This window comes from Bradyrhizobium lablabi, assembly GCF_001440475.1.
Classification (GTDB): domain Bacteria; phylum Pseudomonadota; class Alphaproteobacteria; order Rhizobiales; family Xanthobacteraceae; genus Bradyrhizobium; species Bradyrhizobium lablabi.
The window spans coordinates 171,655-227,719 of record NZ_LLYB01000086.1; the positions used below are offsets into that span (position 1 = coordinate 171,655).

The following is a 56,065-nucleotide window of genomic DNA, read 5'->3' on the forward strand; positions in this document are numbered from 1 at the left end:
GTCTCTCGCGTGTCCAGCCGTTGGTCGATGGCGCGCAGATTTCGAACACCGGCCGCAACTCGTCGAGAATGGACAATACGAGCTTGCCGGCGGTCCAGAAAAATCCCTGCAGCGCCCGTCGCGGTCCCGGTTCGAACACGATGGTGAAGTGGCGGTCGCCAGCAAGAAAAGCCGACAGCGGGATGCCGAGCACGCTGTCCGGCGCATAGGTCTTGCCTGCGACCGTCCAGGCTCCGCGCAGCTTCACGGCCAGCCAGTCCTGATGCGCGTCCAGCCAGACGTCGGTCGGCAGGTCGAGCTTTGTCTGTGGACCAGCCTCGGTGCCGAGCCAGAGATTCTGGTTGAAGAAATCGATTCGATCGATGAACCACACCCGCGGCGTCGCGGCAGTATTGTCAACGCCGCAATACGCGCCCATCCGGTCGGCCGGCACGTCGAACAGCACCGGCGCTTGCTCCACAGCTTCGCCGCGGCGCCATAGCCGGACCGTTCTCGCATAACCCGATGTCGTCGCCATGCCCTCGCCGAGCGCACTCGAAAGCAGGAGCGTATCGGCATCGGCCCATTCGACCCCGCTCTTGGCTTCCGGCAAGGTGAATCCGTCCGCGACGAAGGCTTTCGCATCCAGATCGAATTCCCGCAGCGTCACCGCGTCGCTGCCGCCTCGGGAAAGGGAGACGATTACGCGTGGGCTTCCCGACAGCGGCTGCGTCCAGTTGAGCAGCCAATCCTTGTCCTCCTCGGCGGCCAGGCGGTCGATATCCAGCAGCGTTTCCCAGGCGGGCTCCACGTTGCGGAAATCTGCAAGCGTCGTGCGCCGCCAGATGCCGCGCGGATTTCTGGCATCCTTCCAGAGGTTGTAAACGAACCCGCCGTGGCGCGTGATGTAGGGAATATTGTCTGATCGGTCATAGATCGCCGCAAGCGTGTCGCGATCCCCGGCGAACTGCCGGCCGCCAAAAGTTTCCAGCGTCAGCCGGCTTTGCCGGTCGACGAAATCGAGCGCGCGCTCGCCTTCGATGTCCTCGAGCCAGAGATAGGGATCATCGTCGGGCGCGGCGACGGTCGGCCTGTCGTCGATTTTCATGGCTTGAACTCCAGAAATGCCGGCTGCGCGTATCGCATCGCACCAGGCTCGATCGGGGCGGCCCCGATGTAATCTGTTCTCCGTGCCCTGTCCAATGTGCGCCTCTCGCATGGCGCGCGCCCGTTTGCGCCGGTTGATCGCGTCCCCTTGCATCTCCATAGTGCCGCGCAAATCAATGAGGCTTCCCCGCCCCAGGGGCTGCCGGGCGGGAAGGCCGATGCCGGATACGACTGTCACCGAAGAGATCGCCAATGATGCACGCGCGCGCGCGAACGTGCTGCGGCTGGCTGCGGCGCAGGCGCTGACCGGCGCCAATTCGGCTGTCATCTTCGCCACCGGATCGATAGTCGGCGCGACGCTGGCGCCGACCGTCTCGCTCGCCACCGTGCCGATCTCGATGTATGTGCTGGGGCTCGCCGCGGGCACGCTGCCGACCGGCGCGATCTCCCGCGCCTATGGCCGCCGTGTCGCCTTCATTATCGGCACCTTCTGCGGCGTGCTGACCGGCGCCCTCGGTGCGGCCGCGATCCTGCATGGATCGTTCTGGCTGTTTTGCTTCGCGACCTTTCTCGGCGGGCTCTATGGCGCGGTGGCGCAGTCCTATCGCTTTGCCGCCGCCGACGGCGCCAGTGCTGCATTCCGTCCCAAGGCGTTGTCCTGGGTGATGGCGGGCGGCGTGTTCGCCGGCGTGCTCGGCCCGCAACTCGTGCAGTGGACCATGGACATCTGGCCGCCTTATCTGTTTGCCTTCAGCTTCGTGATGCAGGCCATCGTCGCGCTGGTGGCGATGGCGGTGCTCTCTGGCGTCGATGCACCGAAGCCGGCGGCGTCCGATATGCATGGCGGAAGGCCGCTGTTCGAGATCGCGCGGCAGCCGCGCTTCATCGCCGCCGCCCTGTGCGGGGTGATCGCCTATCCCATGATGAACCTCGTGATGACCTCGGCACCGCTCGCCATGAAGATGTGCGGGCTCACGGTCAGCGATTCCAATTTCGGCATTCAGTGGCACATCGTGGCGATGTACGGGCCGAGCTTCTTCACGGGCTCGCTGATCGCGCGTTTCGGCGCGCCTGCCATCGTGGCGGTCGGCCTGCTTTTGGAAGCCGCGGCGGCGGGTATCGGCCTTGCCGGCATCACCGCGATGCATTTCTGGGCGACGCTGATCGTGCTCGGGGTGGGCTGGAACTTTGCGTTTATCGGCGCGTCGGCGCTGGTGCTGGAAACGCATCGGCCGCAGGAACGCAACAAGGTGCAGGCCTTCAACGATTTCCTGGTGTTCGGGATGATGGCGCTGGGGTCGTTCTCGTCCGGCCAGTTGCTGGCGCATTACGGCTGGTCCATGGTCAACATGGTCGTGTTCCCGCCGGTGCTGCTCGGCCTCGCCGTCCTGGCGCTTGCGTCATTGGCCAAGCGGCGGGCTAAATTGCGACCGGTGGACGAAACTCCCGATCCGGGCGTTCTCACCCAATTATCGGAGGCCTCCCATGCCGACGCGCGCTCGTCTTGATGAGTTCATTGCAGCCGTCGTTGCCGGCGACCATGCCGGGGCGATCGAGCGCTTCTATACCGAGGACGCCAGCATGCAGGAGAACGAGGCCCCGCCGCGGGTCGGCCGCGACGTCCTGGTGGCGCATGAGCGCGCGGTGCTGGAGCGGGTCAAGAGCGTGACCTCGACCTGCGTGACCTCGATCGTCGAGGGCGACCGTGTCGCGATCCACTGGGTGTTCGAGTTCGTGTTCCAGTCCGGCAAGACCGGCCGGTTCGACGAGGTCGCGCTGCAGGAATGGCGCGGCGACAAGGTCTGGCGCGAGCGCTTCTTCTACGATCCGTCGAAGCCGGCGGCCTAGAGCCCGGTTCTGATTGGACATCAGAACCGAGCTCTAGTTTTTTGTTTGACGCGTTTTCTTTACGCGAACCGGGAGCCACCTCGCTCGAAAACGCTACAGCTGCCATCTGCTGACAGTTCGGTCGGCGTCGAATTGATGGTCCTTGCAGCTTTGTTTGTTGTTACCGACATGTGCCGGACAGTCGCGGCAAAGACGCGATAGCAACCAAGAGACATCCTTTGGACGCTCGCAACTACACCTCCGTCGATGAGGCCTCCATCCGCTACGACGGTTGGCGCATCGTCCTCGTCTGTTTCCTGCTGGCAACGTTCGGCTGGGGACTCGGCTTCTATGGCCAGAGCGTCTATGTCGCCGAGTTGCAGCGGCTGCACGGCTGGCCGGCGTCGCTGATCTCGTCCGGCACCACGTTCTTCTATCTGTTCGGCGCGGCGTTGGTCGCCTTCGTCAGCGAAGCCATCAAGGCGTTCGGTGCGCGCAACTGCCTGATCGCGGGAACATTCGCGATGGCCGCGGCGGCGATCTCGATCGGTCAGGTGCGCGAACCCTGGCAGCTATACCTCGCCAATGCCGTGCTGGCGTTCGGCTGGGCGGGGACCAGCCTTGCCATCATCACCAATACGCTGGGGCTATGGTTCGACGACAGGCGCGGCATGGCGATCAGCCTGGCGCTGAACGGCGCGAGCTTTGGCGGCATCGTCGGCGTGCCGCTATTGGTGACCGCGATCGGCTATTTCGGCTTTTCCGGCGCGATGACCGTCTCGGCCGCGGTGATGGTCGCGCTGATGGTGCCGGTGATCCTGCTGCTGGTCGGACGGCCGCCGCTTCACTTGAGTGCGGGTGCGGTCGATTCCGCGGATGCGCCGTCGCCGACGCAAATCCGCGCGCGTGCCTTTCGCGATATCGGCTTCCTCTCGGTCTCGATCGCGTTCGCGCTGGTGCTGTTCGCGCAGGTCGGCTTCATCGTGCACCTGATCGCCTTTCTGGATTCGGTGATCGGGCGGCAGCGCGCCACGGTTGCGATGGCGCTGTTGACGGCAATGGCGGTGGTCGGCCGCGTGCTGTTTTCCTTCGTGATCGACCGGATGAACCAGCGGCTAGCGTCCTCGCTCTCCTTTGTCAGCCAGGCAGTCGCGCTGCTCATCGTCATTAACGTGCATAATGATTATGCGCTGATCGCCGCCTGTGCGCTGTTCGGCTTCTCGGTCGGCAATTTGATCACGCTGCCGGCGCTGATCGTGCAGCGCGAGTTCGATCCGCGCTCGTTCGGTGTGCTCGTCAGTCTGATTACGGCGATCAACCAGATCACCTACGCGTTCGGCCCAGGCGTGGTCGGGTTGTTGCGCGATCTGTCGGGCAGTTACACACTGCCGTTCTACGGATGTATTGCGGTGGAGCTGACCGCGGCTGTGCTGATCATGATCCGCGGTCACCACACAAAGACCTCACCCTGAGGAGCGGCCGGTAGGCCGCGTCTCGAAGGATGGGCTACGGGCCTCGTGGTTCGAGATGGCGCTGCGCGCGCCTCCTCACCATGAGGAACTAAGCTATCCGCTGCCGCAGCAGATCCTCCAGATCCAGTCGCTTCGTGAACATCGCGAGCGCGCCATCCGGTGCACGCGGCCATTCCTCCTTCGGCCGGTCGCGATAGAGCTCGACGCCGTTCTGGTCGGGGTCGCGCAAGTAAAGCGCCTCGCTGACGCCGTGGTCGCTGGCGCCATCGAGCTCGATGCCGGCCTGGATCACGCGATACAGCGCATCTGCCAGCGCCGGGCGGCTGGGATAGAGAATGGCGGTGTGAAACAGCCCGGTAGTGCCGGGTGGCGGCGGGTGGCCGCCTTTGCTTTCCCAGGTGTTGAGACCGATATGGTGGTGATAGCCGCCCGCTGAGATAAACGCGGCGCCGGAGCCCATCCGCTGCATCACCTCGAAGCCGAGCACGCCGCAATAGAAGCCGAGTGCGCGGTCGAGATCGGCGACCTTGAGATGGACATGCCCGATCCGGGTGCCTGCGATGATGGGTGGGGTTTGCGACATGTGGTTGCTCCGTTGACCAACTCCACATAGGGCGGGCTTCGAGAAACCGCCACCAGCCTATCCCGAAACCCAACGTTTCCGGAAAGGAGGCTCCGCTAAGGGCTGGTGCCTGTTCCTTTCGACATTAGGAGCGCAGTTCTCTCTTTGCAGTTGGGACATGCAATCCAACGTTCTACCTTCTCGTGGGACAGTGGAACGTCGGTTACATCCAGGTCCGCCGCCCGGCAAAACGGGCAGCCGACAGGCGTCGTCCGATCGCTCAGGAGTTGTTGAGCGACGGCAATCCACTTCTTCGCCCCGGTTTGAACGGTCATCTCAGGGACCCTACCCAAGGTCCGACACCTCGCCCTCCGGCAGTCCAAACTCGAACGTGTTCAGCGTCATCGACACCATCGTGTAGTAACCGCACAGCCCGATCACCTCGACGATCCCGCGCTCGGTGAGCACCTTCACCGCCTCGTCATACAGCGCCTGCGACACGCCTTTGCCCTCGTGCAGCGACTTGGCGAGGTCGTAGATCATCTTCCCCTTGGGATCGTCGAACGTCGGTGTGCGGCGGTCGCGGATGTCCTCGATGATCTTCGGATCCATGCCGCCCTTCAGCGCCAGCCGCTTATGCGCAAACCATTCGTAGTGCGAGGTCCAGTGGCGGGCGGTAACGAGGATCGCGATCTCGGACAGTTTTGCCGGAAATATTGTGTTGAAACGCAGCTGCTCGCCGAGCCGCGTGGCGTGCCGCGCCATGTCCGGGCTGTTGAGCCAGGCCATCATCGGCGCCGGCGGGGCGCCGCGCTTGCCCGATATCGCCTCGTCGTAGGTTTCTTTCTGATCGGCGTTCATTTCGCCAGGCGAAAGCAACTTCAACCGCATGCCCGTTTCCTCTTGTTTTTCAAGTGTTACGGCTCAGCGAATACACCTGATCGGGCATTGTGACCACCGTCAGCGCTGCATGGGCTGACGTCAGACATATATTGAATTCCGCGATGTGACGGCTAAGGTCGCCTCCAACATCCCACATGGAAACGCCTGATATGTCCGATCTGGAAACATTCCGCCGTGAAACCCGCGCCTGGCTGGAGGCCAATTGCCCGCCGGAGATGCGCCGTCCGATGACCTCGGAAAGCGACACATATTGGGGCGGGCGCAACGCAAAGTTCTCGTCCGAGCCGCAGCGCGTCTGGTTCGAGCGGATGCGCGACAAGGGCTGGACCGTGCCGGACTGGCCGAAGGATTATGGCGGTGGCGGGCTCGATCGCGCCGAGCACAAGGTGCTGCGCGAGGAGATGTCGGCGATGGGCGCCCGGGCGCCGCTGTCGAGCTTCGGCATCTGGATGCTCGGGCCGGCGCTGTTGAAGTACGGTAACGAGGCGCAGAAGAAGGAGCATCTGCCAAAAATCGCCGCGGGCCTGATCCGCTGGTGCCAGGGCTATTCCGAGCCGAACGCCGGATCGGACCTCGCTTCGCTGCAGACCCGCGCCGAGAGCGATGGCGACGACTACATCATCAACGGCCAGAAGATCTGGACGTCGTATGCCAACTACGCCGACTGGATCTTCTGCCTGGTGCGCACCGACCCCACGGCGAAGAAGCATGACGGCATCAGCTTCATCCTGTTCGACATGGCCTCGAAGGGCGTGTCGACCAAGCCCATTCTCCTGATCTCCGGTTACTCGCCGTTCTGCGAAACTTTCTTCGACAATGTTCGCGTGCCGAAGTCGCATGTGGTCGGCACCGTCAACCGCGGCTGGGATGTCGCGAAATACCTGCTGCAGCACGAGCGCGCGATGATCTCGGGCACGGGCGAGCGCGGCATTGGCCGTCCGCTCGGGCAGGTCGCCGCCGATTCCGTCGGTAGCGATGATTCCGGCCGGCTCGATGATGCGATGCTGCGCGGTCAGATCGCCACGTTCGACATCGACGAGGCGGCATTCGCGGCCGTGGCCGAGCGCGCGATCGATCTGGCGAAGGCCGGGCAGTCGCATCCGGCGTTTTCCTCGGCGATGAAATATTACGGCACCGAGCTCAACAAGCGCCGCCATGAAATCCTGATGTCGGCGGGCGGCATTGATGCGCTGGAGTGGGAAAGCGAACGCTCCAGGGGCGGCGCCCGCCCGCGCGCCTGGCTGCGTACCAAGGCCAACTCGATCGAAGGCGGCACCTCGGAGGTGATGCTCGGCATCGTCGCCAAGCGCATCCTCGATCTGCCGGGGGCGTGAGCTAAGTTCCTCATCCTGAGAAGCGCGTCTCGAAGGATGAGACCCCGATATCGGCCTCATGGTTCGAGACGGCGCAAATGCGCCTCCTCACCATGAGGGGTCAAGAGCGAAATCAATCCAAGATTAGCGTAACGGAAACAACCCAATGCCGCTCGTCCTCACCGAAGAACAATCCATGCTGCGCGACAGCGCGCGCGGCCTTATCAGCGACAAGGCGCCGGTGTCGCATCTGCGCCAGCTGCGCGACAACAAGGACGCCACGGGTTTCTCCCGCGACCTCTGGAAGGCGTTTGCCGAGATGGGCTTTTCGGGATTGCTGGTGCCGGAAAATCTCGGCGGCAGCGGGCTCGGCCATGTCGAGGCCGGCGTGGTGATGGAGGAGATCGGCCGCACCTTGATGCCGTCGCCGTTTTTGTCGACCGCGGTGCTGGCGGCTTCCGCGCTGTCGCGCGGCGGCAGCGAGGCGCAGAAATCGGCGTACCTGCCTGACATTGCCGACGGTTCGCTGCTGGCAGCGCTCGCCGTCGATGAGGGGACAAAACATCGTCCGTTGCAGATCAATTTGCAGGCGGTCCGCTCCGGCAACGGCTTCAAGCTCAGCGGCGCCAAGGCGCTGGTGGTCGACGGCCACACCGCCGACCTTCTCATCGTCGCAGCACGGACTGGCGGTGCGGCCGGAGAACGCAACGGGCTGACGCTGTTCCTGGTCGATCCCAAAGCCAAGGGTATCGCGATCGAACGCACCGTGATGGTCGATGCCCATAACGCGGCCCGAATCGAGTTCAGCAATGTCGAGGTCGATGCCGATCACGTGCTCGGCGAGGTCGATCAGGGCGGCATGCTGCTGGACGGCGTGCTCAATATCGGCCGCGGCGCGGTCGCTTCCGAAATGGTGGGCTTGAGCGAAGAGGTGTTCGGCCGCACCGTCACTTACCTGAAGGAGCGCAAGCAGTTCGGCAAGCTGATCGGCGAATTCCAGGCGCTGCAGCACCGCGCCGCCCAGCTCTATGTCGACATCGAGATCACCCGCTCAGCGGTGCTGAAGGCGCTGCAGACGCTCGACGGCGATTTCGATCATGCGGGCGCGGCGGTCGCGGTCGCCAAGGCGCGCGCCGGCACCACGGCGACGCTGGCGGTGCAGGAGGGCGTGCAGATGCATGGCGGCATGGGCATGACCGACCAGTTCGACATCGGCTTCTTCATGAAGCGCGCGCGGGTGTGTCAGGAGTTGTTCGGGGACAGCAACTACCACGCCGACCAGTTGGCGCGGATGAAGAGTTATTGAGGGGGTGCAAGCGGCGCCCACACACCGCCGTCATCGCCCGGCCTGACCGGGCGACCCAGTATTCCAGAGACGTTAGTACTTAAACAGTGAAGCCGCGGCGTACTGGGTCACCCGCTTTCGCGGGTGACGACAGATATTTCCTCGTCATTGCGAGCGAAGCGAAACAATCCATGCCGCGGCATAACGGAAAGATGGATTGCTTCGTCGCTTCGCTCCCTTGCGCAAACGCTTCGCGNCGGAGACGCCTACCGTATCGGCGGCGCGTACTGGATGCCGCCGTTGCTCCACAGCGAATTCAGGCCGCGCGGGATCTTCAGCTTCGATCCTTCGCCGACATTGCGCTCGTAGACCTCGCCGTAATTGCCGACATGGCGGATGACGCGGGCGGCCCAGTCCTTGGGGAGCCCGAGATCTTCGCCATAGGCGCCCTCGGTGCCGACCAGCCGCATCACGTCGGGCTTCTTCGACTTCAGCGCCTCGTCGATGTTCTTCGAGGTGATGCCGAGTTCCTCGGCGTTGATCATCGCATACAGCGTCCACTTCACGATCATCATCCAGTCGTCGTCGCGCTGGCGCACCACGGGCGCGAGCGGCTCCTTGGAGATGACGTCGGGCAGGATGACATGGTCGCTCGGCTGGATCAGGTTCAGGCGGAGCGCGTAGAGCTGGGAGACGTCGGCGGTGAAGGTGTCGCACTTGCCGCCTTCATAGGCCTTGAGCACGTCCTCCAGCTTGGCAAACTTCACTTCCGTATATTTCATATTGTTGGCGCGGAAATGGTCGGCGACGTTGAGCACCGTCGTCGTCCCCTCCTGCACGCAGACCTTGCTGTTGTTGAGGTCCAGCGCGGAATCGATGTTGCGCGAGCGCGGTATCATGAAGCCCTGGCCGTCATAATAGGCGACCGCCGGGAAATAGAGGGCGTTGTTGCTCTCGCGCGACATGCTCCAGGTCGTGTTGCGCGAGAGAATGTCGACCTTGCGGCTCTGCAATTCCTTGAAGCGCTCGCTGGCGTCGAGCGGCACAAATTTCGCCTTCTTGGGATCGTCGAAGATCGCCGCGGCAACCGCGCGGCAGAAATCGACGTCGAAGCCGGACCAGTCGCCCTTGTCGTCGGGGATCGAGAAGCCGGGCAGGCCCTTGTTGACGCCGCACAGCACTTCGCCGCGCTTGACAGTCCGCTTCAGCGTCTTGGTGTCGTAACGCTCATACGTGATTGCAGCGGCCGCGACCGCGACTGCGACCGCCAGCCCGATGAGGAGGCCGCCTCGAAATGTCCGTAGCATTGTTCAACTCGCCAATTTTCAGGGAGGAAATGGATCGTCTGGAGAGACAGCGGAGGAATTAAAGCTCGGGCTTCTGCCGGATAATCACCTTGGTGCCGACAGGCACGCGCTCGTAGAGATCGGTGACGTCGGCGTTGACGAGCCGGAAGCAGCCTGATGACACGGCGGTGCCGATCGTGTCGGGCCGGTTGGTGCCGTGAATGCGGTAAACGGTGGTGCCGAGATACATCGCGCGCGCGCCGAGCGGATTGCCGGGGCCGCCCGCCATGAAGCGCGGCAGATAGGGCTGGCGTGCAATCATTTCGGGTGGCGGCGTCCAGTCCGGCCACTCCGCCTTGCGCGTGATGTTCACGAGGCCTTGCCACTGGAATCCCTCGCGGCCGACGCCGATGCCATAGCGCAGCGCGCGGCCGTTGCCCTGGATCAGATAGAGATGCCGCTCGGCCGTGACGACAATGATGGTGCCCGGCGCTTCATTGGTGCGATAGAGCACCGCCGTCTTCCTGAACTGCGGCTCCAGTTCGACGGAATCGTCAGCGATAAGCCCCGGCTGGTCGCCGACATCGGGCTGGCGCAACTGTGCCTGGCTCTGCGAGGCCGAGAGGATCAGACCGCTGGTCGCGATCAGCATCCAGACCAGGTGCCGAAATTTTGTCATCGCAGAATTCTCCTAGCGGCCGCGTTGGCCAAATCATCGAAACCATCAAATCTCAGGGCTAGCTTGATGGCAAGTTTAGGGCGTATGCGGCGGACATCCTACTGAAATATCTTGAATTTCCGTAGGTCGCCATATTCATGGGACCTTGGGCTGCCTTATTTCGGCGCGATCCACAGCCGCAGCACAAACGAAATCAGCGCCACGGTGCCGACGCCGCCGAGCCACAGGGCAACGAACCATAGCAGACGCTGCGTCAATGGGCGCTGGTTTGGCTTGATCTGGGTCAATGGTAACCGCTCTCGGGTTTGACCTTGCCGCGGAATACCCAATAGGCCCAGGCGGTGTAGCCGAGGATCAGCGGGATCAGCCCGGCGACGCCGAACAGCATGAAGATCTGGCTGTTTGCCGGCGCCGCCGCCTGCCAGATCGTGATGCTCTGCGGCACGATGTAGGGAAACATGCTGATGCCAAGGCCGGCGTAGGAGAGCGCAAACAACGCCAACGTCAGAAAGAACGGCTGGTAGTCATATTTTTTGGCGAGGCTGCGCAGCAAGAGCGCAGTGATGACGGCCACCGCGATCGGCACCTGCGCGGTCAGGAGGACGTTCGGCCAGGCGAACCAGCGCTGCGTGTACTGCACATGGAGGAACGGCGTCGCCAGGCTGACTGCAGCGATGGCGCCCAGCATCGCCAGCAGGAATATCCAGCTCAAATGATAGGCGCGGTCGCGCAGTTCGCCTTCGGTCTTCATCACCAGCCATGTCGCGCCGAGCAGCGCATAGCCGATCACCAGCGATACGCCGGTCAGAATGCTGAACGGCGTCAGCCAGTCCCACCAGCCGCCGGCATAGTGCCGTCCCTCGACATGCACGCCCTGCAGGATGGCGCCGAGCGCGATGCCCTGTGCCAGCGTCGCCAGGAACGACCCGCCGAAAAACGCGACGTCCCACTTGTTGCGTTCCTTGGTTGTGCGCCAGCGAAATTCGAAGGCGACGCCACGGAACACGAGGCCCAGCAGCATCACGATCATTGGCGTATAGAGCGCCGGCATCAGCACGGCATAGGCGAGCGGAAACGCCGCCATCAGGCCGCCGCCGCCGAGCACCAGCCAGGTTTCGTTGCCGTCCCACACCGGGGCGACGGTGTTCATGATGACGTCGCGATCATGTTTCTCGGGGAAGAGCGGAAACAGGATGCCGAGGCCGAGATCGAAGCCGTCCATCACGACATAGACGAACACCGCAAAGGCGATGATGAAGGCCCAGACAATGGCGAGGTCGATCGCAATCATTCGGCGGCTCCCTCGACTGCGGCGCCGGCGGCGGGCGTGATGCCGGCGCTGCGGATCGGCGCGTCGTGCGACGGTCCCTCTTCGCCCGGATGCGGCGGCGCCGCCATCAGCCGCAGCAGATAGATCACGCCGGCCGTGAACACCGCGAAATAGACGATGATGAAAGCGATCAGCGAAGAGGCGACCGCGGGCGCCGCCAGCGGCGAAGCCGAATCGACCGTACGCAACAATCCGTACACCGTGAACGGCTGGCGTCCGACCTCGGTGGTGATCCAGCCCGCGAGCACCGCGATGAAGCCCGCCGGGCCCATCGCAAGCGCGAACATATGGAGCAGGCGCGAGTCATAAAACTTGCCGGTCAGGCGCATCAGCAGGCTCAACCCGCCGAGCGCCAGCATCAGCAGTCCCATGCCGACCATGATCCGGAACGACCAGAATGCGATTGCCACCGGCGGCCAGTTTTCGCGCGGCACCGTGTCGAGGCCGGCCATCGGCGCATCAGGCGAATGCTTGAGGATCAGCGATCCCAGTTTCGGCACTTCCACCGCGAAGTCGACCCGGCCGGCGGTCTGGTTGGGCAGGCCGAACAGGATCAGGGGCGCGCCGTCCTTGTGGCTCTCGAAATGGCCTTCCATCGCCATGATCTTCACCGGCTGGTGCTCCAGCGTGTTGAGCCCGTGCTGGTCGCCCGCAAGGATCTGGATCGGCGCCACCAACGTAGCCATCCACATCGCCATCGAAAACATCACGCGCGGACCGGCGAGGTGGCGGTCGCGCAGCAGGTGATATGCGCCGACGGCGCCGACCACCAGCGCGGTGGTCAGATACGCCGCCAGCACCATGTGCACGAGACGGTAGGGGAATGACGGATTGAAGATCACCTTGAGCCAGTCGGCGGCGATGAACTGCCCATCGGCATTGACGGCGTGGCCCGTCGGCGTCTGCATCCAGGAATTGGCGGAGAGAATCCAGAACGCCGAAATCAGCGTGCCGATCGCAACCATCAGCGTCGCGAGGAAATGCAGTCTTGGACCGACGCGCTTGAGGCCGAACAGCATCACGCCGAGGAAGCCGGCTTCGAGGAAGAACGCGGTCAAGACCTCATAGGCCATCAACGGGCCGATCACCGGGCCGACCTTGTCGGAAAAGGCCGACCAGTTGGTGCCGAACTGGTAGGACATCACGATGCCCGACACCACGCCCATGCCGAAGGCGACGGCAAAGATCTTCAGCCAGTAGTGGAACAGGTTGATGTAGACCTCGCGCCCGGTCGCAAGCCACAGCGCCTCGAGCACCGCGAGATAACTGGCAAGCCCGATCGAGAAGGCGGGAAAGATGATGTGGAACGACATCGTGAAGGCAAACTGCGCCCGGGCCAATACGACCGCATCCCAGCCTTCGAACATCGGCACCACCTGTCGCAGTTTCGCACGGAGCGCGATCTTCAAAAACGGAACTGGAGTTTTCGAAAATTGAGTCCGAACCAGGCGTGTAGCTTACCACGCCCGATGCGACGATTATACCTTACCGGCGCGTATGTCTGCGTGCCGCGCGGAACAGGTGTGCAGGTCTATCCGCCATCCAATGGAGTCAGTCCCAGTCTTCGGACGATCTCGGCCTTCACGGCCCGGGTCTGGTCTTTGCCGACCAGCACAGGACTGCGGATCTTCTTGCCCGTGCGAAGCCGGATCGCAATGACGTAGTGGCTGCCCCTCCGGCCGCCGCTTTCGACGTCGATGTGCTCGACATCGTCACCGCCGACCGTATCCGTCTCCGTCGTACCTATCAAAGACAGCCGTTCAAACCTGATGGCGCCGTCGTGGACAATCCAGAATGCGCTGGTCCGACGGAGATATCTGATCAGCACAAAGGCCATGATCGCGCCGAGCGACCAGTCGGCGATCCCAAGGGCGGACAATTTGCCGCTCCAGAGCGCATAGATGAATGGAAGGCTCAGCGAGCAGGCGAGCAACGCGACGAGAGCCCGGTATGCCCGGACGCGTCTTGAACCAACCGGCTTACCCAGCCGTATCCTGGCATTGGCGGCGTCGAGCGGGTTCTCGATCCATGCGGGAGCGGGCAACTGAAGCAGCCGGGCAACCTGCAAGGTGGTTCTTTGCACCTGGGTGACATCAGGCAGCGGAGGTGAGGTGAGCGTATCTCCTGACAGGGTCTCGACCACGAGGGTGAATTCCACCGATTTGCCGATGCTCTTTCGCAGACGCATCCCGGATATATCGCGATCCCCGATCGACTTTCGGTGCACCTTCCCGAATGGACGCTGTTCGCCGATCAGGATTTCGCCTGGCGTAATGATCCATACGACGTTGCGATCAAACAGCGCGGCAACCAGCAGAAGACACCCGAACAGCAACGCAAAGAGGGCGGCGACGCCGAGCCATTGGTCGTTTGCCAGGTGAGCGAGGCCGGGCAGGGCGATCAAACACAAAACTACGGCTATGCCTGCCAGAACGAGCCGCTCATTGAGCGTCGTGCCCTTGCGCAGCCTGACTTCGTTCTCGTTTGCCACAGCGTCCATCGCCGGCGGCAAGCACCACGATCGGCGTGGTCACGTCAAGCGGCAACCTGTGCGGATCAAGCAGAATTGCGTCGGCCAATCGCGGTCAGGCGTGAGTCTTTTTCATGTCGTGTTCACGAAGTCGCAAATCCCAAATACAGAGCGACCCGGCTGGGGGGGCATCCCGGCCGGGTCGTTGGAGGTCACTTGGGAGGTCCAGAACTTGGGAGGTCCAGAACTTGGGAGGTCCAGAACTTGAGAGGTCTAGAGGTAGAAAGTTCAGCGGGGGGTCTCGCTGTCGTAGGAGATCACGCAAATCTCCTTGGGACTCTTGGTGCCGCAATCGACCACCTGCTCGCGCACGAACGTCGAACCGCTGTCGCGCTGGGCGCGGGGCGTGACGTTCTGAGCCGAAAGCGTGGCGAGCGTTGCGACGGCGCCGAGCGGGACGATGAAAAAGCGGAAGGACGGCTTCAGCATGTTCGCTCTCCTGTTCGGCGTTGGCGTTGCGTTGGTGATGATTGGTATAGGGGGTGAGTTTTTCCGGGTGATGTCGTGTTTTGTTTCATTTGTTTCGTCGGAGGTAATCCTTGTCCGTCGAAACCAGCCCGTTTTCTCGTCCCCGATACTGATCCAACCTGTTGAAATGGCGTTGTTTTATGCTGCGAGGCTGTCGACGCCGGCGCCCTTAAGCAACTCGGCCAATTGTTTGCGGGCATAGAACATCCGGGTCTTCACCGTGCTCTGGGGAATGCCGATGATCGCGCCGGCCTCTTCCACCGACTTCTCGTGGTAGTAGACCAGGTTGATGATCTCGCGATGCGCGGGCGACAGCTTGGCGACGCAGGCGCGCAGGATCGCGCTGGTGTTGTTGCGGTCGAGGGAAGCTTCCGGCGTGTCGGCTTCATCGGCGATCTCGAGCACGTCTTCCTGCTCGATGTCCTCGTGCTTGCGCTGGCGCAGCGCGGTCAGCGCCTTGAAACGGGCGATCGACAGCAGCCAGGTCGAAACCTGCGAGCGGCCCTCGAACTGCTTGGCGGTGCGCCACACGTCGAGAAACACCTGGCTGACCAGATCTTCCGCCATGGTGGTGTCGCGCACCATGCGCAGCACGAAGCGGTAAACCCGGACGTTATGGCGGGAATAAAGCACATGCATCGCCGTACGGTCGCCCTTGGCAATACTCTGCAGCAGCATTTCGTCGGATGTCGCGCGGGCGGCGGCAATCGACTTCTTGGCTGCGGCGTTGATGGCGATAACGTTCGACATGACCTGCTCCCAATTCCACGCCGTGCGGCGTTTCGTTGGGAGAATTGTTAATGAGGCTCGGTTTCGGGACGTCTGCTCCACAAGGGGAAAATGGTTTCGTGCAGGAGAGAATTGTTTCGTCGCGGGGCCTGCGACGAAACATTCGGGCCAAAAACGCCAATAATTTCAATGTGCGGAAAATTGGAAGTTTTCAGACGTGGATTTTGTTCCGACGGTAGACCCTCATCCTGAGGAGCGCGGAACGCGCGTCTCGAAGGATGCAGGCCCCATACGGGCCACATGGTTCGAGACGCCGCTTCCGCGGCTCCTCACCATGAGGGGCGGACAGCGACAGCAACGCGGGGCTAGCTCTTCTCGCCGGTGGGCGAGAACAGGTAGCCGCCACCACGAATCGTGCGGATCACGGCGGGCTTGGTCGGATCGATCTCGATCTTGCGCCGGATGCGCATGATGCGCAGGTCGACGGCGCGGTCGAAGGCCTCGGCGTCGCGCGCATTGGCCAATTCCAACAGCCGCTCGCGCGACAACACGCGCTTCGGGTTGGCCGCGAACACCTTCAGCAAGCCGAACTCGGACGCCGTCAGCGGATGCTCGTTGCCTTCGTCGTCGCGCAGCGCCTGGGCTTCGAGGTCGAGCCATTTGGTGCCGAACCGCACCAACTGCTCTTTCTCCGCCTTTGCCGCCGCCGGCTCCGGCGCGGCCGCCGTCTTGGCCGGGGTGCTGCGGCGAAGCACCGAGCGGATGCGCGCCATCAGTTCGCGAAGTTCGCAGGGCTTTGCGATGTAGTCGTCGGCGCCGAGCTCGAGACCGACCACGCGGTCGATCGGGCTCGCGGTCGCCGTCAGCATGATGACGGGAACGTTGATCTTGCTCTTGAGGTCGCGAATGATCGAAAGCCCGTCTTCCTCGGGCATGTTGAGGTCAAGCACTACGAGATCGGGCACGGCGGTCTCGATCTCCTTGCGCAGGCTCTTGCCGCCGTCGCACAGCGTGACGCCAAATCCGTGCATCTTGAGGTAATCGCCGACCATCTCGCGGGCCGGTGCCTCGTCGTCGACGATGAAGATGTGCGGGCTCTGGGTCATGTCGTCTCTGTTGCCGGCAGTGTAACCGTAAAGGTCGATCCCTGTCCGGGGCCGGCGCTTTCCGCGGTCACATGGCCGCCATGCATGTCGATGATACGTTTGACGATCGACAGGCCGAGTCCGGTCGAACTTTCCCCGGCCGTCGGCTTGGCCGATAAACGCTGAAAACGTCCGAACAGCCGGCCGAGATCCTCCGGCGAAAGGCCGGCGCCCTGGTCGGCGATGCGGATCACCGTGTCGCCGCCCTCATGGGTGACGGTCACCGTGATCCTGCCGCCGATCGGTGAATATTTGATGGCATTGCTGACGAGGTTGTCGATCGCCTCGCGGATCCGGTCGGTGTCGCACATGGTGACGATATTCGGCGGCGCCGACACCGTGATGGCCTGCTGCTTGTTGACGGCCGAAGGCAGGTTGGAATCGGTGACCTCGGTCACGAGCGCGGCGATATCGACCGCTTCGCGGCGGATGGTAATGTCGAAGGCATCAGCCATCGCATCCGAGATCAGGTGGTCGACCATCGAGGTCAGGCGCTTGGTGGCGTCCCTGATGTGATCGACCTGCGCGTTGACGTTCTCCTTGGGCGAGCCGGCGCCGATCAGTTCGGTCAGCATCTCGGTGCGGCCGAGGATCACGCCGAGCGGATTCTTCAGGTCATGCGCGACGGTGCCGAGGATTTCGTTCTTGAAGCCGTTGGCGCGCTGCAGCCTGAGCCACTGCGCCGAGAGGCGGCGGTTGGCCTGCATCAGCGCGCGGGTGCGCTGGGCGACGCGGTCCTCGAGCTGGGTGTTGGCCTCGTGCAGTTGGCGATAGAGAATGACGTTGTCGAACGCGATCGACAGCCGGCTGGAGAAAATCTCGACCAGCGCGCGGTCGGTGTCGGAGAGCTGGCGCTCGGCCTGCAGCAGCACCACCACTTCGCGGCCGCTTCCGGTGCGCAGATAGAGCACGCTGCGGTGGTCGGCAAATTCGTTCTTGCGGCGCTGGAAGGCGGCTTCCACCATCTGCCGCAGATCCGGATCGAGCGCCTTGGAACTCGTCGTGCCGATGAAGCGGCTGTAGCAGCCTGAACCGGCCAGCACCGAGAATTCGCTGCCCGCGGCGCCGTCGTCGCGCAGCACCAGGATGCCGGCGCAGTCGACATTCAGCAGCGAGGCGAGCTGGGTCAGCACGCCCTCCGCCAGCCGCTGCATCGATTTGAAATCGTAGAGGGTCGAGGCGGCGTCGATGATGATCTCAAGCCCGCGCCTGGTCTGCACCATGCGCTCGAGCTGCTGGTAGCTGCGCAGCGCCGCGGTCAGCGACGTGAACAGCTTGTCGGCCGTCAGCTCGGTCTTGGCCTTGTAGTCGTTGATGTCGTACTGGACGATGACGCGCCGCTCGGGCGCCTGTCCCGGCTGGCCGGTGCGCAGGATGATGCGCACCGTTTCGTTCTTGATCTCGTTGCGGATGTATTCCACGAGCTCGAGTCCCGCGACATCGGTCTCCATGATGACATCGAGCAGCACGGCCGCGACATCCGGATTGTCGCGCATCAAGGTGCGGCCTTCGGCCGCGGAATAGGCGGAAAGGATCTCCAGCGTCGCGCCGTTGAGGCTGTAGTCGCTCAGCGCAAAGCGGGTGCCCTCATGCACGGCGGCATCGTCGTCGATGACGGCGATCTTCCATTTGCGGGCGGACGAGTCCTCCGGAGCGGCCCCGGTATCGTCGATCAGGTGGAGGACATCGTCCTGTTCGGCCATTGCGAAGTTCCGTCGGCTGCTGTCTGGTCTGTACTCGTGGGTCCGCCCTTGGCGACTTTAGGCATGATAATGCGGAATGTGGTGCCTTGTCCCAGCCTCGACTCCAGCATCATCCGGCCGCCGAGCTGTTGAGTGACAAGATTATAGACGATATGCAAGCCCAGTCCGGTACCGCCTTCGTTGCGGCGCGTCGTAAAGAAGGGGTCGAATGCCTGCCTTTGCACGTCCGGGGTCATGCCGGCCCCGTTGTCGGCGAAGATGATCTCGACGTCGTCGCTGCCGCGCGCCCGCGCCGAGATCGAGATCGCGCCGGAGCGGCCGTCGGCAAAGGCATGGTTGGCGGCGTTAAGGAAAAGATTGGTTAATATCTGGCCGTAGGAGCCGGGATAGCCGTCGATGACGAGCCCTTCCGGCACGTCGACCGACAGCGTGATGGCGGCCTTCTTCAATACCGGCCGCAGGCTGGCGACGATCTGGTCGGTGGCCTCGCTCAGGTTGAACTGCCGGCGCTCGGCATGGGAGCGGTCCACCGCCACCTGCTTGAACGACTGGATCAGCTCGGCGGCGCGGTGCAGGTTCGCCACCAATTGCCCTGCCGCATCGCGCGAGCTCTTGACGAATTCATCGAGCTTGGAACGCCGCAGCGGCCCGCTGCGCAATTCGGCCTCGAACGTATCGGCCCGCCGCGCGAAGCTCGACGCCACCGTCAGGCTGATGCCGATCGGGTTGTTCACCTCATGGGCGACGCCGGCGACCAGCCCGCCGAGCGCCGCCAGCCGTTCGGCGTCGATCAGGTTCTGCTGCGCGGTGTTGAGCTCGAGCAGCGCGCTCTCGGCCCTTTCCTTCGAGGCGCGCAGCTCGTCCTCGGTCTTGCGCTTGGCGATGGCGTTCTCGCGGAACACGTCGACCGCGCGCGCCATCGCGCCGACCTCGTCTCTCGCGGTGGTGCCCTGCACGCGGCGATCGTAATTGCCTGAGGTGATCGCATGCATCGCCGCCAGGATCTGCTGCAGCGGCAGGCGGATCGAGAGCGCGATCAGCACGCCGGCGGACAGGATGATGCCGAGGAACATCACCGCGATCGACAGCACCCGGCGCGAGATGGCCGACAGCGTCTTGTCGAATGTCTCCTGCGCCTTCTGCTCGCGCTGGCGCATCTTGACCGACAATTCGTCGATGACGGCGATGGCGTCGGCCTGGCTGGCGTCGATGGTGTTTCGCAGCAGCTCGGTCCTGACCGCGAGTTGCTCGGTCAGCTTGGCCATGCCCTCGCGCAGCGCCACCGTCCGGGCCTGCAGCCGCGTCAGCGCCATGCGCTGCAGATCATTGTCGGCGAGGTCGGTCATCACGGGGATGGTCTTCTCGATCGTCTCGGTATGCCTGCGGGCGTCTTCGGCGGAGGCCGAGCCCTGCGACAAATAATAGGCGTTGGCGGCGACCAGTAGCGCCGTAAACGCTTCACGCGATCTTCCGAGCGACGGCCAGATCTGCGCGTCGCGGTGCCCGGTGGCGCCCTCGATGACCGAATAGAGGCCGGCCATTTCCCTGGCCGGCCCCAGCACCTGCTGCTCATAGGTCTTGGTGATGGTGGCCTGCACGGCGCGCAATTCGCCGAAGCCGTTGAGGAAACGGTCGGTGACCTGTTCGAGCCGCTCGACCGATCCCGAAAGAATCCGGTCGTTCGATGCGCGCGTGGTGAGCGTGCCGAGCACGGCCTCGCGCAGCAGCAGGATCTCGGCGAACAGTTCGGGGCTCGGCTGGTTGATGTAGCGGTGGATCAGGTTCTGCAGCCGGCTGGTTTCGCTCTCCAGATGCGCCAGGATCTTGTCGGACTCCCGCACCTGCCGGACATCGTCCCAGGCCGAGCGCAGCACGTTGGCGCCGTTCCAGATCAGGACCGCGAGCACCACGACGACGGCGGAGTTCAGGGCTGCGATCGAGAGAATGCGCCAGCGGATCGGGATCGCGCGCAGCCACTGAACCACGTGAAACCGGCCGCGCGCGGCGAAGCTCGCCGGCCGTTCCGAAGTTCGTGGCTGTTGCGGTGCGCCGGTCAAATTCGCTCCATCTTGCGAAGGGGCCCGACCAATAGCGGCGCCATTGGTTCGATCAATGCAACGTTGGTACGGTTCAGATCGGGGGCGCCGGAGCGGGGCCGTTCGAGGGTTTCGTTTTCCGCGCCGGACAGACGGGACTGGAACCCGTCGATACGATGCACCTCGCTCCAGGGATCGGCGGCGCCAGACTCGCGCGCAAGCGCGCCCGTTGAAACCGCCGTAAGCCACAGCGCGACAACAAGCACGAAGACCCGCGAAAGGTTGGCGCGGCGGTACACAGGCGACAAATCCCCTTAGAGAAGGAGTCTGCAGCGGGGAAAAAAGGTTCAACGTAATTTTAGCAGAATTTGCCGATGCTTGGCTATTGGTTGGGCGGCCGGCGCGGGGTAGCCTGGGGTTATCCTGAGAATTTCGTTACAATCTTGAAGTGTGCGGTGCGGTGATGTCGGCGGATTGAAACCGCAGTGGCAGCGATTTATGAGGGGGCGGGGAACGGGCACGTCGCAGGTGCGGCGGAGCGGGGTAATCATCGGTGAAACTGGCCTTGAGATTCTTGCAATTCGCAGCGCTCGCCGCCATGGCGCTGGCGTCTCCGGCCCAGGCCGCCACCGAGATCATGTGGTGGCATGCGATGTCGGGGGAACTCGGCAAGCAGCTCGAAAAGCTCGCGGCCGATTTCAATGCCTCGCAGTCCGACTACCGGATCGTGCCGACCTACAAGGGCAACTACACCGAGACGGTGACGGCGGCGATCTTCGCGTTCCGCTCGCGCAGCCAGCCCGCCATCGTTCAGGTCAATGAGATCGCCACCGCCACCATGATGGCGGCCAAGGGCGCGATCTATCCGGTGTTCGAACTGATGCGCGACCAGTCGGAGCCGTTCGCGCCGGAGGCGTATCTGCCTGTTGTGACCGGCTACTATTCCGACGTCGCGGGCAACATGCTCTCGTTTCCGTTCAATGTCTCGACGCCGATCCTTTACTACAACAAGGATCAGTTCCGCGCCGCGGGCCTCGATCCGGAGGTGGCGCCGAAGACCTGGGCCGAGGTCGGTGCGGCGGCGAAGCGCCTGCGCGCGGCGGGGTCGGCTTGCGGGCTCACCACATCCTGGCCCTCCTGGGTCCATGTCGAGAATTTTTCCGCATTCCACAATCTGCCGCTGGCCAGCAAGGGCAATGGTTTTGGCGGCCTCAATGCCGAATTGACCTTCAACAATCCGGACGTGGTACGGCACATCGCGCAACTGGCGGAATGGCAGGCGACGAAAGCTTTCGACTATAGCGGCCGCGGCCAATTGGCCGAGCCGCGCTTCCAGAAGGGCGAATGCGCCATCTTCATCGGCTCGTCCGGCACGCGCGCGGACATCAAGGCCAATTCGAAATTCGAGGTCGGCTACGGCATGATTCCGCACCGCCCCGAAATCGCCGGCGCCCCGCAAAACTCCATCATCGGCGGCGCCACGCTATGGGTGCTGCGCGACCGGCCACGTGCTGAATATGCCGGCGTTGCTCGTTTCTTTGCCTATCTTTCGAAGCCGGAAGTTCAGGCCGCCTGGCACCAGCACACCGGCTATCTGCCGATCACCCGCGCCGCCTTCGATCTCACCCGCGCGCAAGGCTTCTACGATCGCGATCCCGGTGCGGCGATCGGCATCGAGCAGATGACCCTGAAATCGCCGACCGAGAACTCGAAAGGGATCCGGCTCGGCTCCTTTGTGCTGATCCGCAGCGTGATCGACGAAGAACTCGAGCAGGTTTTCAGCGGCAAGCAATCCGCGCAGGCCGCCCTCGATCTCGCCGTCGAGCGCGGCAACCGCCTGCTGCGCCAGTTCGAACGCGCAAACCCGGAGCAGTGAACTCTCCCCGTCATTGCGAGCCAACGGGTCGCGCGAATGCGCGCCCGATGACNNNATCCCCGCGTTGAGGCATGGATTGCTTCGCTGCGCTCGCAATGACGACTAATACATCCAGCATCACCATGACCGCACCCCTGCCGGCATTCACTGACTACGAAACCTTCCGCATCTGGCGCGCCGATCCGGCGCACTGGCTGCCGATCGCGCGCGCTATCGCCCGTGGCCACGGCCTCGCATGCGCCGCGCCGCAGGTGTTCTCCACCGGCACCAATCTCGTCCTTGCCCTCGACGAAAACCTCATCCTGAAAATCTTCCCGCCGTTTCTCCACGCCCAGTTCGTCTCCGAACGCGGCGCGCTGGCGCAGCTTGAGGGGCGGCTTCGCATCGCGATCCCCGAAATCGTCGCCGAAGGGGAGCGCGACGGCTGGCCATATCTCGTCATCACGCGGCTATCCGGCGAACTGGGCGCGGATGTCTGGCCGTCGCTGCCGGAAGCGGACAAGGAGCGCGTGCTGGCCGGGATCGGCGAGACCATCGCCGAAGTGCAGCGCGCCCCTGTCGGACCACTTGGCCAGATCGAGCCGGGCTGGGACGCCTTCATGCGCCGGCAGATCGAAGGATGCCGCGCCCGGCACGCGCGGCTCGGATTGCCGCAAAAATTTCTGGATGGCCTCGACGACCTGCTGCGCGATGCAGTCGCGCTGACGGCGCTGGACGGGCCGCCGGTGATCCTGACCGGCGAATACATCCCGGAAAATTTCCTGCTGAGCCGCGGCGCTGCAGGTTGGCAGCTCGCGGGCCTGTTCGATTTCGGCGACGTGATGACGGGGAGGGGCGACTATGACCTGTTAGGTCCGAGCGCCTTCATGACATCAGGCATGCCGCGGCGGGTGCGGAGCCTGTTCGCCGGCTTTGGATATTCGGCCGCGGATGTCACGCCCGACCTGAAGCTGCGGCTGATGGCGCTGATGCTGCTGCACCGGGCCAGCGATCCGGTCAGGCACATTTGTATTGAGGGTTGGCAGCAGAAGGCCGCCGATCTCCGGGAATTGCAGGATCTGCTCTGGCCGATCTGAGTGCCGCACAGCAATAGAGCGCCGAGAATTTCTGCATACTTTGTGGGCAAATATGTCGCTTTGTATGCAATTCGACAGGATGTCGCACCCTGTATAGCGCCCGTTTCGTTTTGAATTTCAAGCCGCATCAATCGGTTAGGGCAGGCGAAAGCTTTCCTTAAGTGTTGGCACAAACCTTGCGATCCCAACTCCAGGCCGTTTCCCCTCAGGCGTTTGGAGCACCACCCATGAAGCGTCGCGATTTCCTCAAATCCGTCTCGGGGCTGGCGGCTGCCGGCGCGCTCACGCCGGCGCCGGCAATCTGGTCCTCCGCCAAGGCGCAGGCGCGGTCGGAAACGCTGCTGATTGTCTCGGAAAGCGGCCCCAACAATCTCGACATTCACGGTGTCGGCACCAACGTGCCCGGCTACGAGGTGTCGTGGAATTGTTACGACCGCCTGATCAGCCACGAGATGAAGAGCGGTCCCGGCGGTGTGCCGTATTACGACCGCGACAAGTTCAAGCCCGAGCTCGCCGAGGACATGAATGTCGGCGACATGTCGGTGACCTTCAAGCTGAAGAAGAACGCGAAATTCCACGACGGCGCGCCGGTCACCGCCAAGGACGTCAAATGGTCGCTCGATCGCGCGGTCAGCGTCGGCGGCTTCCCGACGTTCCAGATGGGCGCGGGCTCGCTGACCAAGACCGAGCAGTTCGTCGTCGTCGACGACAACACGGTGCGGATCGATTTTGCCAAGAAGGACCGCCTGACGCTGCCCGATCTCGCTGTCATCGTGCCCTGCGTCGTCAATTCCGAGCTGGTGAAGAAGAACGCCAGCGAGAAGGACCCCTGGGGCCTCGAATACACCAAACAGCAGACCGCGGGCTCCGGCGCCTACAAGGTGACGAAGTGGACGGCGGGCACCGAAGTCGTCATGGAACGCAACGACGAGTGGACCGGCGGTCCGTTGCCCAAGGTCAAGCGCGTGATCTGGCGCATGGTGCCGCAGGCCGGTAACCGCCGCGCGCTGCTGGAGCGCGGCGATGCTGACATCTCCTATGATCTGCCGAACAAGGATTTCGTCGAGCTGAAGGACAGCGGCAAGCTCAACATTGTCTCGGTGCCGTATTCCAACGGCGTCCAGTATATCGGCATGAACGTCAAGATCGCGCCGTTCGACAACCCCAAGGTTCGCGAGGCCGTCGCCTGCGCTATTCCCTATCAGAAGATCATGGATGCGGTGTTGTTCGGCCTTGCCAAGCCGATGTTCGGCGCGCCTGCCGACAAGGCCACCGAGGTGGCGTGGCCGCAGCCGACCAAATACGTCACCGATATCACGAAGGCCAAGGCATTGCTGGCCGAGGCTGGTCATCCCAATGGCTTCGAGACCACGCTGTCGTTCGACCTCGGCTTTGCCGGCGTCAACGAGCCGCTCTGCGTGCTGGTACAGGAGAGCCTGGCGCAGATCGGCATCAAGACCACCATCAACAAGATCCCCGGCGCCAACTGGCGCACCGAGCTGAACAAGAAGGTGCTGCCGCTCTACACCAACGTGTTCTCAGGCTGGCTCGACTATCCCGAATACTTCTTCATCTGGTGCTACGACGGCAAGAACTCGATCTTCAACACCATGAGCTATCAGTCGAAGGCGATGGACGAACTCATCAGCGGCGCCGTCGATGCCGCAGCCGTCGGCAACACCGCCAAATACGAAACTGACGTAAAGGGGTTCGTCGACCTCGCCTTCAAGGATATCCCGCGCATTCCGCTGTATCAGCCCTACGTCAACGTCGCGATGCAGAAGAACGTCTCGGGCTACCAATACTGGTTCCACCGTCGCCTGGATTATCGCGCACTCGTGAAAGCATAAGAGGCGCGCGTCATGCTGACCATGATCGGCAAGCGGCTGATGTTTGCGATTCCCTCCCTGATCGGCGTCGTGATCGTCACCTTCCTCCTGACGCGCGCGCTGCCGGGTGATCCCGCCGCCTATTTCGCCGGGCCCGCGGCGAGCAAGGAAGCGATCGAGCAGATCCGCAAGAAGCTCGGCTTCGACAAGCCGCTGATCGAGCAGTTCTTCCGTTACACCAACGATCTCGCGCACGGCGATTTCGGGACGTCGCTGACGACGGGACAGCCGGTCGCAACCGAAATCCGCAACCGCCTGCCGGCATCCGCCGAGCTGACGCTGCTCGGCCTCATCGTCTCGATCTCGATCGCTATCCCGCTCGGCGTGCTGGCTGCGACCCGTCCGGGCTCCTGGATCGACCATCTCTGCCGCGTCACCACGACGGCCGGCGTGTCGCTGCCGGTGTTCTTTACGGGCCTGGTACTGGTCTATCTCTTCTATTTCAGGCTCGGCTGGTCGCCGGCACCGCTTGGTCGGCTCGACGTGTTCTACAGCGCGCCGCCGACCGTGACCGGCCTTTATCTGATTGACGCCCTGATCGCGCGCGAGTTCGAGACGTTTCGTTCGGCGCTGAGCCAGTTGATCCTGCCGGCGGCGACGCTGGCGATCTTCTCGCTGGCGCCGATCGCGCGCATGACGCGCGCCTCGATGCTGGCAGTGCTGGCATCCGATTTCGTCCGCACCGCGCGCGCCAGCGGGCTCTCGCCCTCGACCGTGATCGTCACCTACGCGTTTCGCAACGCGATGCTGCCGGTCATCACCACGCTCAGCATGGTGTTCTCGTTCCTGCTGGGCGCCAACGTGCTGGTCGAAAAAGTGTTCGCCTGGCCCGGCATCGGCTCCTACGCCGTCGAAGCGCTGATCTCCTCGGACTTCGCGCCGGTGCAAGGTTTTGTGCTGACCATGGCGGTCATGTACGTGCTGCTCAATCTGATCATCGACATTCTCTACGGCGTGATCGATCCGCGCGTGCGGCTGGAAGGGTGAGGTTGGAAGATGAGTGCTGTTCTGCCTGCCGTTGACCCCGCCGGTCCCGCCCGTACTTCGGGGCTTGCTGCGATCTTCGAACACACCCGCTATGTGCTGGGCGAGAACCGCGTCACCGCCTTCGCCTTCGGCCTCTTGGTCATCATTCTATTTGCGGCGATCTTCGGCCCCTACATCGTGCCCTACGATCCGCTCGCCAGCGATACTGCCGCAGCGCTGAAGCCGCCGTCCGCCGCGCACTGGTTCGGCACCGATCAATTGGGTCGCGACATTTTCAGCCGCGTCGTTGTCGCCACCAGGCTCGACACATTCATCGCGGTGGCGTCCGTGGCGCTGGTGTTCCTGATGGGCGGGCTCGCCGGCATCGCCGCCGGCTATTTCGGCGGCTGGACCGACCGCATCGTCGGCCGCGTCGCCGATACCATCATGGCGTTTCCGCTGTTCGTGCTGGCGATGGGTATCGTCGCGGCGCTCGGCAATACCGTTCAGAACATCATCATCGCCACAGCGATCGTGAACTTTCCGCTCTACGCCCGCGTGGCGCGGGCCGAGGCAAACGTGCGCCGCAATGCCGGTTTCGTCCAGGCGGCGCGGCTGTCGGGCAATGGCGAACTGCGCATTCTCCTGGTGCACATCCTGCCCAACATTATGCCGATCATGATCGTGCAGATGTCGCTGACCATGGGATACGCGATTCTGAACGCTGCGGGCCTTTCCTTCATCGGGCTTGGCGTGCGGCCGCCGATGGCGGAATGGGGCATCATGGTCGCGGAAGGCGCCAGCTTCATGGTGTCGGGCGAATGGTGGATCGCGCTGTTCCCGGGCCTTGCGCTGATGATCGCGGTGTTCTGCTTCAACCTGCTTGGCGACGGCCTGCGCGACATCGTCGATCCGCAGCGGAGGACGTGATGGCTGAGTCAGCCTTTGCTCGCCTAGGCCGCATGAGGGAAGGAAACGGGACAGGAACCGTTCTACCTTGCATGGGGTTGTTTTCGACATTTTTGCGGAGGCTGTCATGACGGCCCAGCCTCTTCTCGACGTCCACGACCTCACCGTCGAGTTCTCCACCCGGCGCGGCATCGTCAAGGCGGTGCAGAACGTCAACATCTCCGTCGCCAAGGGTGAGACGCTCGGCATCGTCGGTGAGTCCGGTTCCGGCAAGTCGGTGACATCCTATGCCGTGATGCGGATCCTCGACCGTGCCGGCAGGATCGCCGAGGGCTCGGTGATGTTTTCCGGCATCGACGTCAAGGCCGCGACCGAGAACGAGATGCGCGATCTGCGCGGCCGCGAAATCTCGATGATCTTCCAGAACCCGCGTGCTGCATTGAACCCGATCCGCAAGGTGGGCGACCAGATCGAGGACGTGCTGCGCCAGCATGTGCAGAGCGCGGCGAGCGATCGCGGCGAGAAGGCGATCGAGGCGCTGGAGCAGGTCAAGATCGCCCGTCCTCGCGAGCGTTATCACGCCTATCCGTTCGAACTGTCCGGCGGCATGTGCCAGCGCGTCGTGATCGCGCTGGCACTGGCCTGCAATCCGCAGCTCCTGATCGCGGACGAGCCGACGACGGGGCTCGACGTCACCACGCAAAAGGCGGTGATGGATCTGATCGTGGAGCTGACAAAGCGCCGCCACATGTCGACCATCTTGATCACCCACGATCTCGGCCTCGCCGCCGCCTATTGCGACCGCGTGGTGGTCATGGAGAAGGGCCGGGTGGTGGAGACGGCGAAGTCGGCGGACATTTTTGCCAAGCCCGAGCACGCCTATACCAGGAAACTGATGCGTGCGACGCCGAGGATCGGTGTGTCCTTGCGCGATTTGTTGCCGGAGGAGGAAGGCGCGCAAGCCCCGCCGCCTCCATCCGTCATGGCCGGGCTTGACCCGGCCATCCATCAATCTTCGAACGACTCTTCCTCAGAAGCGATGGACCCCCGGGTCAAGCCCGGGGGTGACGACATCACAAAGCCCCTTCTCCTCGTCGAAAAGCTCGTCAAGGAATACCCGCGCCAGGGCGCGAGCGCGGTCCTGTCAAAACTCTTCTCCCGCAAGCCGCCGGTGGAAGCGGAAATATTCCGCGCCGTCGACGGCATCAGCTTCACGGTCGGCCATGGCGAAAGCGTCGGCCTCGTCGGCGAATCCGGCTGCGGCAAATCGACCACGTCGATGATGGTGATGCGGCTTCTCGACCAGACCTCCGGCCGCATTGCGTTCGACGGGGAGGAGATCGGCGCCATCATGCCGCAGGCCTTTGCGCGGCTGCCGCTGCGCAAGAGCATCCAGATGGTGTTCCAGGACCCGACCGACAGCCTCAACCCGCGCTTTACGGCGGCGCGGGCGATTGCCGATCCGATCATGCAGCTCGGCGACATCAGGGGACGCGACGCGCTGCGCGCCCGCTGCGAGGAACTCGCCGGGCTGGTCGGCCTTCCCGTCAACCTGCTCGATCGTTTCCCGCACCAACTATCCGGCGGCCAGAAGGCCCGCGTCGGCATCGCGCGCGCGATTGCGCTGCACCCCAAGCTCGTGATCCTCGATGAGCCGACGGCGGCGCTCGACGTCTCGGTTCAGGCCGTTGTGCTCAATCTGCTGCAGGACCTCAAGCAATCGATGGGCATGAGCTATTTGTTCGTGTCGCATGATCTGAATGTCGTGCGTTTGCTATGCGATCGTGTCATCGTGATGCGTGCGGGGCGAATCGTCGAGCAGGGCTCGTCCGAAAGCGTGCTTGGCGATCCCAAGGATGCCTACACCAAGGAGTTGCTGACGGCGATCCCGCATCCGCCGTTGCCGGTTCACTAGAAAAGTTGAGTACGAGCGAAATGGCTGCCGAACCCCTGGACGATTACATCAATGCCGTTGCGAAAGCACTGGCGCTCCCGGTCGAAGAGGCCTGGCGGCCGGCGGTGCGCGCCAATCTCGAAGTGTCGCTGAGGCTGGCGCGGCTGGTCGATGACTTCCCGCTGCCTGATGAAATCGAGCCGGCCAGTGTCTACACAGCCTGATAGCGCCATGACCGTAAGCACCGATGGGCTGTCAGCCCAACAAATCGCGCAGGCCGTAACGGACCGCGAGCTTTCCGCGCTCGATGCGACCGAGGCCGCCCTGGCGCGGATCGCCAAGCACGATACCGTGCTGAACTCGTTCACGGACATCACAGCCGAGCGCGCGCGCGCGAAAGCTCGCACGGTCGATGCCGCGATCGCGGCCGGACAAAAGGTCGGCCCGCTCGCCGGCGTGCCGTTCGCGGTGAAGAACCTGTTCGACGTGAAAGGTCTTGCCACCCGCGCCGGATCGAAGATCAACCGCGATCTTGCGCCCTCGACGCGCGATGCCACCCTGATTGAACGCATGGAGGCGCAAGGCGCGGTGCTGGTCGGTGCGCTCAACATGGGCGAATACGCCTATGACTTCACCGGCGAGAACGTGCATGACGGCCCGTCGCGCAATCCGCATGATCCGACGCGGATGACCGGCGGTTCCTCCGGCGGCTCGGGCAGCGCGGTCGGCGGCGGCCTTGTTCCGATCGCCCTGGGCTCGGATACCAACGGCTCGATCCGTGTGCCGTCGTCGTTCTGCGGCGTGTTCGGCCTGAAGCCGACCTACGGCCGGCTGTCGCGCGCGCGCTCGTTTCCGTTTGTCGCAAGCCTGGATCATCTCGGCCCGTTCGCGCGCAACGTCGGCGATCTCGCGCTGGCCTATGACGCGATGCAAGGGGCAGATGCCGACGATGCCGCGTGTACGACGCGGCCGGTCGAGCCGGTGACGCCGCTGTTGGCGCAGGGTATCGACGGCCTGCGGGTAGCGGTGGCCGGCGGATACTTTCAGCAGAACGTCTTTCCGGAAGCCGTCGAGGCCGTAGCGCGCGTCGCCAAGGCGTTGAGCGCGACGCAAACGGTTGAAATCCCCGAGGCCGCGCGCGCCCGTGCCGCAGCCTACGTGATCACCACCACCGAAGGCGCTTCGCTGCATCTCGATCGCCTGCGCAAGCGGCCGAACGATTTCGATCCGGCAGTGCGCGATCGCCTGATCGCTGGCGCGATGGTGCCGGCGCCTTTGGTCGATCGTGCGCAGAAATTCCGCCGCTGGTATCGCGCCAAGGTGCTGGAGCTGTTCAAGTCGGTCGACGTCATCATTGCGCCCGCCACGCCCTGCATCGCACCGAAACTGGGCCAGGTGAACTTCGTGCTCGACGGCGTCGAACTGCCGGTGCGCGCCAATATCGGCATCCACACCCAGCCGATCTCGTTTATCGGCCTGCCCGTGGTCGCGGTGCCGGTGCCGCTGGTGCCGATGCCGATTGGCGTGCAGATCATCGCCGCGCCCTGGCGGGAAGATATCGCGCTGCGCGTTGCGCATGCGCTGGAGCGCGCCGGCGTCGCCACCGCGCCGATCCCGAGAGGATTGTAACGATGGACATCGATCTTCCCGACGTACTGGCCGAGGTGACCGCGCAGTTCCAGCGCTATGAAAAGGCGCTGGTGTCGAACGACGTCGCGGTGCTCGACGAGCTGTTTCGCAACGATCCCCGCACGCTGCGCTATGGCATCGGCGAAAATCTCTACGGTTATGAGCAGATCATGGCGTTCCGCGCCGCGCGCTCGCCGGTCGGGTTGATGCGCAAAACCGACAAGACCGTGATCACGACCTATGGCCGCGATACCGCCGTCGCCTCGACACTGTTCTACCGCGATAGCACGCCGGGCAGAGTTGGGCGGCAGATGCAGACCTGGGTCCGGTTTCCGGAAGGGTGGAAGATCGTCGCGGCGCATGTCAGCGTCATCGACGAGCCGAAGGGGCAGTAACGATGAGCCTTGATGATCTTCCGGCACGTGGACCGCAGGCCGGCGCCCAGCCGGAGACCGCGGTTCGCCGCGTCGATCGTCCTTCGTCACTTCGGGACAAGGTCACCCGCGCGGAAGAACTGCGGCTGCAGCTCGCCGACGAGATCGTCCGCGGTGTGCTGCCGCCGGGATCGGCGCTCGACGAGACCGACATCGCGCGCCGCTTTTCCGTGTCGCGCACGCCGGTGCGCGAGGCGCTGCGGCAACTGGTGGCGAGCGGCCTGGTCGAGGCGCGCGCCCATCGCGGCGCCGTGGTGGCGCAGCCCTCGCTCGATCGTTTAACTGAAATGTTCGAGGCGATGGCCGAGCTGGAGGCGCTGTGCGCAGGCCTCGCCGCCGAACGGATGCCGCCGGCGGAGCGCCAGAAGCTGGAAGCGATCCATGAGGAATTGCGGGTGTTGAGCCACGCCGGCAATCCCGAGCGCTTTCACGCGGTCAACGAGCGCTTTCACAACGCGATCTATGCCGGCTCGCAGAACGGCTACATCGCCGAGATGACACTGGCGACCCGGGTGCGGGTCCAGCCGTTCCGCCGTGCCCAGTTCCGCAACCTCGGACGGTTGGCGAAATCCCACGCCGAGCACGACCGCGTCGTGGTCGCGATCATGCGTGGCGACAAGGCGGGTGCCGCAGCCGCGATGCGCGCGCATATTGAGCTGGTGCGCGGGGAATACGAGATTTACGCGGTGTCGGTGTAGAAGGTCCTCATCCTGAGGAGCCGCGCAAGCGGCGTCTCGAAGGATGGCCACATCGGGGCTCTCATGGTTCGAGACGGGGCAAGAGCGCCTCCTCACCATGAGGAACTACACCGCCGCCTTCTCCGCCATGAACGCGCGCCAGCCGCCGAACGATGAAATATCGCGCGCGCCGTCGGTCGCGATGGGCTCGACGACGAAGCCCTTCACGCCCCTTCCATCCGCCAGCCGCACCGTGCCGATCCCGAGCGGCGGCGGGATCGCGGCGACGAATTTGCCGAAGGCAGCCGCCGACAGCGCCCACAGCTCCAGCTTGATCGAATGTCCCGCACCGGCATCCACGCGCAGCATGCCGGGCTTCGGCGGCACTGTGTCGAGCGCATATAGCTTGTAATCCGGCGCAGTCGTTGTCGCCTCAAGCAGGCGGGCGCCGAGCGCCTGCAGTTCGCCGTTGAGCGCCATGCCGGAGAGATGCGCGCCGACCACGGCGATGGTGATTTCGTCGCCCGCCGCGCCGACCGGCAACGTGGCAAGCGCGGGCTGTGTCACGCCCTTGGCACCCATAGCCAGTTTGGTGTCGGCATGAAACACGCGCCCGATACTGGCGAGCTGCGCGTCGCGTCCGGCGGGCGCCAGCAGGGTGATACCGAACGGGATGCCGTCGCCTCGCATCGCGGCCGGCAGCGCCAGGCCGCAGAGGTCGAGCAAGTTCACAAAATTGGTGTAGGTGCCGAGCCGGCTGTTGAGCTCGACCGGATTGGCCAGCACCTGCGCGGTCGAATAGGCGGTCGGCGCCGTCGGCAGCACCATCGCGTCGAAGTTGGCAAAGGTGCGTTCGGCCGCGCGCCGCAGCGCCTGTAGCCGATAGAGCGAGGCAAACGTGTCGGCAGCGGTCAGCCGCGCGCCGGCCGCCGTGATCTCGCGCGTCACCGGATGGATCGCATCCGGCGACGAGGCCAGCAGATCGCGGATCACGAGATAACGCTCGGCGACCCATGGACCCTCATAGAGCAGCCGCGCAGTCTCATAAAAAGGTTCGAGATCGAATTCGACCAGCGTGGCACCAAGCGCTGTCCAGCGTTTCAGCGCTTCGCCATAGGCGTTCTCGGCGGCGCGGTCACCGAAGAAAATCAATTGGCCGTTGCGGGGCACGCCGAGCCGGAGCGTGCCGGGAAGCGCCGACATCGGCGCAAGCGGCCGGTCGCGCGAATATGGATCGGCGCCGTCGGGTCCGGCCATCGCCGTCAGCGCGGTCATCGCATCGTCGACGGTGAGCGAGAACACCGAGATGCAGTCCAGCGTGCGGCACGCCGGAACGAGGCCGGCGTTGGAGATCAGCCCGAGGCTCGGCTTCAGGCCAACGATGTTGTTGAGCATCGCCGGCACGCGACCGCTTCCCGCGGTATCCGTGCCAAGCGCGAGCGGCACGAGGCCGGCGGAAACCGCGACCGCCGATCCCGAACTCGATCCGCCCGGCACGAGATCGGCGCGGACCGGATTGACTGGAATGCCGTAGGGCGAGCGGACGCCGACGAGGCCGGTCGCGAACTGGTCGAGATTGGTCTTGCCGATGATGATGGCTCCGGCCGCGCGCAACTTTGCGACAGCCGTCGAATCCTGCGCCGGCGAGTAGGAGAAGGCCGGGCAGGCCGCCGTGGTCGCCAAGCCCAGCGCATCGATATTGTCCTTCACTGCCACGGGAATGCCGAACAGCGGCAGCGCCTCCGCGTCCTTCGAAGCCAGCGCTTCGGCTTCCGCGAGCGCATCCTGCTCGTCGCGCAGGCTGATGAAGATGGCGGGATCGGTGTGGGCGCGGATGCGCTGGTAGGAGCGGGCGATGGTCTGCGCCGGAGTGAGCGTGCCGGCGCGGTGCGCGGCGACGATGTCGGCAACGGTCTCGGGCGTGTCGGACCCCATGGCGAGCAAAACTCCAGCGAGCAAAGGTTGCCGGGAGTGAAGCAAGCGATGTGCCATTGTGTACAATGGTCCGGTCGGATCGAATTAAAAGATAGATACGAAATTTCAAACGCTTATGTTGTCAACGCGGACGCTGTGCGCGTCTGTCGCAGTCGAGCGTTTGCCTAAAATATGGGCGATCAAGCCTTGGGCGAGGCGGCGGCCGCGATCAGGTGAACGCAGACAGAATCTGCAGCAGCCGCTCGCGGTTCTCCTTGCCGATCTTCTCGGCCACATGGCGCTCGTGCTCGGCGGCGAGCCGCTTGAACTGCGCCAGCGCTGTCCGGCCCTGCGCGGTCAGGTGCAGCGCGTGCGAACGGCGGTCGGTGGCGGATTTGATGCGGCTGACGAGGTCGCGATGTTCGAGGCTGTCCAGGAGATGCACCAGCCGGGCGCGCTCGATCCCGAGCCGTTTTGCCACCGCCATCTGGCTCAGGCCCGGGTTGGCGCCGATCACCGTCATCACCGAATACTGCGTCGGGCGGATGTCGACGGCGGCAAGCGTGCGAATGAAGTCCTGAAAGATCCAGATCTGGAAGCGCCGCACCGCATAGCCGGCGTGGCCGGCCAGCGCGTCGAGGCCAATCTCGTCATTCAGGAGATCGTTGTGCGCGCTGCCGTTTCCGCTTCGCGTGCGTCCGGGGCGCGGCCGGGTACCGGCGCGCGACCTGGCTATTCGCGACCTGGCAGTTCCGCCTGCCTGACTGTTCCTCGCCATCATTCCCTTCTAGCGCGTCGCGGGCGTAAGGGGAAGATTGTTGTTGACGACAACAATTGCTGTGCTCAACATTAGCGTCAAGCCGGCCCGTTCGAGGCTGCGAGGAGGGAAGCCCATGACCATCGCCGCCATCAGCGGTGCCGATTCCCAACATCTTTTCGCGACGCCGGCGATCGCCAGCGATCGCCGGGCCGATGGCAGCATCATCCTGAAGTCCACGACGCCGCTCGGGGCGAGTGCGCGCTGCATCGGCGACTGGCTGGAGGACTGGGCGCGGCAAGCGCCGGACCGCGTCTTCCTTGCCGATCGCGCCGGCGCCGACGCGCCGTGGTCGACGGTTACCTACAAGGACGCGTTGAAACAGGTGCGCTCGGCCGCGGCGTGGATTTTGGCGCAAGGCCTGAGCGCCGAACGACCGCTGGTAATTCTGTCTGACAACAGCGTCGAGCACGCGCTGTTCGCTCTCGCCGCCCAGCATGTCGGCGTACCCTCGGCCGCGATCTCGCCGGCCTATTCGCTGATGTCCAGGGATTTCGACAAGCTCAAGAGCATGATCACACTGCTCGGGCCCGGCGCGATCTATGTGTCCAGCGCAAAACCGTTCGCGGCGGCGCTGGCGGCGATCGCGCCGTTGCATTCGGCCTCGATCGTCAGCGGCGATGCCGGCGATAGCCATGCAATTCCGTTCCGTACCATCGCGGCTACCCCCGAAACATCAGACGTCGCAAAAGCATTCAGCGCGATTACGCCGGATACGATCGCAAAATTCCTGTTCACCTCGGGCTCGACCGGCACGCCAAAGGCTGTCATCAACACCCAGCGCATGCTGACCTCGAGCCAGCAGGCCAAGGCGCAGACCTGGACGTTCCTCGAGGATAGCGGCGAGGATCTCGTGATCCTCGACTGGCTGCCCTGGAGCCACACTTTCGGCGCCAACCACAATTTCAACCTGGTGCTGCGCAACGGCGGCACGCTCTATGTCGACGGCGGCAAGCCGGCGCCCGGATTGTTCGCAACGTCGCTCGCCAATCTGCGCAGCGTGATGCCCACGGTCTATTTCAACGTGCCGCGCGGTTTTGACATGCTGATCGCAGCGCTGCGAAGCGATGAGGAGTTACGAAAGAAATTCTTCAGCGAGGTAAAGTTCGCCTTCTACGCCGGCGCCGCCTTGCCGCAGAATCTCTGGGACGCGCTGGAAGGGCTTTCGATCGAGACCGTCGGCCGCGCGCTGCCGATGGTGTCGGCCTGGGGCTCGACCGAGACGTCGCCGTTGGCGACGGACTGCCATTTCCAGGCCAAACGTTCCGGCAATATCGGCGTGCCGATTCCCGGCACCGAACTGAAACTGGTGCCCTCGGGCGACAAGCTGGAGGTGCGGGTGCGCGGCCCGAACGTCACGCCCGGCTACTGGAAAGCGCCCGAACTGACCGCGCAGGCGTTCGATAGCGAAGGTTTTTATCTGATCGGCGACGCCGTCACCTTTGCGGATCCGGCGCATCCCGAACTCGGGCTGTTCTTCGACGGCCGTGTCGCCGAGGACTTCAAGCTCAATTCCGGCACCTGGGTCAGCGTCGGCACGTTGCGGGTTGCGGGGATCGCAGCACTGGCGCCGCTGGCGCAGGATATCGTGGTCACCGGCCATGGCGGCGACGAAGTTCGCTTCCTGGTATTTCCGAACATCGCAGCCTGCCGGGCGTATGCCGGGCTATCAGACCATGCCGATGTGAAGGACGTGATCGGCCACGACAAGGTTCGCGGCGCAATCGCGCAGGGACTTGCGAAGCTGAAGGCGCAGAGCGGCCACTCGTCGGGCCACGCGACGCGGGCGCTGCTGCTGGCCGAGATCGCTTCCGTCGATGGCGGCGAAATCACCGACAAGGGCTACATCAACCAGCGCGCGGTGCTGACGCGGCGTGCAAGCGCGGTGACAACGCTGGATGACGATACATCGGCCGAATGGATCGGTTGTGCCGGTTAAACAGGTCTAGCCTCGGAGCCCGTTCCTGTGCGCCTCGACCAGCCGCACCAGCATCTGCAGAAAGGCGGCTTGCTCTGATTTGCTGAGCGCGGAAAGCGTCTGGGCATTAAAACTCTCGCCGAGCCGGCTAGCTTCGTCGGCGCGTCGCTCGCCCGCCGCGCTGAGGCTGAGTTCGACCGCGCGCCGGTCCCGCGCCGACCGCTTGCGCTTGAGAATTCCGGTCTCTTCCATCCGCGACAGGATCTTCACCAGATTGGGCAATTGCATTTTCAGCACGGCGGCAAGCTCGCTCTGCGTCACTGTCCTGTTGTCGCGGACCGCGACCAGGATGGCGTATTCGAGCGGCGAGAGCTTTAGCGATTCGAAATAGGGGTAAAACGCCTCGAAATTCTGCAATTGCAGGATCCGGATCATGAAACCGGGAGTGCGCTGCAGCGCGGCGAGATCCAGCTTCCGATCTGCATCCGGCTCGGCCGGCCTGCCGGTCCCATTGCCCTTGCGCGTCGAAACTTTTCCGATTCTTCCCATGGCAATAGCTCGCACGGCATGACGTGAATTGACAATCCTGAAAATGATTATAAATTATAAGTAATTTAGAAGTGGCCGCAAAGGGCCGCCTTTTCCATTCAAGAGGGAACGCATGCGACAGATCTTTCGCACATCAATGCTCGTTGCCGCCCTCGGCGGCATGATTGTCACCATGGCGCACGGCCAGGAGCGCGTCCGCATCGGCGTGCTCAACGACCAGTCGGGCGTGTTCTCGACCTATCAGGGCGTAGGTTCGGTCATCGCTGCGCAGATGGCGGTGGAGGATTATGGCGGCAAGGCCGCCGGCAAGCCGGTCGACGTCATCACCGCCGATCACCAGAACAAGACCGATGTCGGCGTCGGCATCGCGCGGCGCTGGTACGACACCGAAAGCATCGATGCTATCTTCGACCTGCCGAACTCGGCGATTGCGCTCGCGGTCGCCGCCATGAGCGAGCAGAAGAATAAGGTCTTCATCGGCTCCGGCGCCGGCACCGCGTTGCTTACCGGCGAGAAGTGCACGCCGAATACCGTGCACTGGACCTACGACACGTACGCCTATGGCCGCGGTCTCGGCAAAGCCGTGGTCGCCCAGGGTGGCAAGAAATGGTTTTTCCTCACCGCCGATTACGCCTTCGGCCATGATCTGGAAAAGCAGGCGATGGAAGGCGTCAAGGCGTCCGGCGGCGAGGTGCTCGGCGCCGTGCGCCATCCGCTCGGCACCGCCGATTACGCCTCGTTCCTTTTGCAGGCGCAGGCCTCGGGCGCCGACATCGTCGGCGTCGCCAATGCCGGCGACGACACCATCACCTCGATCAAGCAGGCGGCGGAGTTCGGGCTGACGCAGAAGCAGCGGCTGGTCGGGCTGATTCTCGGCATGAACGGCATTCCCGCGCTCGGCCTCAAGGCCGCGCAGGGCGCGCAGATCATGAACCCGTTCTACTGGGATCTGAACGACGGCACGCGCGGCTTTGCCAAGCGCTTCGCCGAACGCCATCCGCAGAAGAATTATCCGAACGATATGCAGGCTGGCGTCTACGCCTCCGTGCTGCATTACCTCAAGGCCGTCGACAAGGCCGGCGGCGCGACCGACGGCAAGGCCGTGGTCGCTGCGATGAAGGCGATGCCGACCGACGATCCGCTGTTCGGCAAGGGAACGATCCGCGCCGATGGACGCAAGATTCACCCGCTCTATCTGCTTGAGGTCAAGAAGCCCGACGAGTCCACGTCGAAGTGGGATCTCCTGAAGGTCGTTGCAACCATTCCCGGCGATCAGGCGTTCCGGCCCGAGAGCGAAGGCAACTGCCCGCTGGTCAAGAAATGACCTGATATCAGGCGGCGGTCGGCAGGAACCGGCCGCCGAAAATCTACCCCGGCGGCTTGTGGTATATGTTGCCAAGGCAACTAATTTGTGCGAGCCTGTTTTTCGACAAGCGGCCGACCGCAGAGCACGAGATTGCCGGGCCGCACAGGGAGAAACGGATGTTCGGGCGTCTCGGATCGCCACGACACAGGGTGATGCTCCGCGCCAAGCGCGATGGCGGCGGCGCTCATCGCGCGGCTAACACGCGCCGTTCAGTTCCGCGGATCGATTTCGCCTGCGCCTTTCACGGCGTCGAGATTGCCATGCACCCGCAACAGCAGGGCGATCAGGGTTTCCCGCTCCGGCTTGCTCAGGCAGGAGAGCAGGCGGCGCTCGCGTTCGAGCGCGACCGCGATGACCTGGTCGTGGGTGGTATATCCCTTCGCAGTCAGCGAGATCGAATGGGTGCGCCCGTCCTCGCGGTCGGCCCGGATGCTGACGAGCCCGCGCTCCTCCATGCCGGCCAGCGTGCGGCTGACCGGCCCCTTGTCGAAACCGATGACATGGCAGATCCGGGCCGCCGAAATTTCCGGCTCGATCGCCAGCAGCGACAGGATCCGCCATTCCGTGACGTTGACCCCAAAACGCTTCTGATAGACCACGGTCGCGCTGCGCGACAATTTGTTGGCAATGAAGGTGATGAGCGCCGGAACGTAACGGTCGAGGTCGAGCACCTGTTCGGCTCGTCCGTTCCTGCTTGCCGCGCCCGCGCGAGGGGCGCGCGCCTGTCTGTTCCTGCTCATGCTCTTCCGAAGCCGCTTCAGCGTTCCAGACATAGAGACTGCGCATGCCGTTCTGCAAGAACATTATGCAGGAGACCCACATGAGCGCGACCTCCCGGACCGATTCTGTCACCCCGGAGCATGGTGCGCCGGCCGGCGTACCCCACCTCGACGTGGACCCGTTCTCGACCGAGTTCTTCGAGGAGCCGCATCCGATCCACGAAGCGCTGCGCGAGGCTGGGCCGGTGGTGTGGCTCGACAAATGGGGCGTCTATGGCGTGGCACGCTATGCCGAGGTGCACGCCGTCCTCAATGATCCTATGACCTTCTGTTCCAGCCGCGGCGTGGGCTTGAGCGACTTCGCCAAGGAAAAGGCCTGGCGTCCGCAAAGCATCATCCTGGAGGCGGATCCGCCCGCGCACACGCGCACCCGCGCCGTGCTGAACCAGGTCCTGTCGGCGACCGCGATGAAGCCGCTGCGCAGTCATTTTACCGCGCTGGCCGAAGCCAAGACCGACGAATTGCTGGCCCGCGGAAGCTTTGATGCGATCGCCGATCTAGCGGAAGCCTATCCGTTGTCGGTTTTCCCAGACGCGCTGGGATTAAAGCAGGAGGGGCGGGAAAATCTGCTGCCCTATGCAAGCCTCGTGTTCAACGCCTTCGGGCCGCCGAACCAGCTGCGCCAGGAAGCGATCGAGCGCTCGGCGCCGCATCAGGCCTATGTCGCCGCGCAATGCCAGCGCGAAAATCTGGCACCCGGCGGCTTCGGCGCCTGCATCCACGCCCGCGCCGACGCCGGTGACATCACCCATGAGGAAGCGCCGCTATTGGTGCGCTCGCTGCTGTCGGCAGGACTCGATACCACCGTCTATGGGATTGGCGCGGCTGTCTATTGCCTGGCGCGCTTTCCCGACCAACTGGCAAAGCTGCGCAGCGATCCTACGCTGGCGCGCAACGCTTTCGAGGAGGCGATCCGTTTCGAAAGCCCGGTGCAGACCTTCTTCCGTACCACCACGCGGGAGGTCGAACTATCAGGCCATCGTATCGGTGAAGGGGAGAAGGTCCTGATGTTCCTTGGCGCCGCCAACCGCGATCCGCGGCGCTGGGAAAATCCTGACCGCTACGACATCACCCGCCGCACCTCGGGCCATGTCGGATTTGGCTCCGGCATCCATATGTGCGTCGGCCAGCTTGTCGCGCGCCTCGAAGGCGAGGTGATGCTGGCGGCGATCGCACGCAAGGTTGGAAGGATCGAGATATCAGGGCCGGTGAAGCGCCGTTACAACAACACGCTGCGCGGTCTCGAAAGTCTTCCCATTACCATTTCTCCGGCCTGACGGACCGCCCATGCCGAGCATCACGTTTGTTCACCCGGACGGCCGCGCGCAGCGTGTCGAGGCCAGCAATGGCGAAAGCGCGATGCAGGCCGCGACGCGCCAGGATGTCAGCGGAATTCTGGCCGAATGCGGTGGCAACGCCATGTGCGCCACCTGCCATGTCTATGTCGACGAGAACTGGCTCGCCCGTCTGCCGGCGATCGGTGACGACGAGGACGCGCTATTGGACGGTGCCGCTGCCGAGCGGCAGGCCAACAGCCGCCTGTCCTGCCAGATCAAGCTTGGCGCGGAGCTTGACGGTTTGGTCCTGCGGCTACCGGAGCGCCAAACGTGAGGGCGTGACCGGCGGCCACAGCCTGCATTGAAGTCAAACCCGGCGAAGTTCGGGAACATCATAGATCAGATACAGAGGGAGAGAATGATGAGGGCTTTCAGGTTCGGTCTGGCGCTTGCCTTGTCCTTCGCGATAGCGGGCGGCGCACGCGCGGAAATTTCCGACAATGTCGTGCGCGTCGGCGTGCTCAACGATATTTCCGGAATCTTCCAGGACACCAACGGCATGGGCTCGGTGGAAGCCGCCCGCATGGCGGCGGAAGATTTCAATGGCGGTGGCAAGGGCATCAAGGTCGAGATCGTCTACGCCGACCACCAGAACAAGGCCGACGTCGGCTCGGCAATCGTGCGCAAATGGCTTGACGTCGACGGCGTCGATGCCGTGGTCGATGTGCCGAACTCGGCGGTCGGCCTCACCATCAATTCGCTCCTGCGCGATAGCCGCATGACGTTTCTCGCGTCATCGACCGCGAGCTCCGATCTCACCGGCAAGGCCTGCTCGCCGAACACCATCCAGTGGGTCAACGACGCCTGGGCCACCGGTAACTCGACGGCAGCGGCGATGATGGCGCGCGGCGGCAAGGAATGGTACTTCATCACGGTGAACTTTGCGCTCGGCCAGGGCATCGAGGCCGAAGCCACCAATTACATCGAGAAGCATGGCGGCAAGGTGCTGGGCTCAGCCAAGCACCCGCTCAACACGGCGGACTTCGCCTCGCTGCTGCTGCAGGCGCAGAACTCCAAGGCCAAGGTGATCGGGCTTGCCAATGCCGGCGGCGACACCGTCAACGCCGTGAAGCAGGCCGCCGAGTTCGGCCTCCAGCAAAGCGGTCAGACCATGGTGGCGTTCCTGCTGTTCATCAACGACGTCCACGGCATGGGATTGAAGGTCGGGCAGGGCCTGCAATTGTTCGAGGCGTTCTACTGGGACATGGACGACGACACCCGCGCGTTTGCAAAACGCTTCGCGGCGCGGCCGGGCGTGAACGGCAAGATGCCGAGCGGCAACCAGGCCGGTGTCTATGCTTCCACGCTCGCCTATCTCAACGCCGTGGCGGCGACCGGCAGCGACCACGCCAAGGACGCCGTGCCGCAGATGAAGAAGTTCAAGGGCAAGGACAAATTGTTCGGCGACGTCACCATCCGCCAGGACGGCCGCGTCATTCACCCGATGTACCTGTTCGAGGNTGAAGAAGCCCGAAGAGTCGAAATATCCCTACGACTACTACAAGCTGGTTTCNGACCATTCCCGCCGACCAGGCCTTCCGCCCGCTCGCCGACGGCGGCTGCTCGCTGGTGAAGTGACGCGCCGCTCTCCTCCCTCTCCCGCTTGCGGGGGAGGGCATAGGCGGCCATTGGCCGTCGTTCTTTTGAAGAACGCCGATGCGGAGCATCGGCTACGGTGGGGGGCACCGCATAAAGACTGGCAAACGCGGCCACCGCTCATTCTTTATTTCAATTGACGCCTGCGTGACCTGAAGCATTGTAAGTCCGAACGGCCGGCAAAAACGCGACTGTAAAACGATAGCCAGGGGGAAGCGATGCAACACCTCAAATTCGATAGGCGTGCTTGGGTTCATCTGTTGGCTGCGGCAGCTTCTCTCTTCAGCGCCGAAGCAATGGCCGCGAAGATGGTCGGCGATTCCGCCACGACCTGTGGCGATCTGATTAAACCGATCGACAATGTGGTCCGGATCGACTCCGCCTCGATCGTTGCCCCCACGCCGCTCGCGGTCGCCGAAAGAGGGCCAACGCCGGCGGCGCGCGTCACGCCGGCCAATCCGGAATTCTGCAGGGTGCTCGGCCAGATCGCGCCATCCGATCCCAATGCGCCGCCGATCAAATTCCAGGTCAACCTTCCGCTCGAGTGGAACGGCCGCTCGCTGCAATATGGCGGCGGCGGCTTCAACGGCGTGCTGATCACCGGCCTTGCCTTGCCGCCGGCCTTTCCGTTCGGCGCGCCATCGCCGCTGGCGCGCGGCTTCGTCACCTATGGCACGGATTCCGGCCATGAGACCAAGCCGAGCGAGCCGCCGCAATTGTTCGCGCTCAACGAAGAGGCGTTCGAGAATTTCGCGCATCGCTCCTACAAGCGCGTGCGCGATGCCGCTGTTGCGCTGATGGTGCGCGCCTATGGTAACCCGCCGTCCAAATTGTATTTCATGGGATCGTCGGAAGGCGGCCGCGAGGCGCTGACCATGGCGCAGCGTTACCCTGAGGATTTCGACGGCATCTTTGCCCGCGTGCCCGTGATCAACTGGGTCGGGTTGCAGCATGCCGGGACCCGTGGGGGCCTCGCCACCATGGGCGAGGGCTGGATACGCCCGGCGCAGGTCGAACTGGTGGCGAAGGCGGTGCTTGCCGCCTGCGACAAGGCCGACGGCGCCGAGGATTTGCTCGTGCTGGATCCGGTCGGCTGCAAGGCGAAATTCCAGCCGGACTCATTGCGCTGCGCCGCGGGGCAGAGCGGCGACCAGTGTCTGACTGAAGCGCAGATCGCGGCGATCAAGACGTTGCACTCGACCTACAAGTTCTCATTCCCGCTGGAGAACGGCCTTGACGATTATCCGGGCTGGGGTGTCTCCGGCGAAAATACCCCAGCCTTCGGTCCGACCGGCGGCTGGATCTCCTGGTGGCTCGGCAAGGCGGCCCCGGCGCAGCCGCCACAGCCTTCCAACGGCATCGCCTGGATCTACGGCGCGGGCGGCATCCAATATGTCTTCGCACGCGATCCGAAGCTCGATGTCACGACCTACAAGCCCGAGGAACACAAGGAGCGCCTGCTGCATGTGTCGCGCCTGATGGATTCGACCAATCCCGACCTCAGCCGCTTTGCCGCGCGCGGCGGCAGGCTCGTGATTCTCGAGAACATGGCCGACTACGCCCAGAGCCCCTACGCGGGAATCCGCTATTTCGAAAACGTGCAGCGTACGTTGGGCAAGGAAAAGACGGCGGAATTCGCTCGCCTCTACACCGCGCCCGGTGTCGACCATGTCGGCTCGGGCGCGCCCGCCAATGTCGACATGCTGGCCGTGCTGGTCGATTGGGTCGAGAACGGCAAGGCGCCGGATGATCTCGAGGTGATCGAGCAGAAGGTCGAAGCGCCCGCGTTCGAGACGATGCGCGCGCTGCCCCTGTGCCAATGGCCGGCATGGCCGCATTACAAATCCGGGCCGACGAATAGCGCAGCCAGCTTTGCCTGCGCGCCGTAAGCCTACCCCGTCACCTTGCTCGAGCCCTGCGTGATCAGCCGCGCGGCGCGCTGGTCGCGGGCGTGAATCCATAGCCAGCTCAAGGCGACGCTGAGGCGGTTGCGCAGGCCGATCAGGAAGTAGATGTGGGCGATGCCCCAGATCCACCAGGCGAGATTGCCGCGCAGCTTCATCCAGCCGAAATCGATCACGGCCTTCTTCTTGCCGATCTGCGCGAGGCTGCCGGCGTGCTTGTAGCGGAACGGCGGCATCGTGCCGCCGGATAGGCGCGCCTTGATCAGCGCGGCCACATAGCGTCCCTGCTGCTTGGCCGCCGGCGCGATGCCCGGCACGGGATTGCCGTCGGGGCCGGCGATCGTCACGGTATCGCCAATGGCAAAGACGTCGGGATGGCCGGGCACGGTGAGGTCAGGCTCAACCTTCAGGCGGTAGGCGCGGTCGGCCGGTGCGCCCATCCATTCCGCTGCGCGCGAGGCACGCACGCCGGCGGCCCAGACGATGGTCCGGGCCTCCAGCTTGTTGCCGCCATAGACGACGCCATCGATCGCACATTCGGTGACGGGTTGCCCCAGCACCACCTCGACGCCGATTTCCTCCAGCGAACGCTGCGCATAGGCGGATAGGTCTTCGGGGAAGCCGGCGAGCACGCGCGGTCCGGCCTCGACCAGCACGACGCGGGTCTTGTGGGTGTCGATGTTGCGAAAGTCCGGCGGCAGTGTGTCCTTGGCGAGGTCGGCGATGGTGCCCGCCATTTCGACGCCGGTCGGGCCGGCGCCGATGATGACGAAGGTGAGCAGCGCCGCGCGCCTGACAGGATCGGTCTCGCGCTCGGCGCGCTCGAAGGCGACGAGGATGCGCCGCCGCAGCGTGGTGGCGTCCTCCAGCGTTTTCAGGCCCGGCGCGAACGGCTCCCATTCGTCATGGCCGAAATAGGCGTGGCGGGCGCCGGTGGCGAGGATCAGGGTGTCATAGGCGATCGTATCACCGTCTTCGAGCAGCACGCGTTTGCCCGCGGCATCGACGCCGTTCACATTGGCGAACAGCGTCGTCACTTCGGGACGGTGGCGCAGCAAATAGCGGATCGGCCAGGCGATCTCCGATGTCGCCAGCGAAGCGGTCGCGACCTGGTAGAGCAGCGGCTGGAACAGATGATGGTTGCGGCGATCGATCAGCGTGATCTTGACCGGCGCGCCGGCAAGGCCGAAGGCGGTTTCCAGCCCGCCGAAACCGGCCCCGACGATCACCACGTGATGAGGCTGGTTCGGCGTTGTCGTCATGATGTGCGGCCTTCGGGTTCGAATGTCTCCAGCGCTGGATTATGTATTCATTCGCCCGGTCGTTCCAAGACGCATTCGCCAATCGAGCGATAGCGAACGCCTATCGATTGCGTCTCAGCTGTTCTGCGGCACCTCCGTCACGGCGACGCGTTGACGCGCCGGCAGGCAAAGTCCGGCCAATGCGCCCGCCAGCGAAAGTGCTGCCGCGAGCATCATGGCTGCGGCGAAACCGCGCGAGAACGTTGCCGCCGAATCCACCGAACCGTTCGCGGAGAAGGTTGCGACCATCGCGGCGATGCCGAACATGCCGCCGAGGAAACGTCCCATGTTGAACACGCCGGAAGCCTTGCCCATTTCGGCCGGCATGACCGAACCGAGGATCGCGTTCTGCGCCGCCGGCATGGCCATCGATACGCCGACCCCGGCCAGGATCAATGGCGCGACCATCGCGGAGTAGGCCAATCCAGGCGCAACCATGACGGCGATCCAGCCGAGGCCGACGGCCTGCATCAACAATCCTGCCACCACCAGCGGGCGTTCGCCGAATTTGTTGACGGCGGCGCCCGCGATCGGGGCCGTGACGAACAACGTCGCGGTCCAGGGCAGCAGGCGAAGTCCGGCGCCGAACGGGCTGAAGCCGAGCGTATTCTGCAGGAATTGCGGCAGCAGGAACACCACGCCGTACATCGCGGCGTAAAACAGCAGGCTGGCCACGATGGCCGATGCGAATGACCGCGACGCGAACAGGCGCATCGGCACCATCGGCGCCGCGGCGCGCAGCTCGAACAGCACGAAGGCGACCGTGAAGACGAGGCCCGCAATGATCGTGCTCGTCACCTCCGGGCTGGTCCAGCCCGCGCTGTTGCCGCGCAACAGGCTCCAGACCAGCGCCAATGCCGCGATCGCCACCAGTAAAAGGCCCGTTATGTCGAGCGCCACGGCCGGGCCAAAGCTCTCGCGCAGGCGCGTCAGCACCAGGACAATCGCGATCACGCCGATCGGCAGGTTGATCCAGAAGATCCAGCGCCAGCCCAGGCTTTCGGTGATGAAGCCGCCGACCGCCGCGCCGATGATCAGCGCAAAGCCGGTAATGCCCGAGAAGATGCCGAGTGCCCTTGGCCGTTCGTCGCGGCCGAACGCGCTGCTCAGGATCGCCATTGCCAGCGGCATCACCAGCGCGGCGCCGGCGCCCTGCGCGGCGCGCGACGCAATCAGCCAGCCGGCGGTGGCCGACAGCGCACAGCCGGCGGAGGCCAGGACAAACAGAGCGATGCCTGCCGCAAACATCCGCCTGCGGCCGAAGCGGTCGCCGAGCGCCGCGCCGGCCAGCAGCAGCACCGCGAAAGAAAGATTGAAGGCGTTCACGGCCCATTGCAGCGTTTCGACCGGGCTGCCGAATTGGCTGCGGATGGTCGCGAGGGCCGTGGTAACGATCAGGGCATCCAGCGCCATCATGAAGGATGCCAGTGAGGTGAGCCCGAGCACCCAGTTCTTTTCGCTGCGGCCGTAAGGTTCCTGCATGGTCGTTTCTCCGTCTGTTTCGCCGCCGCACTGTGCGGCGCTGCCAGCGCATGGACGAAGCCGGAGGAGCGAAGGATGCGGCCGAAAATATTTTTCTTTCGGCCGCATCCTTTGGAGCGCGGCAAACGTCCTCGATTCGCGATGACCTCGAACAGCCATGGAGAAGGCGATGAAGCGGACCCTGATCAGGTACAGGACCAAGCCGGAACAGGCGGACAGCAATGCCGAGCTGATTGCGGCAGTGTTTGCGGAATTGAAGGCGGCGCAGCCCGACGGCACGCGCTATCTTTCGCTGCGGCTGGAGGATGACACCTTCATCCATCTGGTGGAGACCACGGCCGATGATGGCAGCAGCGCGCTGCCGAAACTGTCCGCCTTTCAGGTCTTCCAGCGTGACATTCGCGAACGCTGCGCCGAGCCGCCGGTGGCCAAAGGTGCTACCATCGTCGGCAATTACCGCATGCTGGAAGAGTTTTGAGCCGGGCGGCCGGAGAAGCAATGACAGCAACTTCCGATCCTTCGGTCATGGCGACCGACATTGACGCGCTCCTTGTCGCGATGCGCCCGAAACTGCATCGCTACTGCGCGCGCATGGTCGGCTCGGTCATCGATGGCGAGGACGTGCTGCAGGACGCGCTGATCAAGGCGGTGGAGGCGCATCCCTCCGCTGGCCCCATCGGCAATCCCGAGGGCTGGCTGTTCAAGATCGCGCACAACACCGCGCTGGATTTTCTGCGCCGGCGTCGCCGCCAGGAAGCGCTTCGGGGGCTAGCGGAGATGGACATGATCGTTGACCAGCTCGATGCCGTGGAAAGCCGGCAGATCGCCGCCACTTCCTTGCGCACCTTCATGCGCCTGCCCGTGGCGCAGCGTTCGAGCGTGATCCTGATGGACGTGCTCGGCTGCTCGCTTAAGGAAATCTGCGACGTCATGGAATGCAGCGTGCCGGCGGCGAAGGCCGTGCTGCATCGCGGACGCGCACAACTGCGGGAAATCGCCGGCGAGCCGGACGACGCGCCGCAAGCGCAATTATCGGAGGCCGACCGGACGCGTCTCGGCGCCTACGTCGAACATTTCAATGCCCGCGATTTCGATGCAATCCGCGCCATGATCGCGGATGACGTGCGGCTCGACCTCGTCAACAAGACGCGCATGCGCGGCAAGGCCGAGGTATCCCGCTATTTCGGCAACTATGCGAAAGTCACGGACTGGCATCTGGTGCCCGGCCTGGTGGAGGGGCGCCCCGCCATTCTGGTGGTCGACCCGGGCGAGCGTGAATCGGGTCCGAAATATTTCATGCTGCTGGATTGGTCGGCCGGCCAGGTCTCGACCATCAGGGATTTCCGCCACGCGCCTTATGTCATCGATGGCGCGGAGTATCTGATCTGAAGCTAAAGCCCGCGGCGGCCGAATCCACCATTGGCCGGCCGCGAAATTTGCGGCGCGGCCGGGGCCTCCGCGACCGGGCGGGGCGGCGGCGGATCGGGCGTTCGAAATCGCTCGTCAAGTGTCGGCGCCGGGCTGTCATCCGCACCGCTGGGACAGAACAGCAAGGCGAGAATGAGCGAGAGGTTGACGAGTGCGCCGAATGCCGTTCCGCGCTCATGGCCCAGCGACATGGCCGGGAATTTGGTGGCGACGAGCCCGTCGACGATTACAACCGCGATCCACGCCGGCATCACGCAAACCGGATCCCATCCGATGTCCCTGAACCGCATCGACTGCAGCGTAATGGTGAGCCACGCGTAGAAGATGGCGGCGGCGAAGATCGGCCCTGCGGTCGGGCTTGGCATCGTTCCCTTTGGAGTGGTCTGAAAGGTGTAAGCGATGGCGGCGGCGTGGACGGCGACCATCATGATGGTGACCACGAGCGTGCTGCAGAAAAAATGCAGCCGGCCGATGCGCGCATTGAAGCCGAACAGGAAACCCAGCATGGATCTATCCTCTTCGGCGCAGTTGGCTACAGATTGCTTTCGGAGCTGTGAACCGCGGAGGTTGCAGGCAAAGCTTGGCTTCCAGCCGCTTTAGGGAATCCCTAAAATCCGAGTGGCCGCCCGCCGCGGTGCGACAATTGTTGCTCCGGCAACCGGCATTATAATTCTTGCCATCCCCTCCATCTGCGAATTATGGTGCAGGCCGCAGGGGGTATGAGCCGAAGGTCCAAAGCCGGGCCGGCGGTTCACGCTTGCCGCTGACCGGCCATTTCGCGCACAAAATACCTCACCCAATAATGAGGCGCGCGAGACAGGCGTGGTCGCCCGGGTTGACCCGGGTGTGGTTGGATAACGAGGAGGGGAGTGATTATGAAAAAGGCATTCTGGCTGGCCGGCGCGGCAATTCTGGCGCTGACGCAGGCCGCGGCCGCAGGCGACACCATCAAGATCGGTTTTGTCTCGACCTTCAGCGGCCCAACCGCTGTGATCGGTAACGACATGCGCAACTCGTTCGAGCTGGCGCTCGACCATCTCGGCCGCAAAATGGGCGGCAAGCCGGTCGAAGTGATCTACGAGGACGATGGTCAGAAGCCTGATGTCGGCAAGCAGAAGACCGAAAAACTGATCCAGTCCGACAAGGTCGATTTCATCGCCGGCTATATCTGGTCGAACGTGCTGCTGGCGTCGCTGAAGACCGCGGTCGATTCAAAAACCTTCCTGATCTCGGCCAATGCCGGTCCCTCGCAGCTTGCCGGCGAACTCTGTTCGCCTTACGTGTTCTCGACGTCCTGGCAGAACGACCAGACCCCGCAGGCGGTCGGCACCTACATGAACCAGAAGGGCGTGAAATCGGTATTCCTGATCGGCCCGAACTACGCCGCCGGCAAGGACATGCTGGCCGGCGTCAAGAGCACGTTCAAGGGCCAGGTCGTGGGCGAGGAATACACGGTCTGGCCGAGCCAGCTCGACTTCTCCGCCGAACTGACCAAGGCGAAGAACTCGAAGGCCGAGTCGATCTTCGTGTTCTATCCGGGCGCGGCGGGCGTCCAGTTCCTCAATCAATACGCCCAGGCCGGCATCAAGGGCCAGATTCCGCTCTATACGGCGTTTACGATCGACGAATTGTCGCTGCCGCTTCAGAAGGACAACGCGATCGGCGTGCCCGGCGCCCAGCAATGGGTCAACGATCTGCCGAACGCCGAGAACAAGAAGTTCGTCGAGGATTACCGCAAGAAGTACACCGGCCTGCGCCCGACCTTCTACGGCGCGCAGTCCTATGACGCGGTGAACCTGATCAACAGCGCGGTGGTTGCGGTGAAGGGCGACACCTCGAAAAAGGACGAGATGAAGGCCGAGATGGAGAAGGCCAACTTCAAGTCGGTGCGCGGCCCGTTCAAATACGGCAAGAACCACATCCCGGTGCAGAACTTCTATCTGCAGGACGTGGTCAAGGACGCCGACGGCCAGCTCTCGCTCAAGACGGTGGCGACCATCGTCAAGGACGATCAGGACCGCTTCGTCGACAAGTGCCCGATGAAGTGATTGGCATGACCGGTGCATGATCGCCGATCGCGCGCCCTCGGGCTTGACCCGGGGGCGGTTCGCGACCGATCATCCGCCCAACAAGAAAATGGCGGCGGCGCAGATGTGCTGCCGCTGTTTTTTCAGGTCTAGAGTTTAGGATCTATGCTCGTCCTCGTAGAACAATCGCTGAACGGTTTGCAGTTCGGTCTGCTCCTGTTCCTGCTGGCGGCCGGCTTGACGCTGGTGTTCGGCATCATGGACTTCGTCAATCTGGCGCACGGCTCGCTCTACATGATGGGCGCGTATTTCGCCGCGACCTTCGTGGCGTGGACGAACAGCTTTGTGCTGGGCATCCTGATGGCGCTCGGCGCCACGCTGCTATTGGGCATCGCGCTCGAATTCATCGCACTGAGACACCTCTACGGCCGCGACCATCTCGACCAGGTGCTGGCGACCTTCGGCCTGATCCTGTTCTTCAACGACGCGGTGCGGCTGATCTGGGGCCCGGCCGGCCTGTCGCTGCCGCTGCCGTCCTGGCTCACCGTGCCGGTGCAAATCGTCCCCGGCGTGTTCTATCCGGCCTACCGTCTCTCGATCATCGTGGTCGCGCTGGCGGTTGCCGCGATGCTGTATCTCGTGGTGATGCGGACCAGGATCGGCATGCTGATCCGCGCCGGTGCTTCCAACCGTGAAATGATCGGCGCGCTCGGCATCAACATCAAGCTGCTGTTCACGCTGGTGTTCGGGCTCGGCGCCGCGCTCGCCGGCCTTGCCGGGCTGATGCAGGCGCCGATCCTCACCGTGCAGATCGGCATGGGCGAGAACATCCTGATTCTCGCCTTCGTCATCATCGTGATCGGCGGCATCGGCTCGATCCGCGGCGCGTTTCTCGCCGCGATTTTCGTCGGCATGATCGATACGCTCGGCCGCGCCTTCCTGCCCGATCTGCTGCGCACGGTGCTCAGTTCCGCCGCCGCCTCGACCGCCGCGCCCGCGCTGTCGTCGATGCTGATCTATCTCCTGATGGCGATCGTCCTTGTCGTTCGTCCGGAGGGGCTGTTTCCGGCTGCCAAGCGATGAAATCTTCCACCATCAACGCCCGCAACGTCGTCGTGGCGCTCGTCGCGCTTGGTCTCACTCTGCTGCCGGTCTATTCCGCGCTGACCGGCAACATCTTCATCCTGACGCTGTTCACGCGCATCATCATCTTCGCGCTCGCCGCCGCCAGCCTCAATCTGATCATGGGCTATGGCGGCATGATGAGTTTTGGCCATGCCGCCTATCTCGGCATCGGCGGCTACGCGGTGGGCATCCTTGCTTTCGAGGGCATCGGCTCCGGATTCATCCAGTGGCCGGTGGCGCTGGCGGCGTCGGCGCTGTATGCGCTCGTCATCGGCGCGCTCAGCTTGCGCACCCGCGGCGTCTACTTCATCATGATCACGCTGGCCTTCGCGCAGATGGCCTATTACGTTACCTCGGGCCTGTCGCGTTATGGCGGCGATGACGGGCTGACCATCTACAAGCGCAGCACGTTCGGCGGCCTGATCGATCTGTCGAACCGCACGCAGTTCTACTACCTCTGCCTCGCCTGCCTGTTCGGCGGCATCTACCTGATCTGGCGCATCGTCAATTCGCGCTTCGGCATGGTGGTGCAGGGCGTTCGTTCCAACGAGCAGCGCATGCAGGCGATCGGCTATCATGCCAACCGCTATCGTCTGGTCTGCTTCGTCATTTCAGGGACGATCTGCGGCCTGGCCGGTGCGCTGCTGGCGAACAACACCGACTTCGTCAGCCCGGCCGGAATGTACTGGACCCGCTCCGGCGAACTCATGGTGATGGTGGTGTTCGGCGGCATGGGCTCGCTGTTCGGGCCGGTCATCGGCACCATCGTGTTTCTGCTGCTGGAAGAGCTGCTGTCGCAATTCACGGAATACTGGGCGCTGATCATGGGCCCGCTGTTGCTGCTGATCGTGCTGTTTGCGCGCGGCGGCATCATGGGTGTGCTCGGGAGGTTGAGCCGTGACTGATTCCGCAGGTGTCCCCTTGCTCCGCGTCGAAAACCTGATCCGCAGCTTCGGCGGCATCAAGGCTACCGACAATCTCTCGCTCGATGTGCTGCCCGGTGAACTGCACGCCATCATCGGCCCCAACGGCGCCGGCAAGACCACGCTGATCAGCCAGTTGACCGGGCAGTTGATGCCGAATTCGGGCGCCATCCACTTCGCCGGCCGCGACGTCACCGCGGTGCCGGCCTATCAGCGCAGCCGGCTTGGGTTGGCGCGATCGTTCCAGATCACATCGCTGCTGAGGGATTTTACTGCGATCGATAACGTCGCGATCGCGGCGCAGGCCCATGACGGCCATTCGTTCCGCTTTTGGGGCGCTGCCCGCAAGGAGAAGCATCTGCGCGACGCGGCGCAGGCCGCGCTGACGCGAGTGGGGCTCGGGCAACGCGCCAACGTGCTGGTTTCCGAACTGAGCCATGGCGAGCAGCGCGAACTCGAGCTTGCGGTCGCGCTTGCGACAAAACCGCAATTGCTGCTGCTCGACGAGCCGATGGCCGGCCTTGGCGTCACCGAATCCGCGCGCATGGTGGCGCTGCTGAAAGAGTTGCGGAAGGAAGTCACCATCGTGCTGGTCGAGCACGATATGGAGGCGGTGTTCGCGCTCGCCGACCGCATCACCGTTCTGGTCTATGGCCGCGTCATCGCCTCGGGCGATCCCGACGCCATCCGGAACAACGAGGAAGTCAAACGCGCCTATCTCGGCGACCAGCATGCGGTGACGCGTCATGGCTGAAACATTGCTCGAAATCGACGGCGTTGAGACCTGCTACGGCCTCAGCCAGGTGCTGTTCGGCCTGTCGCTGAAGGTCCAGTCGGGCGAAATGGTCGCCCTGATGGGCCGCAACGGCATGGGCAAGACCACGACCATCCGCTCCATCATGGGCATGACAGGCGCGCGCGCCGGCACGATCCGCTTCGCGGGCGAGCAGGTGCGCAGCCTGCCGTCGTACAAGATTGCAAAACTCGGCATCGGCCTGGTGCCCGAGGGACGCCAGATCTTCCCCAATCTCACCGTGTACGAAAATCTGGTCGCGGCCTCCGGCAACCGCCAGGGCGCGTCCGATCCCTGGACCATCGAAAAGATCCATGCGCTGTTTCCGCGACTCGCCGAGCGCGGCAACAACATGGGCGTGACGCTCTCGGGCGGCGAGCAGCAGATGCTGGCGATCGGCCGCGCGCTGATGACCAATCCGAAACTGTTGATCCTCGACGAGGCCACCGAAGGCCTCGCCCCCTTGATCCGCGAGGAGATCTGGAACTGCCTGTCGATGCTGAAGGGCCGCGGGCAGTCGGTATTGGTCATCGACAAGAACGTCGCCAACCTCTCCAGGATCGCCGACCGCCATTACATCATCGAGCGCGGCCGCACGGTGTGGACCGGGACGAGCGAACAGCTGATTGCGGAGCCGGACCTTCAGCACCGGTATCTGGGGATCTGAGGGGCTCCCGCTGAGCGCCGGTGGCCTCGTGGTTCGAGACGCGCGGCTTTGCCGCGCTCCTCACCATGAGGGGCAGGTCTGTCCTCGCCTATAACTCTTTCCCTTCATCCTGAGGAGCCGCGAAGCGGCGCCTCGAAGGATCGAGGCCACGGTGCCTGTCTCTCAAAACATCTCGAAATATTCGCGGTGCTCCCAGTCCGACACCTCGGCCTGAAACCGCTCGATCTCCGCATTCTTGATGTGGACGTAATAGTCGACGAACTCCGCGCCCAGTGCCTGCCGGAAGAACGGATCGTCCTGCAGCGCAAACACCGCCTCGCGCAGGCTCTTCGGCAACAGCGCCGCCTTGGTCTCGTAGGGCGTATCCGCCGACGGACCCGGATCGCGCTTGCGATCGACACCGTCGAGCCCTGAGAGAATCTGCGAGGCCATGTAGAGATACGGGTTCGCCGCAGGCTCGCCGATGCGGTTTTCCAGCCGCGTGGCGGCATCGCCGGGGCCGCCGAGCACGCGGATCATGACGCCTCTGTTATCTCGGCCCCAGATCGCGCGGTCCGGCGCCAGCGAATAGGAGCGGTAGCGCTTGTAGCCGTTGATGGTCGGCGTCGTGAATACGGTGGATGCGCGGGCGTGCTCGAGAAGCCCCGCGAGATAGTGTTTTGCGAGCGGGCTCAGCGCTTCGTCATTGTCGCTCGCCATGAACGCGTTCGCGCCATCAGCGCGCGACACCAGCGATTGATGCAGATGCCAGCCGGAGGCGAACACGTTGGGCAGTTTCGGCCGGCACATGAAGGTCGCGTGATAGCCATGGCGGCGCGCGATCTGTTTTACGGCCGAGCGGAACAGCACCATGTTGTCGGCGGGCACCAGGCCTTTGGTCGGCTGGAAGGTGAATTCGCACTGGCTCGGCCCGAACTCGACCTCGACTGATCGCAAGGGAAGGCCGAGCGCCAGCACGTCGCGGCGGATGATTTCCAGCGCCGGTTCCATCTGGTCGTAGCGCTGCTCGGTGAGATACTGATAGCCGTGCGACAGCAGGCTGACGGACGGCGGACGTCCGGGCTGGCCGGCATCCTCCGGCGCCATATGCGCGTCGTCGAGCTTGAAGAGATGGAATTCGACCTCGAGCCCCGCGACGAAATCGTAACCGCGGCTTCCCAGTTGATCGAGTACCTTGCGATAGAGATGGCGCGTGGCGAACGGCACCGGACGACCGTCGTTGAAATAGAGGTCGCAAAGCAGCCAGCCCGTGGTCGGCGCCCACGGCAGCACGCGGAAGGTCGTCGGGTCGGCCACCATCAACACGTCGGCGGCGCCCTCCATCTCCTTCATGCCGAACCCGCCGCCGGCGGTGAATACAGGAAACACCGTCTTGTGCGAGGTGTCCTTGGCAAGCATCGTCGTGGTGATCGAGCAGCCGCTTTCGATCGAGGCAATCGCTTCGCCCGCGATCAGCGTCTTGCCGCGCAAGATGCCGTGTTGGTCGGGGAATGAGAGGCGGATGACTTCGAGTTTTTGCTCGTCGACGATTTTACGAAGGCGGCTGGCGGCCTCCTGCTGTTCTTTCGACCACAAGCCGTGACGTTCGACAAAACTCAACGCATTGCTCCGCAGTAGCCGTCATTGCGAGCGCAGCGAAGCAATCCATAGCGCCGCAAGCGTGGACATGGATTGCTTCGTCGCTTCGCTCCCTTGCACAAACGCTTCGCGTTTGTCNGGGAGGGAGCATCATCACTCCGCCGCCGTGAGATGCGGCACCTTGCCGGCGATCTCGCGCGGCACCGGCGCCGCCCATGGCGCGCCGCGGCGTCGCTTGACGTCGACTTCCATCCAGTAGATTTCCCACCCTAACGTCGGCCCGATGCCGTCCATCGTCGCCGGGCCCTGAATGCTCCGCGCATGCGCGGCATCCAGGAACAGCATCGGCTTTTCGCCGCCGGACACCTTCTCGATCTCCTGCCGCAGCAGGCGGCGATACTGCACGATCGCCTTGTCGGATTGGCCGAGATGCTCGTTGGTGCGGTCCTGGATCGGACCCATCGATTCCACCGCCCACTGGTCGTGGACGTTGATGTCGTTGCCCATGCCGGTATAGGTCGCGGTCGCCTGTTCGTGCGGATCGAAGCCGTAATCGTTGCTCTTGTTCTTGCGCGACTTGTAATCCGGCAGCTCATACAGTTCGAGGCGCTGGTCGCGCATCTTCTTCTTGTCGACCGGCGTCGTGTAGCTGGTGAAGATCGCGTACCAGTAGCAGTTCTCGTCATCGATCGGCACATGCCACTGCGTGATCGTCATCTCCTGGCTCATCGGAATGACGAAGCCGTGCGGGAAAAGCTGGTTGGTGACGCGCACATGCGTGCGCTCTTCATCCAGCTCGCGCAGCGCGATCAGGCGCAGTCCGTATTCGGTGTGCTCGACATTGATGATCGGGTTGT

52 protein-coding genes (2 of these 52 running past the window's edge) are annotated in these 56,065 nt (G+C 63.8%); 28 read left to right on the top strand and 24 right to left on the bottom strand.

Annotated elements, in window-relative coordinates; all coding sequences use genetic code 11:
- Positions 1-1,087 carry the 5' portion of a prolyl oligopeptidase family serine peptidase gene (locus CQ14_RS24700; RefSeq protein WP_057860432.1) on the bottom strand. Its footprint begins 980 nt before the window's first position, so only the first 1,087 of its 2,067 coding nucleotides appear in the window; it begins with the start codon at positions 1,085-1,087; its stop codon lies off the left edge, out of view.
- 217 nt (positions 1,088-1,304) lie between these two features.
- Here CQ14_RS24700 and CQ14_RS24705 point away from each other — a divergent pair, with 217 nt between their 5' ends.
- From CQ14_RS24705 to CQ14_RS24715, 3 genes are all read left to right on the top strand, one after another.
- A complete protein-coding gene (locus CQ14_RS24705) occupies positions 1,305-2,594 on the top strand; it encodes an MFS transporter (protein WP_057860433.1) in 1,290 nt (429 codons plus the stop codon).
- On the top strand, positions 2,572-2,934 hold the full coding sequence (locus tag CQ14_RS24710; protein WP_057860434.1) for a nuclear transport factor 2 family protein: 363 nt from the start codon (positions 2,572-2,574) through the stop codon (positions 2,932-2,934). The genes CQ14_RS24705 and CQ14_RS24710 overlap by 23 nt, the downstream gene beginning before the upstream one ends.
- 218 nt (positions 2,935-3,152) lie before the next feature.
- A complete protein-coding gene (locus tag CQ14_RS24715; RefSeq protein WP_057860435.1) occupies positions 3,153-4,385 on the top strand; it encodes an MFS transporter in 1,233 nt (410 codons plus the stop codon).
- An 88-nt stretch (positions 4,386-4,473) separates the two neighbouring features.
- Here the strand turns inward: CQ14_RS24715 and CQ14_RS24720 are convergent, their stop codons facing one another.
- Both CQ14_RS24720 and CQ14_RS24725 read right to left on the bottom strand, forming a co-directional pair.
- Positions 4,474-4,968: a VOC family protein gene (locus tag CQ14_RS24720; RefSeq protein WP_057860436.1), complete on the bottom strand. Its 495-nt coding sequence runs from the start codon at positions 4,966-4,968 to the stop codon at positions 4,474-4,476.
- 324 nt (positions 4,969-5,292) lie between these two features.
- Positions 5,293-5,838: a carboxymuconolactone decarboxylase family protein gene (locus CQ14_RS24725; RefSeq protein WP_057860437.1), complete on the bottom strand. Its 546-nt coding sequence runs from the start codon at positions 5,836-5,838 to the stop codon at positions 5,293-5,295.
- Between the two features lie 161 nt (positions 5,839-5,999).
- Between CQ14_RS24725 and CQ14_RS24730 the strand changes: the two genes are divergently transcribed.
- Both CQ14_RS24730 and CQ14_RS24735 read left to right on the top strand, forming a co-directional pair.
- Positions 6,000-7,184 carry an acyl-CoA dehydrogenase family protein gene (locus CQ14_RS24730; protein ID WP_057860544.1) on the top strand — a complete coding sequence of 395 codons (1,185 nt, stop codon included), beginning with the start codon at positions 6,000-6,002 and terminating at the stop codon, positions 7,182-7,184.
- 145 nt (positions 7,185-7,329) lie between these two features.
- Positions 7,330-8,469, top strand: coding sequence for an acyl-CoA dehydrogenase family protein (locus CQ14_RS24735; protein WP_057860438.1), 1,140 nt, complete (start codon positions 7,330-7,332; stop codon positions 8,467-8,469).
- 245 nt (positions 8,470-8,714) lie between these two features.
- Here CQ14_RS24735 and CQ14_RS24740 read toward each other — a convergent pair whose 3' ends face one another.
- The 12 genes from CQ14_RS24740 to CQ14_RS24790 form a co-directional block, all read right to left on the bottom strand.
- Complete coding sequence (locus CQ14_RS24740; RefSeq protein ID WP_057860439.1) at positions 8,715-9,755, bottom strand: amino acid ABC transporter substrate-binding protein; 1,041 nt, start codon at positions 9,753-9,755, stop codon at positions 8,715-8,717.
- A 58-nt stretch (positions 9,756-9,813) separates the two neighbouring features.
- Positions 9,814-10,413: a L,D-transpeptidase gene (locus tag CQ14_RS24745; RefSeq protein ID WP_057860440.1), complete on the bottom strand. Its 600-nt coding sequence runs from the start codon at positions 10,411-10,413 to the stop codon at positions 9,814-9,816.
- A gap of 155 nt (positions 10,414-10,568) precedes the next feature.
- Positions 10,569-10,700, bottom strand: a complete 132-nt coding sequence (locus CQ14_RS43845; RefSeq protein ID WP_156435364.1) for a DUF2474 domain-containing protein — start codon at positions 10,698-10,700, stop codon at positions 10,569-10,571.
- Complete coding sequence (gene cydB / locus CQ14_RS24750) at positions 10,697-11,704, bottom strand: cytochrome d ubiquinol oxidase subunit II (RefSeq protein WP_057860441.1); 1,008 nt, start codon at positions 11,702-11,704, stop codon at positions 10,697-10,699. The genes CQ14_RS43845 and cydB overlap by 4 nt, the downstream gene beginning before the upstream one ends.
- Positions 11,701-13,110 (bottom strand): cytochrome ubiquinol oxidase subunit I, encoded by a 1,410-nt coding sequence (locus CQ14_RS24755; protein WP_057860545.1) that lies wholly within the window; start codon positions 13,108-13,110, stop codon positions 11,701-11,703. Before CQ14_RS24755 ends, cydB begins: the two co-directional genes overlap by 4 nt.
- Before the next feature lie 164 nt (positions 13,111-13,274).
- Positions 13,275-14,234: a hypothetical protein gene (locus CQ14_RS24760; protein ID WP_156435366.1), complete on the bottom strand. Its 960-nt coding sequence runs from the start codon at positions 14,232-14,234 to the stop codon at positions 13,275-13,277.
- 267 nt (positions 14,235-14,501) lie between these two features.
- Positions 14,502-14,702, bottom strand: coding sequence for a hypothetical protein (locus CQ14_RS24765; RefSeq protein ID WP_057860443.1), 201 nt, complete (start codon positions 14,700-14,702; stop codon positions 14,502-14,504).
- 177 nt (positions 14,703-14,879) lie between these two features.
- Entirely contained in the window at positions 14,880-15,491 is a 612-nt protein-coding gene (locus tag CQ14_RS24770) for a sigma-70 family RNA polymerase sigma factor (RefSeq protein WP_057860444.1), read from the bottom strand.
- Positions 15,492-15,835: 344 nt separating this feature from the next.
- Positions 15,836-16,576, bottom strand: coding sequence for a response regulator (locus tag CQ14_RS24775; RefSeq protein WP_057860445.1), 741 nt, complete (start codon positions 16,574-16,576; stop codon positions 15,836-15,838).
- On the bottom strand, positions 16,573-18,318 hold the full coding sequence (locus CQ14_RS24780) for an ATP-binding response regulator (RefSeq protein WP_057860446.1): 1,746 nt from the start codon (positions 18,316-18,318) through the stop codon (positions 16,573-16,575). Before CQ14_RS24780 ends, CQ14_RS24775 begins: the two co-directional genes overlap by 4 nt.
- Positions 18,288-20,303: a sensor histidine kinase gene (locus tag CQ14_RS24785; protein ID WP_245320490.1), complete on the bottom strand. Its 2,016-nt coding sequence runs from the start codon at positions 20,301-20,303 to the stop codon at positions 18,288-18,290. Before CQ14_RS24785 ends, CQ14_RS24780 begins: the two co-directional genes overlap by 31 nt.
- 68 nt (positions 20,304-20,371) lie before the next feature.
- Complete coding sequence (locus CQ14_RS24790) at positions 20,372-20,653, bottom strand: hypothetical protein (RefSeq protein WP_057860448.1); 282 nt, start codon at positions 20,651-20,653, stop codon at positions 20,372-20,374.
- 266 nt (positions 20,654-20,919) lie between these two features.
- Here CQ14_RS24790 and ugpB point away from each other — a divergent pair, with 266 nt between their 5' ends.
- From ugpB to CQ14_RS24840, 10 genes are all read left to right on the top strand, one after another.
- Complete coding sequence (gene ugpB / locus CQ14_RS24795) at positions 20,920-22,230, top strand: sn-glycerol-3-phosphate ABC transporter substrate-binding protein UgpB (protein ID WP_283807263.1); 1,311 nt, start codon at positions 20,920-20,922, stop codon at positions 22,228-22,230.
- A gap of 95 nt (positions 22,231-22,325) precedes the next feature.
- Complete coding sequence (locus CQ14_RS24800; RefSeq protein ID WP_245320483.1) at positions 22,326-23,306, top strand: aminoglycoside phosphotransferase family protein; 981 nt, start codon at positions 22,326-22,328, stop codon at positions 23,304-23,306.
- 227 nt (positions 23,307-23,533) lie between these two features.
- Positions 23,534-25,156: an ABC transporter substrate-binding protein gene (locus CQ14_RS24805; protein WP_057860449.1), complete on the top strand. Its 1,623-nt coding sequence runs from the start codon at positions 23,534-23,536 to the stop codon at positions 25,154-25,156.
- 12 nt (positions 25,157-25,168) lie between these two features.
- Positions 25,169-26,182 (top strand): ABC transporter permease, encoded by a 1,014-nt coding sequence (locus tag CQ14_RS24810; protein ID WP_057860450.1) that lies wholly within the window; start codon positions 25,169-25,171, stop codon positions 26,180-26,182.
- Between the two features lie 9 nt (positions 26,183-26,191).
- The gene (locus CQ14_RS24815) at positions 26,192-27,091 is read left to right on the top strand and encodes an ABC transporter permease (protein ID WP_057860451.1); all 900 of its coding nucleotides are present in this window, start codon (positions 26,192-26,194) and stop codon (positions 27,089-27,091) included.
- Between the two features lie 106 nt (positions 27,092-27,197).
- Positions 27,198-28,985 (top strand): dipeptide ABC transporter ATP-binding protein, encoded by a 1,788-nt coding sequence (locus tag CQ14_RS24820; RefSeq protein WP_057860452.1) that lies wholly within the window; start codon positions 27,198-27,200, stop codon positions 28,983-28,985.
- Between the two features lie 20 nt (positions 28,986-29,005).
- Complete coding sequence (locus CQ14_RS24825; protein ID WP_057860453.1) at positions 29,006-29,188, top strand: DUF4089 domain-containing protein; 183 nt, start codon at positions 29,006-29,008, stop codon at positions 29,186-29,188.
- Positions 29,189-29,195: 7 nt separating this feature from the next.
- On the top strand, positions 29,196-30,593 hold the full coding sequence (locus CQ14_RS24830) for an AtzE family amidohydrolase (RefSeq protein WP_057860454.1): 1,398 nt from the start codon (positions 29,196-29,198) through the stop codon (positions 30,591-30,593).
- A gap of 2 nt (positions 30,594-30,595) precedes the next feature.
- A complete protein-coding gene (hpxZ, locus tag CQ14_RS24835; RefSeq protein ID WP_057860455.1) occupies positions 30,596-30,988 on the top strand; it encodes an oxalurate catabolism protein HpxZ in 393 nt (130 codons plus the stop codon).
- A 2-nt stretch (positions 30,989-30,990) separates the two neighbouring features.
- Positions 30,991-31,725, top strand: coding sequence for a GntR family transcriptional regulator (locus CQ14_RS24840; RefSeq protein WP_057860456.1), 735 nt, complete (start codon positions 30,991-30,993; stop codon positions 31,723-31,725).
- 105 nt (positions 31,726-31,830) lie between these two features.
- Here the strand turns inward: CQ14_RS24840 and atzF are convergent, their stop codons facing one another.
- Positions 31,831-33,639 carry an allophanate hydrolase gene (gene atzF / locus CQ14_RS24845; RefSeq protein WP_057860457.1) on the bottom strand — a complete coding sequence of 603 codons (1,809 nt, stop codon included), beginning with the start codon at positions 33,637-33,639 and terminating at the stop codon, positions 31,831-31,833.
- A 208-nt stretch (positions 33,640-33,847) separates the two neighbouring features.
- Positions 33,848-34,396: a MarR family winged helix-turn-helix transcriptional regulator gene (locus CQ14_RS24850; protein ID WP_057860548.1), complete on the bottom strand. Its 549-nt coding sequence runs from the start codon at positions 34,394-34,396 to the stop codon at positions 33,848-33,850.
- 115 nt (positions 34,397-34,511) lie between these two features.
- Between CQ14_RS24850 and CQ14_RS24855 the strand changes: the two genes are divergently transcribed.
- On the top strand, positions 34,512-36,374 hold the full coding sequence (locus CQ14_RS24855; protein WP_057860458.1) for a feruloyl-CoA synthase: 1,863 nt from the start codon (positions 34,512-34,514) through the stop codon (positions 36,372-36,374).
- Positions 36,375-36,380: 6 nt separating this feature from the next.
- Here CQ14_RS24855 and CQ14_RS24860 read toward each other — a convergent pair whose 3' ends face one another.
- Complete coding sequence (locus tag CQ14_RS24860; RefSeq protein ID WP_057860459.1) at positions 36,381-36,902, bottom strand: MarR family winged helix-turn-helix transcriptional regulator; 522 nt, start codon at positions 36,900-36,902, stop codon at positions 36,381-36,383.
- 112 nt (positions 36,903-37,014) lie between these two features.
- On the opposite strand from CQ14_RS24860, the gene CQ14_RS24865 reads away from it, so the two are divergent.
- On the top strand, positions 37,015-38,226 hold the full coding sequence (locus CQ14_RS24865) for an ABC transporter substrate-binding protein (RefSeq protein WP_082650021.1): 1,212 nt from the start codon (positions 37,015-37,017) through the stop codon (positions 38,224-38,226).
- A 251-nt stretch (positions 38,227-38,477) separates the two neighbouring features.
- Here CQ14_RS24865 and CQ14_RS24870 read toward each other — a convergent pair whose 3' ends face one another.
- Entirely contained in the window at positions 38,478-39,008 is a 531-nt protein-coding gene (locus tag CQ14_RS24870; protein ID WP_082650025.1) for a MarR family winged helix-turn-helix transcriptional regulator, read from the bottom strand.
- Between the two features lie 80 nt (positions 39,009-39,088).
- On the opposite strand from CQ14_RS24870, the gene CQ14_RS24875 reads away from it, so the two are divergent.
- From CQ14_RS24875 to CQ14_RS24890, 4 genes are all read left to right on the top strand, one after another.
- Entirely contained in the window at positions 39,089-40,324 is a 1,236-nt protein-coding gene (locus tag CQ14_RS24875) for a cytochrome P450 (protein ID WP_156435371.1), read from the top strand.
- Between the two features lie 10 nt (positions 40,325-40,334).
- Entirely contained in the window at positions 40,335-40,658 is a 324-nt protein-coding gene (locus CQ14_RS24880; RefSeq protein ID WP_057860462.1) for a 2Fe-2S iron-sulfur cluster-binding protein, read from the top strand.
- Between the two features lie 87 nt (positions 40,659-40,745).
- Positions 40,746-41,844 (top strand): ABC transporter substrate-binding protein (locus CQ14_RS24885; RefSeq protein WP_245320484.1); only part of this gene is annotated, 1,099 nt, incomplete at its 3' end.
- A 444-nt stretch (positions 41,845-42,288) separates the two neighbouring features.
- Positions 42,289-43,869, top strand: a complete 1,581-nt coding sequence (locus CQ14_RS24890) for a tannase/feruloyl esterase family alpha/beta hydrolase (RefSeq protein ID WP_245320491.1) — start codon at positions 42,289-42,291, stop codon at positions 43,867-43,869.
- A gap of 2 nt (positions 43,870-43,871) precedes the next feature.
- Here CQ14_RS24890 and CQ14_RS24895 read toward each other — a convergent pair whose 3' ends face one another.
- The gene (locus CQ14_RS24895) at positions 43,872-45,146 is read right to left on the bottom strand and encodes an NAD(P)/FAD-dependent oxidoreductase (protein WP_057860464.1); all 1,275 of its coding nucleotides are present in this window, start codon (positions 45,144-45,146) and stop codon (positions 43,872-43,874) included.
- A gap of 114 nt (positions 45,147-45,260) precedes the next feature.
- Positions 45,261-46,667, bottom strand: a complete 1,407-nt coding sequence (locus tag CQ14_RS24900) for a DHA2 family efflux MFS transporter permease subunit (protein WP_057860465.1) — start codon at positions 46,665-46,667, stop codon at positions 45,261-45,263.
- Positions 46,668-46,836: 169 nt separating this feature from the next.
- Between CQ14_RS24900 and CQ14_RS24905 the strand changes: the two genes are divergently transcribed.
- Both CQ14_RS24905 and CQ14_RS24910 read left to right on the top strand, forming a co-directional pair.
- Positions 46,837-47,145, top strand: a complete 309-nt coding sequence (locus CQ14_RS24905) for a hypothetical protein (RefSeq protein WP_057860550.1) — start codon at positions 46,837-46,839, stop codon at positions 47,143-47,145.
- 20 nt (positions 47,146-47,165) lie between these two features.
- A complete protein-coding gene (locus CQ14_RS24910; RefSeq protein WP_057860466.1) occupies positions 47,166-48,056 on the top strand; it encodes a sigma-70 family RNA polymerase sigma factor in 891 nt (296 codons plus the stop codon).
- Positions 48,057-48,058: 2 nt separating this feature from the next.
- Here the strand turns inward: CQ14_RS24910 and CQ14_RS24915 are convergent, their stop codons facing one another.
- Positions 48,059-48,601, bottom strand: a complete 543-nt coding sequence (locus tag CQ14_RS24915; RefSeq protein ID WP_057860467.1) for a DUF805 domain-containing protein — start codon at positions 48,599-48,601, stop codon at positions 48,059-48,061.
- Between the two features lie 369 nt (positions 48,602-48,970).
- On the opposite strand from CQ14_RS24915, the gene CQ14_RS24920 reads away from it, so the two are divergent.
- The 5 genes from CQ14_RS24920 (at position 48,971) to CQ14_RS24940 (ending at position 53,630) form a co-directional block, all read left to right on the top strand.
- The gene (locus CQ14_RS24920) at positions 48,971-50,143 is read left to right on the top strand and encodes an ABC transporter substrate-binding protein (protein ID WP_057860468.1); all 1,173 of its coding nucleotides are present in this window, start codon (positions 48,971-48,973) and stop codon (positions 50,141-50,143) included.
- A gap of 144 nt (positions 50,144-50,287) precedes the next feature.
- Positions 50,288-51,205 (top strand): branched-chain amino acid ABC transporter permease, encoded by a 918-nt coding sequence (locus tag CQ14_RS24925; protein ID WP_057860469.1) that lies wholly within the window; start codon positions 50,288-50,290, stop codon positions 51,203-51,205.
- On the top strand, positions 51,202-52,152 hold the full coding sequence (locus tag CQ14_RS24930) for a branched-chain amino acid ABC transporter permease (RefSeq protein ID WP_057860470.1): 951 nt from the start codon (positions 51,202-51,204) through the stop codon (positions 52,150-52,152). The genes CQ14_RS24925 and CQ14_RS24930 overlap by 4 nt, the downstream gene beginning before the upstream one ends.
- Positions 52,145-52,924: an ABC transporter ATP-binding protein gene (locus tag CQ14_RS24935; RefSeq protein ID WP_057860471.1), complete on the top strand. Its 780-nt coding sequence runs from the start codon at positions 52,145-52,147 to the stop codon at positions 52,922-52,924. The genes CQ14_RS24930 and CQ14_RS24935 overlap by 8 nt, the downstream gene beginning before the upstream one ends.
- Positions 52,917-53,630, top strand: coding sequence for an ABC transporter ATP-binding protein (locus CQ14_RS24940; RefSeq protein WP_057860472.1), 714 nt, complete (start codon positions 52,917-52,919; stop codon positions 53,628-53,630). Before CQ14_RS24935 ends, CQ14_RS24940 begins: the two co-directional genes overlap by 8 nt.
- A 162-nt stretch (positions 53,631-53,792) precedes the next feature.
- On the opposite strand, the gene CQ14_RS24945 is transcribed toward CQ14_RS24940, so the two are convergent.
- Both CQ14_RS24945 and CQ14_RS24950 read right to left on the bottom strand, forming a co-directional pair.
- A complete protein-coding gene (locus tag CQ14_RS24945) occupies positions 53,793-55,229 on the bottom strand; it encodes a glutamine synthetase family protein (protein ID WP_057860473.1) in 1,437 nt (478 codons plus the stop codon).
- A gap of 132 nt (positions 55,230-55,361) precedes the next feature.
- Positions 55,362-56,065: the 3' portion of an aromatic ring-hydroxylating dioxygenase subunit alpha gene (locus CQ14_RS24950; RefSeq protein WP_057860474.1), read on the bottom strand. The gene runs 655 nt beyond the window's last position; only the last 704 of its 1,359 coding nucleotides appear in the window; its start codon lies off the right edge, out of view; its stop codon occupies positions 55,362-55,364.

What these genes read in the sequence shown, in the direction of transcription:
- CQ14_RS24705 (WP_057860433.1), top strand. Translation starts at nt 1,305, where the DNA reads ATGCCGGATACGACTGTCACCGAAGAGATCGCCAATGATGCACGCGCG.
- CQ14_RS24710 (WP_057860434.1), top strand. Translation starts at nt 2,572, where the DNA reads ATGCCGACGCGCGCTCGTCTTGATGAGTTCATTGCAGCCGTCGTTGCC.
- CQ14_RS24720 (WP_057860436.1), bottom strand. Translation starts at nt 4,968, where the DNA reads ATGTCGCAAACCCCACCCATCATCGCAGGCACCCGGATCGGGCATGTC.
- CQ14_RS24725 (WP_057860437.1), bottom strand. Translation starts at nt 5,838, where the DNA reads ATGCGGTTGAAGTTGCTTTCGCCTGGCGAAATGAACGCCGATCAGAAA.
- CQ14_RS24730 (WP_057860544.1), top strand. Translation starts at nt 6,000, where the DNA reads ATGTCCGATCTGGAAACATTCCGCCGTGAAACCCGCGCCTGGCTGGAG.
- CQ14_RS24735 (WP_057860438.1), top strand. Translation starts at nt 7,330, where the DNA reads ATGCCGCTCGTCCTCACCGAAGAACAATCCATGCTGCGCGACAGCGCG.
- CQ14_RS24740 (WP_057860439.1), bottom strand. Translation starts at nt 9,755, where the DNA reads ATGCTACGGACATTTCGAGGCGGCCTCCTCATCGGGCTGGCGGTCGCA.
- CQ14_RS24745 (WP_057860440.1), bottom strand. Translation starts at nt 10,413, where the DNA reads ATGACAAAATTTCGGCACCTGGTCTGGATGCTGATCGCGACCAGCGGT.
- cydB (WP_057860441.1), bottom strand. Translation starts at nt 11,704, where the DNA reads ATGATTGCGATCGACCTCGCCATTGTCTGGGCCTTCATCATCGCCTTT.
- CQ14_RS24755 (WP_057860545.1), bottom strand. Translation starts at nt 13,110, where the DNA reads ATGTTCGAAGGCTGGGATGCGGTCGTATTGGCCCGGGCGCAGTTTGCC.
- CQ14_RS24765 (WP_057860443.1), bottom strand. Translation starts at nt 14,702, where the DNA reads ATGCTGAAGCCGTCCTTCCGCTTTTTCATCGTCCCGCTCGGCGCCGTC.
- CQ14_RS24770 (WP_057860444.1), bottom strand. Translation starts at nt 15,491, where the DNA reads ATGTCGAACGTTATCGCCATCAACGCCGCAGCCAAGAAGTCGATTGCC.
- CQ14_RS24775 (WP_057860445.1), bottom strand. Translation starts at nt 16,576, where the DNA reads ATGACCCAGAGCCCGCACATCTTCATCGTCGACGACGAGGCACCGGCC.
- CQ14_RS24780 (WP_057860446.1), bottom strand. Translation starts at nt 18,318, where the DNA reads ATGGCCGAACAGGACGATGTCCTCCACCTGATCGACGATACCGGGGCC.
- CQ14_RS24800 (WP_245320483.1), top strand. Translation starts at nt 22,326, where the DNA reads ATGACGACTAATACATCCAGCATCACCATGACCGCACCCCTGCCGGCA.
- CQ14_RS24805 (WP_057860449.1), top strand. Translation starts at nt 23,534, where the DNA reads ATGAAGCGTCGCGATTTCCTCAAATCCGTCTCGGGGCTGGCGGCTGCC.
- CQ14_RS24810 (WP_057860450.1), top strand. Translation starts at nt 25,169, where the DNA reads ATGCTGACCATGATCGGCAAGCGGCTGATGTTTGCGATTCCCTCCCTG.
- CQ14_RS24815 (WP_057860451.1), top strand. Translation starts at nt 26,192, where the DNA reads ATGAGTGCTGTTCTGCCTGCCGTTGACCCCGCCGGTCCCGCCCGTACT.
- CQ14_RS24820 (WP_057860452.1), top strand. Translation starts at nt 27,198, where the DNA reads ATGACGGCCCAGCCTCTTCTCGACGTCCACGACCTCACCGTCGAGTTC.
- CQ14_RS24825 (WP_057860453.1), top strand. Translation starts at nt 29,006, where the DNA reads ATGGCTGCCGAACCCCTGGACGATTACATCAATGCCGTTGCGAAAGCA.
- CQ14_RS24830 (WP_057860454.1), top strand. Translation starts at nt 29,196, where the DNA reads ATGACCGTAAGCACCGATGGGCTGTCAGCCCAACAAATCGCGCAGGCC.
- hpxZ (WP_057860455.1), top strand. Translation starts at nt 30,596, where the DNA reads ATGGACATCGATCTTCCCGACGTACTGGCCGAGGTGACCGCGCAGTTC.
- CQ14_RS24840 (WP_057860456.1), top strand. Translation starts at nt 30,991, where the DNA reads ATGAGCCTTGATGATCTTCCGGCACGTGGACCGCAGGCCGGCGCCCAG.
- atzF (WP_057860457.1), bottom strand. Translation starts at nt 33,639, where the DNA reads ATGGGGTCCGACACGCCCGAGACCGTTGCCGACATCGTCGCCGCGCAC.
- CQ14_RS24850 (WP_057860548.1), bottom strand. Translation starts at nt 34,396, where the DNA reads ATGGCGAGGAACAGTCAGGCAGGCGGAACTGCCAGGTCGCGAATAGCC.
- CQ14_RS24855 (WP_057860458.1), top strand. Translation starts at nt 34,512, where the DNA reads ATGACCATCGCCGCCATCAGCGGTGCCGATTCCCAACATCTTTTCGCG.
- CQ14_RS24860 (WP_057860459.1), bottom strand. Translation starts at nt 36,902, where the DNA reads ATGGGAAGAATCGGAAAAGTTTCGACGCGCAAGGGCAATGGGACCGGC.
- CQ14_RS24865 (WP_082650021.1), top strand. Translation starts at nt 37,015, where the DNA reads ATGCGACAGATCTTTCGCACATCAATGCTCGTTGCCGCCCTCGGCGGC.
- CQ14_RS24870 (WP_082650025.1), bottom strand. Translation starts at nt 39,008, where the DNA reads ATGAGCAGGAACAGACAGGCGCGCGCCCCTCGCGCGGGCGCGGCAAGC.
- CQ14_RS24875 (WP_156435371.1), top strand. Translation starts at nt 39,089, where the DNA reads ATGAGCGCGACCTCCCGGACCGATTCTGTCACCCCGGAGCATGGTGCG.
- CQ14_RS24880 (WP_057860462.1), top strand. Translation starts at nt 40,335, where the DNA reads ATGCCGAGCATCACGTTTGTTCACCCGGACGGCCGCGCGCAGCGTGTC.
- CQ14_RS24890 (WP_245320491.1), top strand. Translation starts at nt 42,289, where the DNA reads ATGGTCGGCGATTCCGCCACGACCTGTGGCGATCTGATTAAACCGATC.
- CQ14_RS24895 (WP_057860464.1), bottom strand. Translation starts at nt 45,146, where the DNA reads ATGACGACAACGCCGAACCAGCCTCATCACGTGGTGATCGTCGGGGCC.
- CQ14_RS24900 (WP_057860465.1), bottom strand. Translation starts at nt 46,667, where the DNA reads ATGCAGGAACCTTACGGCCGCAGCGAAAAGAACTGGGTGCTCGGGCTC.
- CQ14_RS24905 (WP_057860550.1), top strand. Translation starts at nt 46,837, where the DNA reads ATGAAGCGGACCCTGATCAGGTACAGGACCAAGCCGGAACAGGCGGAC.
- CQ14_RS24910 (WP_057860466.1), top strand. Translation starts at nt 47,166, where the DNA reads ATGACAGCAACTTCCGATCCTTCGGTCATGGCGACCGACATTGACGCG.
- CQ14_RS24915 (WP_057860467.1), bottom strand. Translation starts at nt 48,601, where the DNA reads ATGCTGGGTTTCCTGTTCGGCTTCAATGCGCGCATCGGCCGGCTGCAT.
- CQ14_RS24920 (WP_057860468.1), top strand. Translation starts at nt 48,971, where the DNA reads ATGAAAAAGGCATTCTGGCTGGCCGGCGCGGCAATTCTGGCGCTGACG.
- CQ14_RS24925 (WP_057860469.1), top strand. Translation starts at nt 50,288, where the DNA reads ATGCTCGTCCTCGTAGAACAATCGCTGAACGGTTTGCAGTTCGGTCTG.
- CQ14_RS24930 (WP_057860470.1), top strand. Translation starts at nt 51,202, where the DNA reads ATGAAATCTTCCACCATCAACGCCCGCAACGTCGTCGTGGCGCTCGTC.
- CQ14_RS24940 (WP_057860472.1), top strand. Translation starts at nt 52,917, where the DNA reads ATGGCTGAAACATTGCTCGAAATCGACGGCGTTGAGACCTGCTACGGC.